At 65.4% G+C, this 57671-nt stretch carries 54 protein-coding genes (1 of these 54 running past the window's edge); 26 read left to right on the top strand and 28 right to left on the bottom strand.

From position 1 onward, the window contains the following. A protein-coding gene (hflX, locus tag CH289_RS23815) for a GTPase HflX (protein ID WP_256977484.1) crosses the window boundary here: on the top strand, positions 1-872 show its 3' portion. 577 nt of this gene lie to the left of the window's left edge; only the last 872 of its 1449 coding nucleotides appear in the window; its start codon lies beyond the left edge, outside the window; the stop codon is at positions 870-872. Between the two features lie 7 nt (positions 873-879). Next, positions 880-1905, top strand: a complete 1026-nt coding sequence (locus CH289_RS23810) for a hypothetical protein (protein ID WP_094728729.1) — start codon at positions 880-882, stop codon at positions 1903-1905. A gap of 4 nt (positions 1906-1909) precedes the next feature. Here CH289_RS23810 and CH289_RS23805 read toward each other — a convergent pair whose 3' ends face one another. The 4 genes from CH289_RS23805 to CH289_RS23790 are packed head-to-tail and all read right to left on the bottom strand — an operon-like array spanning position 1910 to position 6066. Further along, positions 1910-2167, bottom strand: a complete 258-nt coding sequence (locus CH289_RS23805; protein ID WP_019664096.1) for an HPr family phosphocarrier protein — start codon at positions 2165-2167, stop codon at positions 1910-1912. Between the two features lie 56 nt (positions 2168-2223). Then, positions 2224-4275, bottom strand: coding sequence for a PTS fructose transporter subunit IIABC (locus CH289_RS23800; RefSeq protein WP_094728727.1), 2052 nt, complete (start codon positions 4273-4275; stop codon positions 2224-2226). A gap of 10 nt (positions 4276-4285) precedes the next feature. Then, entirely contained in the window at positions 4286-5302 is a 1017-nt protein-coding gene (locus tag CH289_RS23795; protein ID WP_019664094.1) for a 1-phosphofructokinase family hexose kinase, read from the bottom strand. Then, complete coding sequence (locus tag CH289_RS23790; protein ID WP_094728725.1) at positions 5299-6066, bottom strand: DeoR/GlpR family DNA-binding transcription regulator; 768 nt, start codon at positions 6064-6066, stop codon at positions 5299-5301. The genes CH289_RS23795 and CH289_RS23790 overlap by 4 nt, the downstream gene beginning before the upstream one ends. 188 nt (positions 6067-6254) lie before the next feature. Here CH289_RS23790 and ptsP point away from each other — a divergent pair, with 188 nt between their 5' ends. The 3 genes from ptsP (at position 6255) to CH289_RS23775 (ending at position 10497) form a co-directional block, all read left to right on the top strand. Continuing rightward, positions 6255-7964: a phosphoenolpyruvate--protein phosphotransferase gene (gene ptsP, locus CH289_RS23785; RefSeq protein WP_020110203.1), complete on the top strand. Its 1710-nt coding sequence runs from the start codon at positions 6255-6257 to the stop codon at positions 7962-7964. Positions 7965-7987: 23 nt separating this feature from the next. After that, positions 7988-9253 carry a uracil-xanthine permease family protein gene (locus CH289_RS23780; protein ID WP_094728723.1) on the top strand — a complete coding sequence of 422 codons (1266 nt, stop codon included), beginning with the start codon at positions 7988-7990 and terminating at the stop codon, positions 9251-9253. Positions 9254-9354: 101 nt separating this feature from the next. Then, entirely contained in the window at positions 9355-10497 is a 1143-nt protein-coding gene (locus CH289_RS23775; RefSeq protein ID WP_019664090.1) for an acyl-CoA dehydrogenase family protein, read from the top strand. Positions 10498-10626: 129 nt separating this feature from the next. On the opposite strand, the gene lexA is transcribed toward CH289_RS23775, so the two are convergent. Continuing rightward, positions 10627-11325 (bottom strand): transcriptional repressor LexA, encoded by a 699-nt coding sequence (gene lexA / locus CH289_RS23770; RefSeq protein ID WP_019664089.1) that lies wholly within the window; start codon positions 11323-11325, stop codon positions 10627-10629. 408 nt (positions 11326-11733) lie between these two features. Here lexA and CH289_RS23765 point away from each other — a divergent pair, with 408 nt between their 5' ends. After that, a complete protein-coding gene (locus CH289_RS23765; RefSeq protein ID WP_094728721.1) occupies positions 11734-12132 on the top strand; it encodes a hypothetical protein in 399 nt (132 codons plus the stop codon). Between the two features lie 127 nt (positions 12133-12259). Further along, the gene (nrdR, locus tag CH289_RS23760) at positions 12260-12724 is read left to right on the top strand and encodes a transcriptional regulator NrdR (protein WP_026347603.1); all 465 of its coding nucleotides are present in this window, start codon (positions 12260-12262) and stop codon (positions 12722-12724) included. 11 nt (positions 12725-12735) lie between these two features. Here the strand turns inward: nrdR and hrpA are convergent, their stop codons facing one another. Beyond that, positions 12736-16635, bottom strand: a complete 3900-nt coding sequence (hrpA, locus tag CH289_RS23755; RefSeq protein WP_179276863.1) for an ATP-dependent RNA helicase HrpA — start codon at positions 16633-16635, stop codon at positions 12736-12738. A gap of 84 nt (positions 16636-16719) precedes the next feature. Here hrpA and CH289_RS23750 point away from each other — a divergent pair, with 84 nt between their 5' ends. Next, entirely contained in the window at positions 16720-17364 is a 645-nt protein-coding gene (locus tag CH289_RS23750; RefSeq protein WP_019664085.1) for a Pr6Pr family membrane protein, read from the top strand. Between the two features lie 10 nt (positions 17365-17374). Continuing rightward, positions 17375-18634 carry an aminotransferase family protein gene (locus tag CH289_RS23745; protein WP_019664084.1) on the top strand — a complete coding sequence of 420 codons (1260 nt, stop codon included), beginning with the start codon at positions 17375-17377 and terminating at the stop codon, positions 18632-18634. Here CH289_RS23745 and CH289_RS23740 read toward each other — a convergent pair. Next, a complete protein-coding gene (locus CH289_RS23740) occupies positions 18618-18842 on the bottom strand; it encodes a hypothetical protein (RefSeq protein ID WP_019664083.1) in 225 nt (74 codons plus the stop codon). The genes CH289_RS23745 and CH289_RS23740 overlap by 17 nt on opposite strands. A gap of 139 nt (positions 18843-18981) precedes the next feature. On the opposite strand from CH289_RS23740, the gene CH289_RS23735 reads away from it, so the two are divergent. Next, complete coding sequence (locus tag CH289_RS23735) at positions 18982-19644, top strand: hypothetical protein (RefSeq protein WP_094728717.1); 663 nt, start codon at positions 18982-18984, stop codon at positions 19642-19644. On the opposite strand, the gene CH289_RS23730 is transcribed toward CH289_RS23735, so the two are convergent. Continuing rightward, entirely contained in the window at positions 19634-20311 is a 678-nt protein-coding gene (locus CH289_RS23730; RefSeq protein ID WP_019664081.1) for a PhzF family phenazine biosynthesis protein, read from the bottom strand. The two genes, CH289_RS23735 and CH289_RS23730, sit on opposite strands and share 11 nt — an antisense overlap. 78 nt (positions 20312-20389) lie before the next feature. Between CH289_RS23730 and CH289_RS23725 the strand changes: the two genes are divergently transcribed. Continuing rightward, a complete protein-coding gene (locus CH289_RS23725; RefSeq protein ID WP_019664080.1) occupies positions 20390-21325 on the top strand; it encodes a LysR substrate-binding domain-containing protein in 936 nt (311 codons plus the stop codon). Here CH289_RS23725 and CH289_RS23720 read toward each other — a convergent pair. From CH289_RS23720 to sthA, 4 genes are all read right to left on the bottom strand, one after another. Then, complete coding sequence (locus CH289_RS23720; protein WP_094728715.1) at positions 21313-23823, bottom strand: DEAD/DEAH box helicase; 2511 nt, start codon at positions 23821-23823, stop codon at positions 21313-21315. The genes CH289_RS23725 and CH289_RS23720 overlap by 13 nt on opposite strands. Before the next feature lie 60 nt (positions 23824-23883). Further along, positions 23884-24921, bottom strand: a complete 1038-nt coding sequence (locus CH289_RS23715) for an alpha/beta fold hydrolase (protein ID WP_019664078.1) — start codon at positions 24919-24921, stop codon at positions 23884-23886. Positions 24922-25138: 217 nt separating this feature from the next. Further along, complete coding sequence (locus CH289_RS23710) at positions 25139-26116, bottom strand: proteasome assembly chaperone family protein (protein ID WP_019664077.1); 978 nt, start codon at positions 26114-26116, stop codon at positions 25139-25141. Positions 26117-26302: 186 nt separating this feature from the next. Then, positions 26303-27718, bottom strand: a complete 1416-nt coding sequence (sthA, locus tag CH289_RS23705) for a Si-specific NAD(P)(+) transhydrogenase (protein WP_019664076.1) — start codon at positions 27716-27718, stop codon at positions 26303-26305. A 154-nt stretch (positions 27719-27872) separates the two neighbouring features. Between sthA and CH289_RS23700 the strand changes: the two genes are divergently transcribed. The 4 genes from CH289_RS23700 (at position 27873) to CH289_RS23685 (ending at position 31703) form a co-directional block, all read left to right on the top strand. Continuing rightward, on the top strand, positions 27873-28958 hold the full coding sequence (locus tag CH289_RS23700; protein ID WP_026347600.1) for an S-(hydroxymethyl)mycothiol dehydrogenase: 1086 nt from the start codon (positions 27873-27875) through the stop codon (positions 28956-28958). Beyond that, entirely contained in the window at positions 28955-29581 is a 627-nt protein-coding gene (locus CH289_RS23695; RefSeq protein WP_019664074.1) for an MBL fold metallo-hydrolase, read from the top strand. The genes CH289_RS23700 and CH289_RS23695 overlap by 4 nt, the downstream gene beginning before the upstream one ends. 216 nt (positions 29582-29797) lie before the next feature. Then, positions 29798-30442, top strand: coding sequence for a DUF5642 family protein (locus tag CH289_RS23690; protein ID WP_033189647.1), 645 nt, complete (start codon positions 29798-29800; stop codon positions 30440-30442). A 148-nt stretch (positions 30443-30590) separates the two neighbouring features. Beyond that, entirely contained in the window at positions 30591-31703 is a 1113-nt protein-coding gene (locus CH289_RS23685) for a DUF4192 domain-containing protein (protein ID WP_094728713.1), read from the top strand. A 27-nt stretch (positions 31704-31730) separates the two neighbouring features. Here CH289_RS23685 and galE read toward each other — a convergent pair whose 3' ends face one another. Together galE and CH289_RS23675 are read right to left on the bottom strand one after the other, a co-directional pair. Beyond that, on the bottom strand, positions 31731-32714 hold the full coding sequence (gene galE, locus CH289_RS23680) for a UDP-glucose 4-epimerase GalE (RefSeq protein WP_094728711.1): 984 nt from the start codon (positions 32712-32714) through the stop codon (positions 31731-31733). Positions 32715-32728: 14 nt separating this feature from the next. Continuing rightward, on the bottom strand, positions 32729-33415 hold the full coding sequence (locus CH289_RS23675; protein WP_019664070.1) for a metal-dependent transcriptional regulator: 687 nt from the start codon (positions 33413-33415) through the stop codon (positions 32729-32731). A 158-nt stretch (positions 33416-33573) separates the two neighbouring features. On the opposite strand from CH289_RS23675, the gene CH289_RS23670 reads away from it, so the two are divergent. Both CH289_RS23670 and CH289_RS23665 read left to right on the top strand, forming a co-directional pair. After that, positions 33574-34845, top strand: a complete 1272-nt coding sequence (locus CH289_RS23670) for an acetoin utilization protein AcuC (protein WP_026347599.1) — start codon at positions 33574-33576, stop codon at positions 34843-34845. Continuing rightward, positions 34838-37516 (top strand): bifunctional acetate--CoA ligase family protein/GNAT family N-acetyltransferase, encoded by a 2679-nt coding sequence (locus CH289_RS23665; RefSeq protein WP_020110191.1) that lies wholly within the window; start codon positions 34838-34840, stop codon positions 37514-37516. Before CH289_RS23670 ends, CH289_RS23665 begins: the two co-directional genes overlap by 8 nt. A gap of 120 nt (positions 37517-37636) precedes the next feature. Here CH289_RS23665 and CH289_RS23660 read toward each other — a convergent pair whose 3' ends face one another. From CH289_RS23660 to CH289_RS23650, 3 genes are all read right to left on the bottom strand, one after another. Further along, a complete protein-coding gene (locus tag CH289_RS23660; protein ID WP_019664067.1) occupies positions 37637-38608 on the bottom strand; it encodes a sigma-70 family RNA polymerase sigma factor in 972 nt (323 codons plus the stop codon). Between the two features lie 105 nt (positions 38609-38713). Then, the gene (locus tag CH289_RS23655) at positions 38714-40258 is read right to left on the bottom strand and encodes a N5-glutamine methyltransferase family protein (RefSeq protein WP_037142424.1); all 1545 of its coding nucleotides are present in this window, start codon (positions 40256-40258) and stop codon (positions 38714-38716) included. 31 nt (positions 40259-40289) lie between these two features. Next, the gene (locus CH289_RS23650) at positions 40290-40658 is read right to left on the bottom strand and encodes a DUF3099 domain-containing protein (protein WP_019664065.1); all 369 of its coding nucleotides are present in this window, start codon (positions 40656-40658) and stop codon (positions 40290-40292) included. A gap of 82 nt (positions 40659-40740) precedes the next feature. On the opposite strand from CH289_RS23650, the gene CH289_RS23645 reads away from it, so the two are divergent. Next, positions 40741-40977 carry a DUF3039 domain-containing protein gene (locus CH289_RS23645; protein WP_019664064.1) on the top strand — a complete coding sequence of 79 codons (237 nt, stop codon included), beginning with the start codon at positions 40741-40743 and terminating at the stop codon, positions 40975-40977. Here CH289_RS23645 and CH289_RS23640 read toward each other — a convergent pair. Next, positions 40950-42119, bottom strand: a complete 1170-nt coding sequence (locus tag CH289_RS23640) for a YihY/virulence factor BrkB family protein (RefSeq protein WP_462052418.1) — start codon at positions 42117-42119, stop codon at positions 40950-40952. The two genes, CH289_RS23645 and CH289_RS23640, sit on opposite strands and share 28 nt — an antisense overlap. A gap of 205 nt (positions 42120-42324) precedes the next feature. On the opposite strand from CH289_RS23640, the gene CH289_RS23635 reads away from it, so the two are divergent. Continuing rightward, complete coding sequence (locus tag CH289_RS23635; protein WP_020110188.1) at positions 42325-44061, top strand: DEAD/DEAH box helicase; 1737 nt, start codon at positions 42325-42327, stop codon at positions 44059-44061. A 101-nt stretch (positions 44062-44162) separates the two neighbouring features. On the opposite strand, the gene CH289_RS23630 is transcribed toward CH289_RS23635, so the two are convergent. Then, positions 44163-44357 carry a DUF7455 domain-containing protein gene (locus CH289_RS23630; RefSeq protein WP_019664061.1) on the bottom strand — a complete coding sequence of 65 codons (195 nt, stop codon included), beginning with the start codon at positions 44355-44357 and terminating at the stop codon, positions 44163-44165. A 249-nt stretch (positions 44358-44606) separates the two neighbouring features. Here CH289_RS23630 and CH289_RS23625 point away from each other — a divergent pair, with 249 nt between their 5' ends. Further along, on the top strand, positions 44607-44966 hold the full coding sequence (locus CH289_RS23625; RefSeq protein ID WP_094728707.1) for a DUF952 domain-containing protein: 360 nt from the start codon (positions 44607-44609) through the stop codon (positions 44964-44966). A 30-nt stretch (positions 44967-44996) separates the two neighbouring features. Here the strand turns inward: CH289_RS23625 and CH289_RS23620 are convergent, their stop codons facing one another. From CH289_RS23620 to ppgK, 4 genes are all read right to left on the bottom strand, one after another. After that, entirely contained in the window at positions 44997-45638 is a 642-nt protein-coding gene (locus CH289_RS23620) for a response regulator (RefSeq protein WP_020110187.1), read from the bottom strand. Further along, entirely contained in the window at positions 45635-46903 is a 1269-nt protein-coding gene (locus tag CH289_RS23615; RefSeq protein ID WP_020110186.1) for a sensor histidine kinase, read from the bottom strand. Before CH289_RS23615 ends, CH289_RS23620 begins: the two co-directional genes overlap by 4 nt. A gap of 123 nt (positions 46904-47026) precedes the next feature. Continuing rightward, positions 47027-48442, bottom strand: a complete 1416-nt coding sequence (locus tag CH289_RS23610; protein ID WP_019664057.1) for an RNA polymerase sigma factor — start codon at positions 48440-48442, stop codon at positions 47027-47029. A 123-nt stretch (positions 48443-48565) separates the two neighbouring features. Continuing rightward, a complete protein-coding gene (ppgK, locus tag CH289_RS23605; RefSeq protein WP_020110185.1) occupies positions 48566-49405 on the bottom strand; it encodes a polyphosphate--glucose phosphotransferase in 840 nt (279 codons plus the stop codon). A 234-nt stretch (positions 49406-49639) separates the two neighbouring features. Between ppgK and CH289_RS23595 the strand changes: the two genes are divergently transcribed. Next, entirely contained in the window at positions 49640-50536 is an 897-nt protein-coding gene (locus tag CH289_RS23595) for an inositol monophosphatase family protein (protein WP_020110184.1), read from the top strand. A 77-nt stretch (positions 50537-50613) separates the two neighbouring features. On the opposite strand, the gene cei is transcribed toward CH289_RS23595, so the two are convergent. Then, positions 50614-51294, bottom strand: a complete 681-nt coding sequence (gene cei, locus CH289_RS23590) for an envelope integrity protein Cei (protein WP_094728737.1) — start codon at positions 51292-51294, stop codon at positions 50614-50616. Between the two features lie 540 nt (positions 51295-51834). On the opposite strand from cei, the gene CH289_RS23585 reads away from it, so the two are divergent. After that, positions 51835-52137, top strand: a complete 303-nt coding sequence (locus CH289_RS23585) for a DUF4193 domain-containing protein (protein WP_019664051.1) — start codon at positions 51835-51837, stop codon at positions 52135-52137. 93 nt (positions 52138-52230) lie between these two features. Here the strand turns inward: CH289_RS23585 and CH289_RS23580 are convergent, their stop codons facing one another. After that, positions 52231-52701, bottom strand: a complete 471-nt coding sequence (locus CH289_RS23580) for a DUF3093 domain-containing protein (RefSeq protein ID WP_019664050.1) — start codon at positions 52699-52701, stop codon at positions 52231-52233. Positions 52702-52927: 226 nt separating this feature from the next. On the opposite strand from CH289_RS23580, the gene dut reads away from it, so the two are divergent. Continuing rightward, positions 52928-53440, top strand: coding sequence for a dUTP diphosphatase (gene dut, locus CH289_RS23575; protein ID WP_027498542.1), 513 nt, complete (start codon positions 52928-52930; stop codon positions 53438-53440). A 2-nt stretch (positions 53441-53442) separates the two neighbouring features. Then, complete coding sequence (locus tag CH289_RS23570; RefSeq protein ID WP_020110180.1) at positions 53443-54297, top strand: DUF3710 domain-containing protein; 855 nt, start codon at positions 53443-53445, stop codon at positions 54295-54297. 21 nt (positions 54298-54318) lie between these two features. On the opposite strand, the gene CH289_RS23565 is transcribed toward CH289_RS23570, so the two are convergent. Next, the gene (locus CH289_RS23565; RefSeq protein ID WP_027498541.1) at positions 54319-55020 is read right to left on the bottom strand and encodes an alpha/beta hydrolase; all 702 of its coding nucleotides are present in this window, start codon (positions 55018-55020) and stop codon (positions 54319-54321) included. Between the two features lie 175 nt (positions 55021-55195). Between CH289_RS23565 and CH289_RS23560 the strand changes: the two genes are divergently transcribed. Together CH289_RS23560 and CH289_RS23555 are read left to right on the top strand one after the other, a co-directional pair. Continuing rightward, positions 55196-55573, top strand: coding sequence for an OB-fold nucleic acid binding domain-containing protein (locus tag CH289_RS23560; protein WP_019664046.1), 378 nt, complete (start codon positions 55196-55198; stop codon positions 55571-55573). Between the two features lie 103 nt (positions 55574-55676). After that, entirely contained in the window at positions 55677-56273 is a 597-nt protein-coding gene (locus CH289_RS23555) for a DUF3159 domain-containing protein (RefSeq protein WP_230595733.1), read from the top strand. 18 nt (positions 56274-56291) lie between these two features. Here the strand turns inward: CH289_RS23555 and CH289_RS23550 are convergent, their stop codons facing one another. Further along, the gene (locus CH289_RS23550; protein ID WP_019664044.1) at positions 56292-56960 is read right to left on the bottom strand and encodes a potassium channel family protein; all 669 of its coding nucleotides are present in this window, start codon (positions 56958-56960) and stop codon (positions 56292-56294) included. A 49-nt stretch (positions 56961-57009) separates the two neighbouring features. After that, a partial coding sequence (locus CH289_RS23545; protein WP_218828471.1) for a potassium channel family protein occupies positions 57010-57671 on the bottom strand: 662 nt, incomplete at its 5' end.

Genomic DNA, 57671 nt, shown 5'->3' with positions numbered 1-57671 from the left:
TGTCTCGTCAGGCCGGCGGCCGCGCAGGCAGCAACGGCGGTGTCGGCCTTCGCGGACCCGGTGAGACCAAGATCGAAACCGATCGCCGACGGATTCGCGAGCGCATGGCGAAGCTCCGCAGGGAGATCAAGGGCATGAAACAAGCCCGCGACACCAAACGCGAGAGCAGGCTGAAGAGCACCACCCCCAACATCGCGATCGTCGGATACACCAATGCCGGCAAGTCGTCGCTGCTCAACTCGCTGACGGGCTCGGGTGTCCTGGTTCAGAACGCACTGTTCGCCACCCTGGATCCGACATCGCGAAAGTCCACGTTGGAAGACGGGCGAGCCATCGTCCTCACCGACACGGTGGGCTTCGTCAGGCATCTCCCGACGCAGCTGGTCGAAGCATTCCGTTCGACACTGGAAGAAGTCACCGACGCCGATCTGCTTCTGCACGTCGTCGACGGGTCGGATCCGCTGCCCACGGACCAGATCAAAGCCGTGCGGGAAGTCATCGTCGACGTCGTCAAGGAACGAGACTCGACGATGCCGCCGGAGCTGATCGTCGTGAACAAGATCGATGCCGCAGATCCGGTCCAGCTGACCCAGCTTCGCGGGCTTCTGCCCGGAGCACGGTTCGTGTCGGCTCGTACCGGCGAGGGAATCGACGAACTGCGTGATCACCTCGGTGAGATTCTGGCGTGGCCCGAAGCCGAGATCGACGTCCTCGTTCCCTACACGCGGGGTGATCTCGTCGCACGCATTCACACCGAGGGACGGATCTCCAAGTCGTCGCACGAGAGCGAGGGCACTCGGGTCGAGGCGCGAGTGCCGACGGCACTGGCCTCCGTCCTGGCCGAGTTCGCGTACGAACCGGCTGCTGTCTGACATCGGCGTGCGTCCGGGTGTCCTCGCGGTAGCCGTCGCAGTGGCGGCGCTGACCGTCGGTGCCGGCGCACCGACCGCCCAGGCTCGGCCGGAGGTGCGGCAGGAACCGTCGGACACCTACTGCACTCCGACCGACCAGGCACTCGAGGAGCTGTCGGGGATGGCGTTCGTCGACGGTGTGCTCTACGCGATCGGCGACAGTGGGACCGATCACCGGGTGGCCGTCCTGGACGACGGTTGCGCCGTGACACGGTGGCTCGACGTTCCGGTCGACCCGTACGACGTGGAGGACATGGCGTCGTACGACGGCGACCTGTGGTTGTCCGATACAGGCGACAATCAGAGCAGGCGTGACACCGTCGCGTTGACTCGGATGGATCCCGTCACCGGGCAAGGCGAGCTACACCGGTTGACCTACCCGGACGGGCCGCACGACGCGGAGGCCCTGCTGATCGAGCCCGGTGGTCGTCCGGTCGTCGTCACGAAGGAGCCGACCGGGGTGAGCGGAATCTACGTCCCCGCGGGTGGCGAATCCGTGGCCGAGCTGGCGTCACCGGGGCCCACCGCTCTCACGAAGGCCGGAGAATCGACGTTCGAGCGGACCGACACGGCCGGGGGTCCGCCGTTCATCATCGGGTCGATTCTCGCGACCGGGGGAGCGGTGAGTGCGGACGGGACTGTCGCTGCCGTGCGCACCTATACCGACGCCTACCTGTTCGCGGTGCCCGACGGCGATGTCGTTCGAGCTCTGTCCGGTGAGCCGGAAGTCATAGCTCTTCCTGCCCAGCCCCAGGGTGAGGCACTCACATTCGATTCGAACGGCAACCTGTTGATCGCCTCCGAAGCCGCGGTTGGGCCGGTTCCCCCCATCGAGGTGCTGAGCAGCGCAACAAGTCTCGTCGACACGCCGACACCGGCGACGGAAGCTCCTCAGCAGCCTGGTGGCCGATGGCCGCTGGGTGCGCTCGCCGTCGCCGGTGTCCTGGCGATCGTGTCGATCTTCTACACCGTCGGGGCAGCCCGACGGCGTTGACGGGTCAGGCGTCGAGGTCGGACGCGACGAGCGCCGCAACCTTGTCCAGAGCCGCCTGGTCCTCGCTCTCGACGGTCACCTCGGTGCCCTTGGCTGCACCGAGGGTCATGATCATCAGCGCGGATCCGGCGTCCACCGGTTCCTCGCCGTCCACGGCGAGAGTGACGTCGACGCCTGCGTCGGCAACGGCCTCGGCGATGATCGCTGCGGGTCGCGCGTGCAGACCGATTGCGGATCCGACGGTGACTGTGGTGCTGGGCATGAAGTGCTCCTTCTTCGTTGGGTGGTCAGGCGGTGATGATCAGGGGGGGGTGACGATCAAGCGGTGACGAGGTCGGGGTCGATGGTTGCTTCAGAGGGGGCGTTCTTGCCCTTGGCGAACTGCTTGGCCGCAATCACGAGCACGGCGGCGACGATCGTGCCGACTGCGAGGGCGAGCAGGAACCACAGGATCCCACCGACGGCGAAGAACACGAAGATGCCGCCGTGCGGAGCGCTGAGCGTGACGTCCATCGCCATGATGAGAGCACCGGTCACTGCGCCGCCCGCCATCATCGACGGAATCACGCGAAGTGGGTCGGCGGCCGCGAACGGAATCGCACCTTCGGAGATGAACGCTGCACCGAGGAACCAGGCTGCCTTGCCGTTCTCGCGTTCGGCTTCGGTGAAGATCTTCGGGCGTACGGCCGACGCGAGAGCCAGAGCGAGCGGCGGCACCATGCCGGCGGCCATCACGGCCGCCATGATGCGCAGCGATGCGGTGTCGGTGACCGACAGGCCTGCAGTGGCGAATGCGTACGCGGCCTTGTTGACCGGGCCGCCGAGGTCGAAGCACATCATCAGTCCGAGGATGATGCCGAGGATGATGATGGAGCTACCCGACAGGCCGTTGAGCCAGTTGGTCAGTCCGCTGGTGATGGCGGCGAGCGGCTTGCCGAGCACGAGGAACATGATGCCGCCGACGATCAGCGTCGCGAACAGCGGAATGATGACGACCGGCATCAAGCCACGAAGCAGAGCCGGGATTTTCCACCTGCTGATCCACAGCGCGACGAAACCGGCGATCAGACCACCGACGAGGCCACCGATGAAGCCTGCGCCCACCAGGACGGCCACGGCGCCAGCCGTGAACCCTGGTGCAAGACCGGGCCTGTCGGCAATCGCGTACGAAATGTAACCGGCCAATGCGGGAACCAGGAAGCTGAAGGACAGCGCGCCGATCTGGAAGAGAACAGCTCCGAGGTAGATCTTCAGACCACCGTCGGGCAACGCGGTGAGCGAGTTGTTTACGACGATGTCCTCGGCGCTCTCGGAGATGGTGTACCCACCGAGCAGGAAGCCGAGTGCGATGAGCAGACCGCCCGCCGCAACGAACGGAATCATGTAACTGACACCGGTCAGCAGGATCTGCCGAATGCGTGTGCCCCATCCGAGTTCGCCTGCGCCGGAGGACGCGGTGCCCGGATCGGCTGCCGTGCCGGAGACACGGGCCGCGTTCGGATCGTTCGATGCGCGCAGCGCTTCCGTGACCATCACGTCGGGCTCGTTGATGGCGCGTTTGACTCCGGACGAGATCACCGGCTTGCCGGCAAAGCGCTCCTTACCCTTGACCCCGACATCCGTGGCGAAGATGACCGCTTCCGCGCTCGCGATCAGCGCCGGGTCGAGCGGCGTGCTTCCGCTCGAGCCCTGAGTTTCCACGTGCACCGTCACACCGGCACGATCACCGGCAGCGACAAGCGAATCCGCGGCCATGTACGTGTGGGCGATACCCGTCGGGCACGCCGTGACAGCGACGATGTGCTTGGGCGTATCCGCGGCGGCGTCGGGAACCTCGGGAGCGGAGTGCTTGGCAGTACTCACCGTGGCCCCGGCAGCAGGGGCAGCGGCGGCCTTGGGCGCCGGGTTGATGACACCGTCGACGAGAGCGACGACGTCCGCGGCCGTCGGAGCCTCGCGCAGAGACGTCACGAACTCCGGCTTGACCAGCGCCCTGGCCAGGCTGGAGAGCAGCTTCATGTGCGCCGAACCCGCACCGGCCGGCGCCGCGATGAGGAAGACCAGATCGGCCGGGCCGTCGGGCGCACCGAAATCGACCTTCGGGTTCAGACGGGCGAATCCGAGCGACGCCGTCGTCACGGCCTCGGCGCGACAGTGGGGGATGGCGATGCCGCCCGGCAGGCCCGTCGCCGACTGCGCTTCGCGGGCCAGAGCGGCGTCACGCAGCGGTTCGGCGTCGGTGGCGCGCCCGGCGTCGGCGAGCACGTTCGAAAGCCGTGCGATGACAGCGTCTTTCGATTCACCGAGGTCCGCGTCGAGGACTATGAGGTCCTCCGCGATGATCGCGGGATCGTTGGTTGGTGTGGACATGACGTCGCTCCTACGAGGTGAGGGTCTTCGAGCTGGGGGAGGGCTGTGGGTCGAGTGAGTTCGGTGACTGCACTGCTTGGACGGTCACCGAGTCGGGACGAGTCTGTTCGGGGGTGGGAAGGGTGGTGCCGGGTAGAGCCGTCGCCGCGGTGCCGTACGCCACGGCTCGACGGATCAGGTCGGCGGGTGGGCATCGCTCTATATCGGCGAGGATGTAGCCGGCGAGGGACGAATCTCCCGCGCCGACGGTGCTGATCGCGTCGATCTTGGGGGGCGAGGCGAACCACGCGCCCTCCTGGGTCACCAGGACCGCTCCCGCGCTGCCCAAGGTGGCGAGCACCGCACCGACGCCGCGCTCCAACAGGATTCGACTCGCGTCGATCGCCGCGGTCGGATCCCCCGCGGCTGCCGCACGCTCGAGGTTCTCGGCATCCGCTCCGGTGAGCTGCGAGAGCTCCTCGGAGTTGGGCTTGATCAGGTCCGGCGCGGAATGGGGGAACGACGCAGCGAGCGCGAGAAGCGGTGCATCCGAGGTGTCCACGGCAACCTTGCACGCCGTCGTGGACTTCAGTGCTGCTACGAGTTCCCCGTACCAGCCGACAGGTATGCCCGGGGGAAGCGATCCCGACAGTGCCACCCAGGTTGCATCTCGTCCCAGGTCGACGACCGTCTCGAACAGTTCTGTCCTGGCGGCCTCGGACAACTCGGCGCCCGGCTCGTTGATCTTGGTCGTGACGCCACCGGGCTCGCTGACGGTGATGTTGGTCCGAGCGAGCGCGCCCGTCGGGACGGCGCAATAGCGGACGCCCCGGGCGGACAGAGCCTCGAGCAACGGGTCGTGCTCGGATGCGGGAAGCACCGCCATGGCCTGCACGCCGGAAGCGGTGAGCACCCTGGCCACGTTGACGCCTTTGCCTCCCGGATCGCTCACCGACGCGCGCGCTCGATGTACGCCACCGCGCGCGAGCTCGGTATCCAACACCACCGTGCGGTCGATACTGGGGTTGGCGGTCAGTGTGACGATCATGCGATCACCACCTCGATTCCGTTGTCGGTCAAACTCTTACGATCGGATACCTCGATCTGGGCGTCCGTCACCACGACGTCGATGTTCTCGAGCCGGGCGAAGCTGACCAGATGCTCGCGGCCGATCTTGGACGAATCGGCAAGGATGACCACATGATTGGCAGAGCGCACCATCGCACGTTTCACGGCGGCCTCGTCGCTGTCCGGGGTCGACAGGCCGTGCCCGAGACTGAGTGCGTTCGTTCCGATGAACGCCACGTCCACCCGCAGCCACTCCAGCGATGTCAGTGCTTCCTCGCCGACGGCCGCCTGTGTCGCACCTCGAACTCGGCCCCCCAGCATACGAAGGCTGATTCCGGACAGGGGTGCAACTCTCGCTGCGATCGGAACGGAGTTGGTGACCAGGGTGAGCTCACGGTCGGGGCCGATCAACGCGGCCAATCGGCCCGTTGTGGTTCCGGCGTCCAGTACGACGCTGCCTCCCGAACCCGGGAGGTACTCGACCGCGGCGGCAGCGATCGCATCCTTCTGTTCGGCTCGCGTGTATTCACGTTCACCGACGCCGGGTTCGGTGACCGTCAGAGCCGACGCGGGCACCGCACCGCCGTGAACGCGCCGAACGACACCGAGGCGATCCAGCATCGCCAGGTCCCGGCGAACGGTCTCCGTGGTGACCCCGAACGAGGTGGACAGATCGGCCACCGAGACACGTCCACGACTGGTGATCAGCTCTGCAATCGATTGTTGACGTTCCTCTGCGTACATCCGTTCCTCCTCTCCGTCGTGCGTACGGGCTGGGCTCTGATCCGATTACGTGTTGGTTTATGTTGTTTTACGCCCGTATCTGTTGACATGTCAAGAGCAAAGAGTAATCTGAGTCACAACAAGTCGATCACAGCGGATACGGACACACGCCCACTTCGCCGCGCGCACTTTTCGTTCAAGGAGGACACATGACGGGATCGCACCTCGCCGAGAACCGGGAGACCGGAGCAGCACTGGCCGGTTCGGCGGTTCTGACCGGCACGCCCGTCGTACCCGGAGTCGGCTACGGCCCGGTGATCAGGCCCGGCGGCCGGCCGGACGTGCCCGTCGACGACACGGTGCTGGACGAGCAGGCGCGCGGGCCCGAACTCGAGAAGTTCCGTGAGGCGACGTCCGTGGTGGCCGGTCGGCTTCGGGGCCGGGCAGAGTTGGCCACCGGAGCGGCATCGGAGGTGCTCTCGGCCAACGCGGCCATGGCTCAGGACCGCGGCTGGCTGAAAGCTGCCGAGAAGCACATCGCTGCGGGATCGTCCGCGACGTCGGCGACCAATGCCGCGACCGAACAATTCGTATCGATGTTCACCAAGCTCGGCGGCCTGATGGCCGAGCGCGTCACCGACCTGCGTGACGTCCGTGATCGGGTCGTCGCGCAGATACTCGGATCGCCGGAACCGGGCGTGCCGGCCCCGACGGTTCCGTCCATCCTTCTCGCCGACGACTTGGCGCCGGCCGACACCGCCGGGCTCGACCCCGACTTCGTCGTCGGGCTCGCGACGTCACTCGGCGGACCGACCAGTCATACCGCGATCATCGCCCGCCAGCTCGGAATCCCGTGTGTCGTAGCCGTGTCCGGTCTCGACGACGTGGCCGAGGGCACGCCCGTGGTGGTCGACGGCATAGCCGGCAGGATCGTGCTCGACCCGGACGCGGCGCTGGCGACACAGGCCGTCGCCGACGCGCGGGCAGAACTGGATCGTGTGTCGCGGTGGGCCGGGCCGGGTTCGACATCGGACGGACACCTCGTGGACATCCTCGCCAACGTCCAGGACGGTGCCGGTGCCCGCGCGGCTCGCCGGACCGCGGCCGAAGGCATCGGACTGTTCCGCACCGAACTCTGCTTCCTCGACCGCGACGTGGAGCCGACGGCCGAGGAGCAGGCGGAGATCTACGGTGAGGTGCTCGACGCCTTCGCCGGCCACAAGGTGGTCGTCAGAACCCTCGATGCGGGCTCGGACAAGCCGTTGCGGTTCGCGAACCACGCCGACGAGGCCAACCCTGCCCTCGGAATCCGCGGTATTCGAATCGCCGCGCAGGACAGGGGAATTCTGCTTCGCCAGCTCGACGGAATCGCCGCCGCCGCGACAGCGACGGGGTCGACGCCGTGGGTCATGGCCCCGATGATCGCGACCGCGGCCGAAGCGGCAGCGTTCGCCGACGACGTGCGGGCACGCGGGTTGAAGCCCGGTGTGATGATCGAGATTCCCGCCGCGGCGTTGATGGCCGAGCACATTCTCGAACACGTCGACTTCCTGTCGATCGGTACCAACGACCTCGCGCAGTACACGATGGCTGCGGACCGGATGTCGCCGCAGCTGGCCGACCTCACCGATCCGTGGCAGCCGGCGGTCATCGCGCTCGTCGCCCACACGGCGAAGGCGGGTGCCGCAGCGGGCAAGCCCGTCGGGGTGTGCGGTGAGGCCGCGGCAGACCCACTGCTGGCGTGTGTGTTGGTGGGTCTGGGGGTCACCTCGCTGTCCGCGGCGTCCGCCGCCGTGGCGCACGTCGGGGCGAAATTGTCCTCCGTCACGCTCGACCAGTGCCGTGCCGCTGCCGACGCCGCCCTGAAAACGGACAGCTCGGCCGCGGCTCGTGCGGCGGTCACCGCGCTTCTGGCGTGAATGCCCTCTAGGATTCACTGCTTGTGAGTCGAAACTTCGGATGGACCCAGCACGGCGACGGAAAGACGCCCTCCGCGGGCGCAGTCGTGGCGCCCGACGAGCGGCTGTCATGGCCTCGCACGGTGGGTATCGGCATGCAGCACGTGATCGCGATGTTCGGCGCGACACTGCTGGTGCCGACGGTGACCGGGTTCCCGGTCACGACGACGCTGCTGTTCTCCGGAATCGGCACCGCCTTGTTCCTGATCATCACGCGGGGCCGGATCCCCAGCTACCTCGGTTCGTCGTTCGCGTTCATCGCACCGCTCAGCGCAGCGCAGGCGGATGGTCCGGCAGCTCAGCTCGGCGCCGTCATGTCCGTCGGAATCGTTTTGGCCGCAGTCGGATTCGTCGTGAAATTTGCCGGCGGGCGAGTGATCGAAGCAGTCATGCCGCCCGTCGTGACGGGTGCCGTGGTGGTGCTCATCGGCCTGAACCTCGCCCCCGCGGCGACATCGTCCTTCGAGGCGCAACCACTTGTCGCGGCAGTCACCCTGATCGCCATTCTCGTGGTGACCGTGGCCGGTCCAGGACTCCTCGGCCGCCTGGGCATTCTCGTCGGAGTCGTCATCGGCTGGGTGTTCGCGGCGGTGGTCGGACAGATCGACGCAGCGAAACTCGACGCCATGAAGGCCGCCTCGTGGATCGGAATGCCCGAGTTCCGTGGACCCACGTTCGAGCTGTCCGTCGTTCTGATCGCCCTGCCCGTGGTCATCGTTCTCGTCGCCGAGAACGTAGGCCACGTCAAAGCAGTGTCCGCGATGACGGGGAAGTCGCTCGACGACCTCGCAGGAGACGCACTCATCGCCGACGGGCTGGCCACGACGGTCGCGGGCGCCGCGGGAGGTTCTGGAACGACCACCTACGCCGAGAACATCGGGGTCATGGCCGCCACCCGCGTGTACTCCACAGCCGCGTACTGGGTCGCAGCCGTCACGGCAATCGTGCTCGCGTTCTCCCCGAAGTTCGGCGCACTCGTGTTCACGGTTCCCGACGGCGTCATCGGCGGCGCCACGCTCGTCCTCTACGGACTCATCGGCCTACTGGGAGTCCGGATCTGGTCCGACAACAAGGTCGACTTCACCGACCCGGTCAACCTCACCGTCGTCGCGGCCGCACTGGTCGCGGGAATCGGCGATTTGACCTTGACCATCGGATCGGTCGCCCTCGGCGGCATCGCATGGGGCTCGGTGGGCATCCTCGTCGGCTATCCGGCTCTGCGCGCACTCAGCCGGCTCGCTACCCGCTAGTTCGGTCACCGATCCTGCGCGGCTCGGTCATCGACCGAGGTCGGGCGCGGTCGTAGTGTCGAGGGAACGCACGACAAGTGTCACCCTCGAAGGAGTAACCCGTGGACCGCACCCTGTTCGAACCCGAGCACGACCTCTTCCGCGAGTCGTACCGCAAGTTCCTGGACCAGCACGTCGCCCCCAACCATGCGCGCTGGGAAGAGCAGAACATCGTCGACCGTGACGTCTGGGTGGAAGCTGGCAAGCAAGGCTTCCTGGGAACGGCAGCGCCCGAGGAGTTCGGCGGCGGCGGGGTCAAGGACTTCCGGTACAACGCCATCGTCACCGAGGAAACCACCCGCGGCGGATACAGCGGAATCGGGTTCACCCTGCACAACGACGTCGTCGCGCCCTACTTGATCGAGCTCACCAACGACGAGCAGAAACAGCGCTGGCTCCCCGGATTCTGCTCAGGCGAACTCATCACCGCGATCGCCATGACCGAGCCCGGTACCGGCAGTGATCTGCAGGGAATCAAGACCCGCGCAGTTCGCGACGGGGACGAGTGGGTCCTGAACGGATCCAAGACCTTCATCACCAACGGCATCAACGCCGACCTCGTCATCGTCGTCGCGTGTACCGACCCGGAGAAGGGTGCGCAGGGCTTCAGCCTGCTGGTCGTCGAACGCGACATGCCAGGCTTCGAACGCGGACGCAACCTCGACAAGATCGGCATGAAAGCCCAGGACACCGCCGAGCTCAGCTTCACCGACGTTCGAGTCCCCGCAGCCAACCTCCTCGGCGAAGAAGGCATGGGCTTCATCTACCTGATGCAGAACCTGCCGCAGGAGCGCCTGTCGATCGCCGTCGTCGCAGCCGCAGCCATGGAATCCGCGCTGGACATGACCATCCAGTACTGCCGGGACCGCAAAGCGTTCGGCAAGTCCATCGGCAAATTCCAGAACACCCGCTTCGTGCTCGCCGAACTGGCCACGGAAACGACCGCGACACGCATCATGGTCGACAAGTTCATCGAACTCCTCAACGCCGGCACGCTCACCGTGCAGGAAGCCGCCATGGCGAAATGGTGGACAACCGAGAACCAGGTCAAGCTGATCGACAGATGCCTACAGCTGCACGGCGGCTACGGATACATGAAGGAATACCCGATCGCCAAGGCCTACATGGATTCTCGTGTGCAGACCATCTACGGTGGCACCACGGAAATCATGAAGGAGATCATCGGCCGAGGACTGGACCTCTGACCCCGTCGTAACCCCGAGAGCGCGCCGCCGCACCCCCCCTGAACGGAGCGAACGTGACGTTCGGTCACATCAAGTGACCGAACGTCACGTTCGCTCCATGTCGGTACCGGGTGGTGGAACGAGCGCTGTTCAGAGCTTGCGCATCACGGTGACGACCTTGCCCAGGATCGCTGCGTCGTTGCCGGGGATGGGCTCGAACAAGGGGTTGTGCGGCATCAACCAGACATCACCCTTGGTTCGTTTGAACGTCTTGACGGTTGCTTCGCCCTCGATCATGGCCGCGACGATGTCGCCGTTGTCCGCGACGCTCTGCTGACGCACGACAACCCAGTCTCCGTCGCAGATCGCGGCATCGATCATGGATTCGCCGACGACTTTCAGCAGGAACAGGGACCCCTGGCCCACCAGTTCGCGGGGGAGCGGGAACACGTCTTCGACGGCTTCCTCGGCGAGGATGGGTCCACCCGCGGCGATTCGTCCGAGAACGGGTACGAAAGTCGGCGTGGGCAGCTGGTCCTCGGACGGAGCAGAACCGTCGGCGACTGCAGCCGCGTGATCCGCTTGCACCTCGTCGAGCCCCCGCACATCGACGGCCCGAGGACGATTGGCGTCTCGGCGGAGGAAGCCCTTGCGCTCGAGCGTGCGCAGCTGGTGTGCCACGGACGATGTGGACGTGAGCCCGACGGCATCGCCGATCTCGCGGATGCTCGGTGGATATCCCCGCTCGGTGACCGACGCCCGGATCACCTCGAGCACCTTGCGCTGACGCTCGGTGAGTCCGGCGTTGATATCCGTTCCCTCGCCCTCGAACGCCTTCGCCGTCGGCACGGCAGCAGGCTTGCCCGCCGCAGCCTTGCCGGCCGCACTTTTCGTCGCCGCGGTTTTCGGCGCAGCGGGCTTCCCAGCAGTCTTACCGTTCGACCCCGTGCCATTCGACCCCGTGCCATTCGACCCAGTAGAGGTCTCGTCTTTCATTCGTGCGTCCTCCTGCGTGATGCGTGCGTGTGCCGGAACTCGAACGTGCTCGAAGACCAGAACGCGTGGGATGGATGTGACGTGTGGTTTCTGACACGAACTTAGCCCGTAATCGCTGTTGGATCAAACATCTGTTCGATCCGTGTCGCGTTTTCTACTGACTTTGTCGGAGGTGCGTGATAGAACTTTCGAACAAGCGTTCATCGAACGCCTGATCGAATAGCGTTCGAATCCACGTCTCGTTCGACACCGGAGGTTCCGATGAGCATCACCACCGAGCGGCCCGTCCGTACGGAGCAGCACCAGCAGACTCGCCGTGCTGTCAGTACCCGTCAGACTGCGTCGCAGCGTCGTGCGGCGATGCAACGTCGGCGTCGTGTCGGCGCGTCCGCGGTGCGCGGCGGCCAGCACGACCGGCGGGCCGAGGGGTGCGCGGACCAGGCGCATCGTAGCCAGCGCATCACCGTGCTCGGCGCGGTGGCGGGAGTGGTGGGGACCGCACTGGTGCTGTTGGCGCTCGTCGGAATGGCGAACCTGCGCGCATCGTCGCTCGAATCGGTTTCTGCGCCCTCTGTTGCCACGGTCCAGGTCCAGAGCGACACGGTATCGGGCGACACGGTCTCGAACGGCACGGTCGTCAGCAGCACAGTAGGTCCGTAGCGCTGTGTTGTGTCTGCCTCGTCTGTCAGGGGACGGAGCCGGTTCGGTTCCGCTCCGAGTATCCTCGAAGCCTGCGCCTCCTGTGTGCCGTTCGGGGGTGCGTGACGGCTACGACGGAGGCTCAACCATGCATTGCCCGTTCTGCAGGCACCCCGACTCGCGCGTGGTGGATTCGCGGGAAGCAGACGAGGGCCAGGCTATTCGTCGTCGTCGTTCGTGCCCGGAATGTGGACGTCGGTTCACCACGGTGGAGACGGCGGTGCTGGCGGTGGTGAAGCGCAGTGGGGTGACGGAGCCCTTCTCTCGGGAAAAGGTAGTCAAGGGTGTGCGACGCGCATGCCAGGGCCGCGATGTCGACAACGATGCGTTGAATCTTCTGTCGCAGCAGGTCGAGGACGCGGTTCGAGCGTCGGGATCGGCCGAGATCCCCAGCCACGAGGTCGGTCTGGCCATTCTCGGCCCCCTGCGTGACCTCGACGAGGTCGCGTACCTGAGGTTTGCGTCGGTGTACCGCTCGTTCAGCTCAGCCGAGGATTTCGAAAAGGAAATCCTCGATCTTCGTGCGCACCGGCAGGCTGCGGCGGTCGACTGACGCTCGCCGGGTCACGATCGTGCCGCGACCTCCATGGCCCGCACGAGACGCTTCTCCGACACCGGATAGGCCGTGCGGATGCTCTGCGCGAACAGGCCGACTCGCAGTTCTTCGATCATCCAGAACACATCCTGCACCGCTGAAGTGTGGTGCTTGGTCTCCGGTAGCGAGCGGAGCATCCTGTCGTATGCCTCGTACACGCGGTCGAGGACGTCCATCCCTGCATCGTCACGTCCGGCACTGCTCGGCAGAGATTTCAGGCGTGCCGTCGCGGCGTCGAGATAGCGCGGGATATGGACGAGGCGCGTCGATCCGAACTCGAACACGAAACCGTCGAACACCAGTGAGGACAGCTGTTCTCGTACATCGTCGGCCGCGTCGCCCTGTAGAGGATCCAGTACGGAACGCAGTTCCAGTGCTGCGGTGAGAATCGTCCGGACCAGTCCGAGTATCTCGCTGGTTCGTCGAGCGGTGTCGGCACCGACCTCGGCGGCGAGAGCCGCGAACTTCTCGGGAGACCGGACAGGACCTCCGTGCGCGGTCATCGACTCGTCGACAGCAGTTTTCCTGCAGTCGTCGAGCAGGCTTTCGACGCTGCCGTAGGGGTTCTGGCCGAGGGCCAGTCGTTCACGCGTCGGGATGCCGGCAAGCAACGCCTTCGTGCCTCGTGGTGCCGACTCCAGAAGAAGTGCGCGCGTCCCTTCCCGCATCGCGGCGCGCTGAGCAGCTGGGGTGCTGAGAACACGGACGGCCACGCCGCCGTCCTCCCGGATGAGGGCGGGATATCCGGTCACCGTCTGTCCCGCGACCGATGTGGAGACCGTTGCGTCCAAGGTTCCCAGTGTCGACGACGTCCATGCCAGGGTCGCCGGTCGCTCGGCTGCACCCACCGCGCTCGCGACTTCACGATCGACGCGGGGCGCCAGTGCTTTTCGCAGTGCAACCAGGTCCTTGTTCGATCCGAGCGTCTTGCCGTCGGTGTCGACCGCGACGAACGTCATCCTCAGATGTGCGGGCAGAGAACCCAGATCGACATCGTCCGGGTCGATGCGTGTGGACCCCAGCCGCGAGAGTTCACGAGCCAGTGCTGTCACGATCGGCTCCGAGCGCGGTTTCATCGACGCCAGAGCGGCAGAGGCGAAGTCGGGTGCAGGAACGACGGTGCGCCGTTGGGCCTTGGGGAGAAGTTTGATCAAGGCCGTGACCAGTTCTGCGCGCATACCGGGCACGAGCCAGTCGAACCCAACCGGCTGGACCTGTGCGAGAAGTGCGATCGGGATCCTGGCCGTGACACCGTCGGCTTCGGACCCCGGTTCGAACTGATAGGTGAGGGGGAAGAGGATCTCTCCCTGTCGCCACGCATCGGGGTAATCACCGCCGAGAACCGACGCCGCGTCAGCATTCACCACCGTCTCGGTGGTGAAGTCGAGAAGATCGGGTGTACTCCGGCGAGTTTTCTTCCACCAGGTGTCGAAGTGACGAGCGGACACGGCCTCCGCGCCGATCCGTGCGTCGTAGAAGTCGAACAGTGCATCGTCGTCGACGACGATGTCGCGGCGGCGGGCCTTGTTCTCCAACTCGCCTACGTCGTCCAGCAACTCACGGTTCCTGTGGAAGAACGGGTGCTCAGTCTTCCACTCGCCTTGTACGAGTGCGTGCCGGATGAACAGCTCGCGTGACGCCTCCGGGTCGACGGTGTGATAGTTGACGGGCCTGCCCGCGACCAGTGGGATGCCGTAGAGGGTGACGCGCTCGTAGGCCATTGCGGATTGGCGTTTGGTGGACCAGTGCGGTTCCGAGTACGTGCGCTTGACCAGATGCGGTGCGAGCCTCTCGGCCCACTCCGGTTCGATTCGCGCTGCCATTCGGCCCCACAACCGTCCGGTCTCCACGAGTTCGGCTGCCATCACCCAGCGCGGAGGGTTCTTGAACAGTCCACTGCCGGGGAACACCGCGAAGTGAGTGCCGCGCGCACCGAGGAATTCTCGTTTGTCACCCTCGCGAAGGCCGATGTGCGACAGCAGACCCGAGAGTAGAGACTGGTGCAGAGCTGTCGGGGTCGACGGCGAATCGGGGATGCTCCACCCCATCCCTCGGGTGATCTGCCGCAGTTGACCGTGCAGGTCCTGCCATTCCCTGATGCGCAGGTAGTGCAGGAACTCGGCGCGGCACATTCTGCGGAACTGGTTGGAGGACAGATCGGTTCGCCGGTCCCGAAGGTACTTCCACAACTCGACGTACGCCAGGAAGTCCGAATTGGGGACGGCGAAGCGCGCATGCTGTTCGTCGGCGGCCTGCTGGTGTTCGGTGGGACGCTCCCGTACGTCCTGGATGGACAATGCCGACACGACGACGAGAGCATCGGCGAGTGCCCCGGTGTTGTTGGCTTCCACCAACATCCGACCCATTCGAGGATCCACGGGCAGAGCCGCGAGCTCGCGCCCGATGGGCGTGAGCTCCGATTCGCCGGTTCCGCTGGACGGTTTCAGCGCACCGAGCTCCTCGAGCAGGCCGATTCCGTCGCGAATGCTGCGGGGGTCGGGCGCTTCGACGAACGGGAACTCCTGGATCTTCCCCAGACCGAGGGACGTCATCTGCAGGATGACCGACGCCAGGTTGGTCCGCAGGATCTCCGGCTCGGTGAACTGGGGACGGGACTCGAAGTCGTCCTCCGAATAGAGCCGGATGCAGATTCCGTCGGCGACGCGTCCACACCGGCCTGCCCGCTGCCTGGCGGACGCCTGGGAGATGGGCTCGATCGGCAGCCGTTGGACTTTGGTCCGTAGTGAATAGCGGGAGATGCGTGCTGTTCCAGGGTCCACCACGTACCGGATGCCCGGAACCGTCAACGACGTCTCCGCGACGTTGGTGGACAACACGACTCGTCGGCCCGTGTGCGGGGTGAACACTCGATGCTGCTCGGCCGCCGACAGGCGCGCATACAGTGGCACTATCTCGGTTCCGCGGAACTGTCTCTCGCGCAGCGCATCCGCGGTGTCACGAATCTCGCGCTCGCCGGAGAGGAACACCAGGATGTCGCCGTCGCCCTCGCCGATCAGCTCGGCGACGGCGTCGCACGTGGCGTCGACGGGATCGAGATCCACGGTGCTGTCGTCGACATCGATGGACAGCGGACGGTACCGCATCTCCACGGGGAACGTGCGGCCGGACACTTCGACGATGGGCGCCGCAACGCCGTCCCGTGCGAAGTGCTGGGCGAACCGTTCCGGGTCGATGGTGGCGGAGGTGATGATCACCTTCAGATCCGGGCGGCGGGGGAGGAGCTGAGCCAGATAGCCGAGGATGAAGTCGATGTTGAGGCTGCGTTCGTGTGCCTCGTCGATGATGAGCGTGTCGTACTGCCGCAGAAGACGGTCACGTTGGATCTCGGCCAGCAGAATGCCGTCCGTCATGAGCTTCACGAGCGTCGAATCCGACGACTGATCGGTGAACCGGACCTTGTAGCCCACCGACTCACCGATCGATTCGCCGACTTCCTCGGCGATGCGTTCGGCGACGGTCCGTGCTGCGAGACGACGAGGCTGCGTGTGCCCGATCGATCCTCTGATGCCGCGTCCCAGTTCCAAGCAGATCTTGGGTATCTGTGTCGTCTTGCCCGATCCCGTTTCACCGGCAACTATCACGACCTGGTTGTTCGCGATGGCGTCGGCGATGTCGTTCTTGCGGAGACTGACAGGCAGTGACTCGGGATACTCGATACGGGGCAGCGCCGCGCGCCGGTTCGCGACGACCGCTTCCGCCTTCGCGACCTCACGTTCGACGGTGTCGACGGCGTCGGGTGTGCGGGCGCGGTCGAGTCTGCGACGCAGCCGGTGTTCGTCCCGAATCGAGACGTCGGCCAATCTGGTCGACAGTGCGCGACGACGTTCTGCGGTGGATGAGGTAGACATGCTGGCACAAGGATAGTTGCTGCAGCGTCCGCGGTGTCGGCGCGGTACACACCGATGGGTCGTCGGCCTGTGCAAAGATCGGCTATGCCTACCGATTCCACGTCGATAGTAATCAGAATTGCGAGGGTCGGGTTCGCTCTTCTGACAGCCGCAGCCCTGGCGACGATTCTCGCGAAAGGTGTCGGGACCGAAGGTTTCTCGGTCGCGAACTATTTCAGTTACTTCACCGTCCTGAGCAACGTGCTGACCGTCGTGGTGCTGGGTATCGGCGGCATCGTCGATCCTCCAGGCGAGGGATGGCAGTTGTTCCGGGGTGCCGTGACGCTGTACATGGTGATCACCGGGATCATCTATGCCGTTCTTCTGGCGAACATCGACGTCGGTGTCGCGGATCCGTGGACCAACAACGTGGTGCACAGAATCATGCCGGTGGTCCTGCTTCTCGACTGGGTGATCGTTCCCGCACGCAAGCGGATCTCGGAGGCGCGGTCTCTTCTGTGGCTGCTGTTTCCCCTCGTCTACGGGATCTACAGCCTGATTCGAGGCCCGATCGTCGACTGGTACCCCTACCCGTTCCTCGACCCCCGAGGGCAAGGTTATGTCGCGCTCGTCATCGGACTGGTGGTGCTGACCGTGGCATTCGTGTTGATGGCACTCGCCGTGAACGCCGTCGGCCGACTCGGCAGCAGATGGCGACTCGGCAGTGGCGCGGACGACCGCAGTGACTAGGCTTCGGAGCATGTCTTCCGCGACCGAACCGAGTTTCGAATCCAGACACTCCGCGCTGTGGCACGGTTTCGCCGACATGGGCGCAGTCACCGCGTCCGGGCCGTTCGTCGTCGCCCGCGGTGACGGCGCCTACATCTACGACCGCGACGGTAACGAGTACCTCGACGCCACCGCCGGACTCTGGTTCACCAACGTCGGGCACGGTCGTCGCGAGATCGCCGACGCGGTCGCGACCCAACTGTCTTCTCTTGCGCACTACTCCAACTTCGGAGACTTCGTGCCGGAGACCACGTCGGTCCTCGCCGAGCGTCTCGCCGAGATCGCACCGGTCGCAGGCAGCAAGATCTTCTTCACCTCGGGCGGATCCGACTCGATCGATACCGCGGCCAAGCTGGCTCGGCGCTACTGGCACGAGGTGGGCAGGCCCGAGAAGACGCTGATCGTGGGGCGGCAGAAGGCATATCACGGTATGCACGTCGCAGGTACCTCTCTCGCCGGCATTCCGGTCAACCACGAGAACTACGGCACGCTGATGCCCGACGCCAGGACTGTCGCGTGGGACGACGCGAAGAGCCTGTTGGCGCTGATCGAGGAAGTGGGGTCCGACAAGGTCGCTGCCTTCTTCTGCGAACCCATCATCGGCGCCGGTGGCGTCTACCTGCCGCCGGACGGCTACCTGGCGGAGGTCAGGCAGATCTGCCGAGACAACGACGTGCTGTTCGTCGCGGACGAGGTCGTCACCGGGTTCGGCCGGATCGGCGGATCGTGGTTCGCGTCCTCTCGGTTCGATCTCGCACCGGATCTGATGACCACCGCCAAAGGGCTCACCTCGGGATACGTTCCGATGGGCGCAGTGTTCATCGCCCCACAGATCGCCGAGCCGTTCTTCGCAGGCGGAGCCTGGTGGAGGCACGGGTACACCTACGGCGGCCACGCCGGTGCGGCCGCCGCGGCCCTCGCCAACCTCGACATCGTCGAACGCGAGAACCTCCTGCAGGAATCCGCCCGCCTGGAGTCGTCGTTGCACACCTACCTCGCGCCGCTCGCCGATCACCCGCGTGTTCAGGAAGTGCGCAGTGGGCTCGGTGCGGTGGCGGCGATCCAGCTCGCCGATCCAGCCGAAGCATTGCCGTTCGTCAAGACACTCCGCGAGCACGGAGTGTCCGGCCGCGCAGCCGGACAGGGAGCCATGCAGATCTCGCCGGCGTTCGTCATGACCGACGCCCAGGTGCAGGAGCTCGCGACTCGAATTCTCAGCGCGCTCGGCTGAATTTCGCCCGAAGGCGCTGCCCGCGAGTCGGTGTGGGCAGCGGCGGCGGCGGTTCGGTTTCCGCAGCCTCGGCGAACCGACGGTGCAACTGCGCGCGCACCTCGTCCGGTGCGTAGGCGCGGCGAGTGCGCTCCGACTTCACGACGAGTGCTCCGGTTGCCGCAACACCGACGACGCCCGCAAGGCCGAGTACCTTCCACAGCTTCATCGCCTCACCGTACTGGGATCGGGGGCCGGGAGTGGAGCCGGCAGGAACGACCCAGGAAGGCCGGGAGTGGAGCCGGCAGGAACGACCCATGAAGGCCGGGAGTGGAGCCGGCAGGAACGATCCCTTTACGCTGGGTCTCATGACTGTTTCGTCGATTTCGCTCGACACTGCTGTCGATGCCACTCGGACCGGTGACATCTGGATCTTCCGTGGGCATTCGGCGGCCGATCGTGCGATACAGACGTTGACCAACAGTCCGGTGAACCACGTCGGAATGGCCGTGGTCGTCGACGATCTACCCCCGCTGATGTGGCATGCCGAGCTGGGGAAGACGCTGCAGGACATGTGGACGGGCAACTTTCAGCGCGGGGTCCAGTTGCACGACCTACGGGCGGCGGTGCTGCAGTGGTCCGACAAGTACGCGCAGCGATGCTGGCTGCGGCAGTTGAGTGAGCCCGTGACCCGCGAGCAGGAGGATGCGCTGATGCGCACCATCGCGCGGATGGACGGAACAGCGTTCCCGACGACGGCGAAGTTGGCGGGCAGTTGGTTCAAGGGACGGGTACCGACGTTTCGTCGCCGATCCCGCGAGGACGAGGCCGCCGGATCCGCGGCCCTCGAAACCGCGTATTGCGCAGAAGTGGTTGCGATGACGTACGACTCGATGGGGTTGCTGACGGGCAACAAGAAGGCGAACTGGTTCGACCCCGGAAAGTTCTGGAGCGGCGATCGGATCCCTCTCGTGCCCGGCGTCACGCTGGGCGACGAGATCTTCGTCGACGTGTCCGCTGTCACACGGTGATGGTGTTCTCCGAAACGGTGCGGCCGCCCAGCTCGATCCAGTCACCGTCGCGACCGGTGACGAGAACGGAACCGCGTCCCTGAGCGACGACGAGTCCTCGTCCGAGTACTCCGGTGATCCAGACTGCCGCCGAGCCGGTGGCCTCGTCCTCGGCAATTCCCATGCTGGGTGCGAACATTCGTGACCTGATGTGCCCTGCGCCTTCGTCCGTCCAGGCCCAGGCGTAGTGGTGATCCTCGGTGAACGACGCGGCATCGAGTTCGTCGACGTCGGCAGCGGAGTCCAGGTGATGCTCGACGAAGTGGGGCGTCCACTCGGGCTTGGCTCTGACCCAGGACACGTCACCGTCGTAGCGGACCGCGAGATCGGAAGCGGGAACGGTCAACACGTTGATCGGGGTGCCCTGTGCGCGCAGCCACCACGACAGTCCGACCGTGGGATGCCCGGCGAACGGCAGTTGCTGCGCCGGGGTGTAGATGGTCGCCTCGGCGCGAGCCGGATCGCTGGAACTGCGGCTGTAGAAGATGGTTTCGCTGAATCCCAATCGATGCGCCAGTGCCTGTCGTTCGTTCTCGGGGACGTCATGGGCGTCGACGATTCCCAGGGGATTGCCGTGGTTGCCGTCCTGATCGGTGAACACTCGCACTACCGACACGTCGATACCCATGGCGGCACAGTCTACGCGAGCGCCGACGAGGACTCCGGGCGAAAGGTGTTGCCGATGAGTTGGCCTAGACTGATCGGTATGTCCGATCAGAGTTATCAGCCGACGCTGTCGCAGTTGCGCGCATTCGTGGCGGTGGCCGAGCACCGTCATTTCGGTACCGCGGCCGCACGGCTGAAGGTCAGCCAGCCGACGCTCTCGCAAGCGCTCGCATCGCTGGAGCAGGGACTCGGCGTCCAGCTGGTCGAGCGCAGCACGCGAAAGGTTCTGGTGACCACTGCAGGCAATCAGCTCCTGGGGCGGGCACGCGCCACTCTGGAAGCGGCCGACGGCTTCGTCACCGAAGCGTCCGGCTTGGGCAGCACGTTGGCGGGCCCGCTCAGGTTGGGCCTCATTCCCACCGTCGCGCCGTACGTTCTGCCTGCCCTGCTGCCGGCGATCGCCGCCGAGTATCCGGATGTCGTGCCGTTCATCGTGGAGGACCAGACCGAACGACTGCTCGCCTCGCTGAGGAGCGGTGCGATAGAGGCTGCCGTCGTCGCCTTGCCGACCGAAGAGAACGGTCTGGTCGAAATCCCTGTGTACACCGAGGACTTCGTCCTGGTCGTGCCGCCTGCCCACGACCTTGCGGGCCGAACCGGGCTCGCGCTGAACGTACTCGCGGGGCAGCCCATGTTGCTCCTGGACGACGGGCACTGCCTTCGCGATCAGACACTCGATCTGTGTCGATCCGTCGACAGCGCGCCGATGTCGAGCGACACGAGAGCCACGTCTCTGGCCACCGTCGTGCAGTGCGTCGCAGGCGGTCTCGGCGTGACACTCGTCCCGCGTTCGGCGGTGCACGTGGAAACGGGCAGGGGAGCACTCGGTATCGGAGAGTTCGCGGACCCCAAGCCCGGTCGCACCATGGGACTGGTCCACCGAGCCTCGAGTGCGCGCGGCGACGAGTATCGAGCGATCGCAGACCTCATATCTCGCATCGGTGCTCGGGTAGCCGGCCCGAATCAGCCCGCCTGAACCACGATCTCGTCGAACACGATCTCACCCGCGGCATTCGATTCCTCGAGGTCGATCGTCCCGACGAGCGACCATCCCTGGTCTCCGTTGGGATCTTCGATGATCTGTCGCACCGTCGTCTCGTCCTTGCCGACGACGAGATCGAACAGGGCCGGGCCCCGCGCCGACGGGCCGGTGCCCATCTCGCCGTACTCCTCGAAGTACGGCTCCAGATCGAATTCCCAGTCGGGGCCGTCGTCGAGCTCGTCGAGAGCATTCCATCGGCGCCCGGCAGCGAGTTCGATGCGCTTGAAGACGGCGTTGCGGACCATGACTCGAAAAGCCCTGGGGTTGGCGGTGATCGGTTTCGGAGAATCCCCGCCGTACGCCTCCGGCCTGGTCTCCGGTTCCTCACCGGGGTCGGTCAGGTTCTCCCATTCGTCGAGCAGGCTGGAGTCGACCTGACGGACCAGCTCGCCCAACCATTCGGTGATGTCCTGCACCTCCTCGGTCCTGGCCTCGGGGGGAACCGTCTGGCGCAGTGCCCGATAGGCATCGGCGAGGTAGCGGAGAACGAGTCCCTCGGAGCGGCTGAGCCCGTAGTGACTGATCAGTTCCGCGAACGTCATGGTCCGTTCGATCATGTCGCGGACGACGGATTTCGGTGACAACGCAACGTCGTTCAACCAGGGGTGGCCTCCCCGGTAGATCTCGAACGCGGGGACGAGGAGCTCGGCCAAGGGCTTGGGCCACGTCACCTCTTCGAGGAGTTCCATCCGCTCGTCGTACTCGATGCCGTCGGCTTTCATCTGCGCTACTGCCTCACCGCGTGCGGCGTGCTGCTGAGCCATCAAGATCTGGCGTGGGTCGTCCAACGTCGATTCGATGATCGACACGACGTCGAGGGCGTGTGTTGCGGATTCCGTGTCGAGCAGTTCGAACGACGCCAGCGCGAACGGAGACAGCGGCTGATTGAGCGCGAAGTCCGGTTGCAAATCCATCGTCAAGCGGGCGTACTTCCCGTCGGCATCCGGTTCGGCCGATTGCTCGACGATCCCGGCGGCAACGAGCCCCCGGTAGAGGGTGATCGCCCGAAGGATGTGTTTGCGTTGGGCGGGGCGAGTCTCGTGACTGTCCTCGAGCAGATGGCGCATCGCGGTGAAGCAATTGCCGGGCCGAGCAATGACATTGAGAAGCATGGAGTTGTTCACCGAGAATCGGGACGTCAGCGGTTCGGGGCTTGCCGCGACGATTCGCTCGAACGTCGGCTCGCCCCAGGACACGAACCCGTCCGGTGCCTTCTTGCGTTGAACGCGCTTGAGCTTCTTGGGGTCGTCACCGGCTTTGGCGACCAGACGTGCGTTCTCGATGTCGTGTTCCGGCGCCTCGACGACGACGGTACCGAGGGTGTCGTATCCCGCGCGGCCCGCGCGGCCTGCGATCTGATGAAACTCGCGGGCGCGGAGTTGGCGGGTGCGCATTCCGTCGTACTTGGTCAGCCCGGTGAACAGCACCGTTCTGATCGGGACGTTGATGCCGACGCCGAGAGTGTCGGTCCCGCAGATGACCTTGAGCAGGCCGTCCTGAGCGAGTTTCTCCACGAGTCGTCGATACTTGGGGAGCATCCCTGCGTGGTGGACCCCGATGCCGTGGCGGACCAGCCGAGACAGCGTCTTGCCGAATCCCGTCGTGAAGCGGAACTGGCCGATCGCATCGGCGATCTGGGCCTTCTCCTGCTTGGACGCGACGTTGACGGACGTCAGAGCCTGAGCGCGTTCGAGAGCAGCTGCTTGTGTGAAGTGGACGACGTACACCGGGGCGAGGTGTGTCTCGACGAGTTCCGCGATGGTCTCGCTGATCGGTGTGGTGACGTACGAGAACATCAGGGGCACCGGTCGTTCCGTCCCGGACACCACCGTGGTGACACGGCCGGTGCGCCTCGTCAGATCGTCCCGGAAGAACGAGACGTCACCGAGGGTGGCGGACATCAGAAGAAACTGTGCGTTCGGGAGTTCGATCAGGGGGACCTGCCAGGCCCAACCGCGATCCGGCTCGGAGTAGTAGTGGAACTCGTCCATGACGACCTGCCCGATGTCCGAGTCCGCGCCCTGGCGCAGCGCCAGGTTCGCGACGATCTCCGCGGTGGCGCAGATGATGGGCGCTCCCGCGTTGACCGAAGCGTCACCTGTCATCATCCCGACGTTCTGAGCTCCGAAGATGTCGCAGAGCGCAAAGAATTTCTCACTGACGAGAGCTTTGATGGGAGCGGTGTAGAACGTTCGCCGCCCTGCTGCCACGGCCGCGAAGTGAGCACCGACGGCGACCATGGACTTGCCCGATCCGGTAGGCGTGGCCAGGATGACGTTGGATCCCGACACCAGCTCGATCAGCGCCTCTTCCTGCGCCGGGTACAGCGCCAGGCCGCGCTCGGCCGTCCACTCCTGAAAGATGTCGAACAGGGTGTCCGGATCCTGCGCCTCGTCGGTGGTGGGATCGGGGACGAGATCGAAGAGGAGCACCCCTACAGGTTATGGGTCGACGGGGACGTCGATGTCACCGGAGTCCTTCGAGCCCGGCCGTCACGTGGCGCTGCGCTCGTCCGAGCCCATCGCGCCGAGCACGGCCAGACGCGTACTCGCACTGCCGGAAATCATGTCCTCTCCGACCCCGGTCGCGAGAAGGTGTCGCCACCGCGCCTCGTCGAACTCGAGCGTCGTCGTCTCCTCGAAGAACGCTTCGAGGACGCGGAGAAATCGAATGGGGTCGTCCCGAAACGGGAAGTGACCGGATCTGCGGAACACTTCGAGCTTCGACCCGGGCATCGCTGCGTGAGCGAGGCGCGCGTGGCTGATCGGAATCACCGAATCCTCGTCGCCCCAGACCAGGAGGACAGGCAGGTTCTCGGTGAGATAGCAACGATCGAGCATCGTCACCACCTGTCCTCGCCAGTCGACGACAGCGCGAAGGGTGCGTAGATACGCCTCGGACGCAGTCGGATCCGGGAGTCCGCTCAGTACACGGACGAGGTCCGGTGTGTCGTGCAGCAGCCCGCCCGGTCGAAGCGGTGATCCGTTGACTCGGCCCACGACCGACCCCGCGAGCTTCACCAGCGACAACGCACCGGGGATGCGCAACAGCTTCACGGCCTCGCTGACGAGGGGGAGCGACGCGATCCTCAGGATCGGATGCACGTCCTTCGTCACGCCCCCGGACGCCACCAGGACGAGACGGTCGACCATGTGAGGGAACTGGTACGAGAACTGCATAGCGACGCCGCCGCCGAGCGAATGCCCGACCACCGTCACGTGCTCGATGCCGAGCACCGACAGGAGATCCCGCATTCCGTTGGCGTACGCGGCGACCGAATAGTCCGCGCGCGGTTTGTCCGATCGACCGTGCCCGAGCAGATCGGGTGCGATGACGGTGTAATTCTGAGCGAGGTGGGGGATGACGTCGTTCCACGTCTCGGAGTTGTCGCCGATGCCGTGAATGAGCAACAGCACCGGGCCCTCGCCCGCGATCCGGTAGGCGCGCCTGTATCCGTGCACGGTGCGGAAGGCGAGCCGCGGTGCAGTGTCCGGCACCGGACGCAGCTTGCGTGTGCGCGGATTGCTCATCTCGCCTCCTTCGTCCGACGAACTCCGTCCTGCCGGGGCAGGGATGTCGCTTAAGACTCTCGCACGAGTTCGCGGCATCGGCGAGATATCGAGCGGATTTACAGTTACAGGTATGTTTCGGCTTGTCGGGGGCTGTTCGTTACACCGAAAAGGGCGGCGTCAGGCGTGAAACATCACACCCGACACCGCCCATGAAGAATTGATCACCGACAACCGGTCAGGGGTTGTCGTGGCCCTCGTCCGAGGAGTCCGCGTCGGTCGGGGAGCCGGACTCGGTGCCGAAACCGGTCTGCTCGGCGAGGAACTTCTCGAATTCCGCACCCAGTTCGTCACCGCTCGGAAGGTCCTGATCCTTCGCCAACAACGTCGACTGCTGCTCCTGGGCTGCGACGTACGTGTCGTACTGACGCTCGAGCGCGTGGACGACCGACTGGACTTCCTCGTTGCCGGTGATGTGCTCGTCGACCTGTTCCTTGACGCGAGCCGCAGCCTGCCCCAGCGCGACGAGGGGGAGGTCGAGCTCGCCGGCGGTGCTGACGTTCTCGAGCAAGGTCTCCGCGGCCGCCGGGTAATCCGTCTGCGCGAGGTAGTGCGGAACGTGAACGGAGAAGCCCATGGACTCGTGACCGTGCTGGGCCATCCGTAGTTCGAGCAGCGAGGAGGCGCTACCGGGAACCTGCAGCTCACCGGACCAGCTCTGATCCTCGGGAACCAAATCCTTGTTGGACGAATGGGCCGTCACACCGAGCGGGCGGGTGTGCGGGATCGCCATCGGGATCGAACCGAGACCGATGGTGCGACGGACCCCGAGTTGCTCGGCAAGAAGGCGTACCGCAGTGGTGAACTTCTCCCACCGCAGATCCGGCTCCATCCCGGACAACAAAAGGAACGGCGTGCCGGTGTTGTCCTTGACGGCGTACAGATTGAGCTCGGGAGCGTCGTAATCCGAGAAGTGATCGGACTTGAAGGACATCGTCGGGCGCCGCGACCGATAATCGATCAGCTCGTCCACATCGAAAGACGCGACCAACTCCGTTTCCAGCGTCTCCCGCAGATGCTTCGTCGCCAACTTCACCGCATGACCGGCGTCGGAGAATCCTTCGAGACCGTGGACCAGGATCGGCCCCACTCCGTCGCTGGAAGAGATCTGTGGAGCCGGAAACTCCAGCTCGTACATACTCGACTTCTCGTCCATGCCGGACCCCTTTCGCTAGTTCGTTCGAGGCCCGGTGCGCGAGGAGGACGCCGAAACCGACTTCGAGACAGGATACTCGGGCGGTTCGGGCGGTAGCACCGGAAGTCGCTTTCACGACACCCACTCCCCAAATGAACACCTCCCGTCGTGTCGTTCATTCCCTGTGACCGCTGGATGAGACTTCGGTCAGCCCCCGAAACTCTCGAGCGCGCGGATCTTGTTGGTGACGTCCAGGGCCGCGACCTTGTACGCCTCCGACAAGGTGGGGTAGTTGAACACGGCGTCGACCAGGTAATCGACGGAGCCACCGCACCCCATGACTGCTTGGCCGATGTGGATCAGGTCGGTGGCTCCCGAACCGAAGATGTGCACCCCCAGCAGCGACCTGTCCTCCGTCGACACGAGCAGCTTGAGCATGCCGTAGGAGTCGCCGGCTATCTGGCCTCGCGCCAGCTCCCGATAGCGCGAGACACCTACCTCGTACGGGACGGAGTTCTTCGTCAGCTCCACCTCCGTGGCGCCTACGTAGGAGACTTCGGGAATCGAGTAGATTCCGATCGGCTGTAGGTCCATCAGCCCTTTGCTCGGTTCACCGAACGCGTGGTACGCGGCCAGTCGTCCCTGATCCATCGATGTAGCGGCCAATGCAGGAAACCCGATGACGTCCCCGACCGCATAGATGTGATCGACCTTCGTCTGAAAGTTGTCGTCGACGAAGATGCGGCCCCGCGCGTCGGCTTCGAGTCCCGCGTTCTCCAGTGACAGTGCATCGGTCAAACCCTGGCGTCCCGCCGAGTACATGACGGCCTCGGCCGGTATGCGTTTTCCGCTGGCCAGTGTGGTCACCGTGCCGGACGGTCCGACGTCCACTGCCGTGACTGCTTCACCGAAACGGAACGTCACCGCCAGATCACGCAGATGGAACTGCAGCGATTCCACGATCTCGCGGTCGCAGAAGTCCAGCATGGTGTCTCGTTTCTCGACGACGGTCACCTTCGTGCCGAGTGCCGCGAACATCGACGCATATTCGATACCGATGACACCCGCACCGACCACGACCATCGAAGCGGGTATGAACTCGAGGTTCAGAATTCCGTCGGAATCGAGGACTCGGTAGTCGTCGAACTCGATGTCCGCGGGACGCGCCGGGGCGGTGCCCGTGGCGATCACGACATTCTTCGCCTTGACGGTGATCCGCTCGCCACGTTGGTCGTCGTCGATGTCGACGGTGTGGGCATCCAGGAAGCGACCCGTGCCGGTGATCAGTTCGATTCGGTTCCGCAGCAGCTGCGAGCGGACGACCTCGATCTCCTTGCCGATCACGTGGGCCGTGCGAGCAAGCAGATCCGCCGGAGTGATGTTCGCCTTGACACGGTAGCTGGCACCGTACAGCTCTCTCTGATTCATTCCGGTGAGGTACAGAACGGCCTCGCGCAGAGTTTTCGACGGGATGGTCCCGGTGTTCACACAGACACCGCCGAGCATCTTTCCCTTCTCCACCATGGCAACCCGTTTACCGAGCTTTGCCGCCGCGATGGCGGCCTTCTGCCCACCGGGTCCCGAGCCGATCACCACGAGGTCGTATTCCATCGATGCAGACATGGATCATGAATACTCCGCGTGCGCGAAGTTCGGATGCCGCTCCGGTCACAAGCACGTGAACACCGAACAGTTCGGCATGTACGAATGTCGCTACTCCTGCATGGGTTGTGGAAGTGTGATGTCAGGACATGTCAACCCGAGTGTGGAGGAAGCAATGCCGCAAACAGTGCGTGCCGTGGTCGCGAAGGCGAAGGGTGAGCCGGTCTCGATCGAGCAGGTCACCATTCCTGATCCCGGGCCCAACGATGTCGTGGTGAGGATCGCCGCGTGCGGGGTGTGTCATACCGATCTGCATTACCGCGAGGGCGGGATCAACGACGAGTTCCCGTTTCTGCTCGGCCACGAGGCTGCAGGCACCGTCGAGACGATCGGGGACGCGGTCACCCACGTGGAGGTCGGGGATTTCGTGGTGTTGAACTGGCGTGCGGTGTGTGGTGAATGCCGGGCCTGCAAGAAGGGCAAGCCCTGGTACTGCTTCGATACGCACAATGCGTCGAAGAAAATGACCCTGGCCGATGGCACGGAGCTTTCGCCGGCGTTGGGTATCGGTGCGTTCGCGGACAAGACGTTGGTGCACGAAGGGCAGTGCACGAAGGTGAATCCGGAGTCCGATCCTGCGGTGGTGGGGTTGCTCGGGTGCGGTGTGATGGCCGGGCTCGGTGCGGCGATGAACACCGGCAACGTCTCGCGTGGTGATTCGGTGGCGGTCATCGGGTGTGGTGGTGTCGGTGATGCGGCGATCGCGGGTGCGAAGTTGGCGGGGGCGACGACGATCATCGCTGTCGATCGGGACAAGGGAAAGCTCGAGTGGGCGAAGGATCTCGGTGCCACGCACACCGTCGATGCGTCGGCGGTCGATGCGACGTCGGCGGTGCAGGAGCTCACCGGTGGGTTCGGTGCGGATGTGGTGATCGATGCGGTGGGTCGTCCGGAGACGTGGAGGCAGGCGTTCTATGCGCGTGATCTGGCGGGGACGGTGGTGTTGGTGGGGGTTCCGACGCCGGAGATGACGCTGGAGATGCCGTTGATCGATTTCTTCTCCCGTGGTGGGTCGCTCAAGTCGTCGTGGTACGGCGATTGTCTGCCGGAGAGGGATTTTCCGTTGTTGGTGGATCTGTACGAGCAGGGTCGGTTGCCGCTGGAGAAGTTCGTGACCGAACGGATCGGGATCGAGGACATCGAGGCTGCGTTCGAGAAGATGCACAAGGGCACCGTCCTGCGATCGGTGGTCGAACTGTGAGCCTGCGTATCGACAAGGTGGTGACCTCGGGAACCTTCGCTCTCGACGGAGGTGAATGGGATGTCGACAACAACATCTGGCTGATCGGCGACGACAGCGAAGTGGTGATCGTCGATGCGGCTCACGACGCTCGCCCGATCATCGAGGCCGTGGCCGGCCGGACGGTGAAGGCGATCGTGTGCACACACGGCCACAACGATCACGTCACCGTGGCGCCGGAGCTCTCCCGCGAGCTCGACGCGCCGATCCTGCTCAACCCGGCCGACGACGTGTTGTGGGAGCAGACCCATCCCGGACTCGCGCACTCCACGCTCGAGGACGGTCAGCGAATCTCCGTGGCAGGTACGGAGATCCTGGCGCTGCACACACCGGGACACTCGCCGGGCTCGACGTGCCTCCACGTGCCCGAGGCACGTCAGTTGTTCTCCGGGGACACCCTGTTCTCCGGCGGGCCCGGTGCCACCGGACGGTCGTACTCCGATTTCCCGACCATCATCGGCTCGATCCGGGATCGGTTGTTCGCGCTGCCCGCCGACACCCGTGTGAACACCGGACACGGTGACGGAACGAGCATCGGCGACGAGTCCCCGCACCTCGAGGAATGGATCAAACGCGGAAGCTGAGCCGCCGCCGTGTTCTCCCGGGTATCTCGGCGGACACGGGCGTGCCTTACGTCCGGTTCCACCCTCCGAATGAGAGGGTGGATCCGGACGTCTTGCCTGAGGTGAACCGGCGAGATTTCCGGTACTTTCCGTGGCCAAAGTCTGGAGGCTCTTCCCGTGGTGCGTCGTAACGCAGGACATCGACCGACTCTTCTCGGGATCGGCATCTGCGCCGCCGTGACGCTGGCTGCGTGCGGGTCCGACGTGTCCGGTACCCCCGAGCCGGCCGGCACCAGCGGGTCACCGTCGGTATCGGCCGAGGCCACGGACCTGAACGCGCTGTTGGTCGATCCGTCGGTGTTCCCCGCCCCGTACGAGGCCATCGTCCTTCCGCCACAGGCGATTGCGCAGGCATCACCGGACCTGACGGGAATCCCCGCCGGCGCCGAGGTGAGTCCGGCCGGTTGCAAACCGAAGGAAGTCCGACCGGGCGAAGCAGCCCTGATCGTCGGCACCGACAACACCGATCGCGCCACGATCTCGGTGGAACTGACCGCAACCGACGAGCCGTTGTCGGTACGGGAATCGCAACTTGCCGAATGCGCCGAGGTCCAGGCAACGAAATCCGGTGCAACGTCCACCATCCGCTCGACGGTCGTGCCAGCCCCGCCGATCGACGCCGACGACACCCTCGCTGTCCGCCAGACAGTGTCGTCGGGAACGGGTTCGGACACGGTGACACAGTCGATGTTGACGTTGCTCGCCCAGGTCGGGGACGTCAGGATCGCAGCGACCTACATGTCCTTCGAGCAGGGCGCGACCGACGGCGCGACGTTGGACGAGGTCTTCACCGCAGCGGTGCAGAAGGTCAAGGCCGGCTAGCACATCCCACCGACGTCACCCGTGCCGTCCCTTCTCGGATCGGCCGTCGACGCAGGTGGTTGTCCACAGGGTGCCCGTCATCCACAGGCTGTCTTCCGCCCCAGGTCGGAACCGAGACTCGGAGTTCGGCCCGGGCACGCTGTGCAGCATGACAACCGACTCCGGAACCCACCGACACCCGCCGATACCCGAGCGCATCGTCGGGCCGGGTGAACTCATCGCCGCGATCCCGGCCTTCCTTGGATTCACGCCCGAGCGTTCGCTGGTGTTGATGTGCCTCGACGTTCTTGCCGGGTCGACCCTGGAAGTCCAGACCGTGATGCGCCACGACCTGACCCTGCCGGACCGTTCCGAAGGGCAGTCGCTTTTCGAGTCGGGTGTGACCGAGGACATGCAGAGCGTTATCGAGCACTTCGCTGAGATGTGTGCCCAGTATCAGGTCAGGGCCGCACTGGCAGTCATCGTCGACGATCGCGGTGTCACCGTGGACGGACGGTTCAGGGGCCTCGCACATCGATTGTCCGACCAGCTGCGAGTTCGGGGGGTCGAACTCACCGAGGTGTACCTGATCGCAGAGGTGACCCGGGGGAGCCGGTGGAGGTCCGCGATCGGCGTCATGGAATACGGGTACCTCACCGACCCCAGAACATCGCCCGTTGCACTGGCGTACATGCTCCAGGGTCGCGGAGTACACGAATCCCGCACCATGCTGGCAAGAACCGTTCGACCGGTGGACGATCCGCTGTCGCGGACAGTCGCACGGACACTGGCGTCGGGCGCTGTCGTCGACGTCGGCAGCGACCGCGGACGTCTCCACTCGATCGTCGAACAATTGGAGGAATGGTCGGGGTACTCTCCCGACAACCCTGCCGTGGTCACTCTGCCGCCGGACCGGATCGCGGAGTTCGGAGCGGCGGTCCAGCACGTCATGGTGCGCGACAGCGTCCTCGCACTGGCGCTCTCCGGTGTCGCCGGGCTGGCCGAACAGTTGTGGACTCTGCTGATGCGCACGTTGCCCGCGCCGGAACGGGCATGCCCGGCAACGCTGTTGGCGTTCAGTGCCTATACGCGGGGCGAAGGCGCGCTGGCGTCCGTTGCGCTCGACATCGCCCACCAGGCGGACGAGAACTACTCGCTCGCTCACCTGCTGAGCCGCTCGCTCGCCGCAGGCGCGCGGCCCTCGATGATCCGGGAGGTGGCGCTCAGCGGATATGCAGTGGCCGAGCTGTGCGGAGTCGCGCTCCCGCCGCCGGTGGACTGACCTGTACCGAAATGCCCCTACCGGATGTTACGGCCGTGCCGAATGCGCTCGATCGCCCAACTTCTGGAGGAAGTTCCACGCATCGGCGACGATGACATCGAGGTCGGTCCTTTGCGGCGACCACCCGAGTTCGGTGGTGGCGCGTTCGCTCGAAGCGATGAGAACCGCCGGATCACCTGCCCGGCGCGGCGCGTTCTCCACCGCAATGGGCAGTCCGGTGACGCGCTCGCAGGCGTCGATGACCTCGCGTACCGAAAAACCTTGACCGCTGCCAAGATTGAAGATCGTGTGCGATCCCGGCGTTGCCGACTCGAGTGCGAGGATGTGGGCATCGGCAAGATCGAGCACGTGGATGTAGTCACGCACCGCGGTGCCGTCGGCAGTCGGCCAATCCGTTCCGAACACCGAGATCTTGGCCCGCTGACCGAGGGCGGTCTGCAGAACCAGCGGAATCAAATGCGTTTCCACGACTCGGTTCTCGCCGAAACCCGTATACGCGCCCGCGACATTGAAGTACCGCAGGCTGGTCGCGGCCAGGCCGTAGGCGTTCGAGTACGACGTGATGGCGTGGTCGATGGCCAGTTTGGTTGCGCCGTACGGATTGGTGGGCGCGGTAGGCATCGACTCCGTGATCGGAGTTCGCTCCGGCTCACCGTACGTCGCGGCCGTGGACGAGAAGACGAGCTTCGGTGTGCCCGACTCCCGGATCGCCTCGAGCAACGCGAGCGTGGTCACCACATTGCCCGACCAGTACCGATCGGGCGCCACCACGGACTCTCCGACGAGAGACTGCGCAGCGAAGTGCAGAACTCCGTCGAACCGGCCGTCGCCGAGAATCGACGACGCGACATCCTTGATGTCCGCCTCGACGAACTCGGCGCCTGCCGGAACCGCATCCCGATTGCCGGTCGACAAGTTGTCCACCACCACGACCTCGTGGCCGCGTTCGATCAGGACGGCAGCGCACACGCTGCCCACGTACCCGGCTCCACCGGTCACCAACAACTTCACGTCCGTGACTCCGCTCAGACCTGCTTCACCTGGACGGCGTGAGCCATCTCCTCGGAAATATCGATGCCGTCGTGGCCCGGGACCGTGATCGTCACCGTGCCGGGCTTGGCCTCCACCGTCACACGCGCGTCGGGCACGACGCCTGCATCGCGCAGCTGCGCGATGACCTCGGGGTCGGACTGGACGTGCTCCGCGAGGCGACGGACGACCACGGCCGTTGCGTTCCCGTGGGGCAGATCGGTCAACCTGATCAGGTCCTCCGGCGCGGCAGCCGGCTGACCGAGCCCGAGTTCGGCCAAGCCGGGGATCGGATTCCCGTAGGGCGAGGTCGTCGGGTTGTTCAGCACGGCCACGAGCCGACGCTCGACTTCCTCGCTCATGACGTGCTCCCAGCGGCACGCCTCGGCATGGACGTCTTCCCAGCGCAGACCGATCACATCGACGAGCAGCCGCTCGGCGAGCCGATGCTTGCGCATCACTGCGACGGCAAGGCTGCGGCCCTTCTCCGTCAGTTCCAGGTGGCGGTCACCCGCGACCGAAAGCAGCCCGTCTCGCTCCATTCGAGCGACGGTCTGGCTGACGGTGGGACCGCTCTGTTCGAGGCGTTCGGCGATACGTGCCCGCAGCGGTACGACGCCCTCTTCTTCCAAGTCGTAAATCGTCCGGAGGTACATCTCCGTGGTGTCGACCAGATCCTTCACACTCAACCCCTTCGTCGCAACGGATTCTACCGTTGATCGGCGCATAGTGGCGCCGTAGGCCATGTGCCCGCGTGCCGCGAATTCGTACCCGCCGGTAACCGACTACAACACCGAGGGACGCTCGCACAGTCCCGGCGGGACAAGTAGCGTTGCGTTTCATGGCAGATCAGGCGACGGCATCGCCACCACGAACTCCGGTGGCAGGCGACGACATCGTCGTCTGGAGCGCGGATTACCTCTCCTATCGGTGGAGTGCGGATCATCCGATGAACCCCACGCGTCTGGATCTGACGATGCAGCTCGCGCGACAGATCGGTGTTCTGGACGGAATAGAACTCGTCGAACCCACTGCGGCTCCGGACGAGGAGCTGCTCCGAATTCACACACCCGCCTACATCGAGGCGGTCAAACGTGCGCCGGAGAAGGGTACGGCGTTGGTGGACCCGGATCACGTGGAACACGGACTGGGATCGGACGACAACCCGGTGTTCGAGAAGATGCACGAAGCATCCGCGATGCTCACCGGTGGTTCACTGACCGCGGCACGGGAAATCGCGGCCGGACGGGCACGGCGGGCCGTGAGCATCGGCGGCGGCATGCACCACGCCATGGCCGACTGGGCGTCCGGATTCTGCGTCTACAACGACGCTGCGGTCGCCATTTCGTGGTTGCTCGACAACGGTTTCGACCGTATCGCCTACATCGACGTCGACGCCCACCACGGTGACGGTGTGCAACAGGCGTTCCTCGGTGATCCCCGAGTGCTGACGGTGTCTCTTCATCAACATCCCGCGACGCTGTGGCCCAACACCGGATGGTCGAGCGAAGTCGGCTCGGGACCGGCCGAAGGGACCGCGATCAACATTCCGCTGTTGCCTGGAACCGGAGACCGGTTGTGGCTGCGCGCGTTTCATGCGATCGTGCCGGGGGCCATCTCGGCGTTCCGCCCGCAGATCATCGTCAGCCAGTGCGGTGTGGACAGCCACCGGGAGGACCCGTTGGCCGACCTGGCGTTGACCGTCGACGGTCAGAATGCGGCATTCCTCGCCATGCGTGACCTCGCGGACAGGTACTCCGAGGGACGGTGGCTCGCGGTCGGCGGAGGTGGTTACGGTCTCGTGCGCGTCGTGCCCCGTGCATGGACGCATCTGATCGCTGCCGCTCTGGGCCGAAGCATCGACCCCGGCCTCGCTCTGCCCGAGCAGTGGCGTGACCGTGTGCGCGCCATCGCTCCGAGTGTCGATCTACCGCAGGTGATGGGAGACGGTGGCGACATCGACTATCCACCGTGGGACGGCCCGGGCGGCGCCGTGGCGGGGAGCGTCGAGGCCGCCGATCGTGCGCTCGAGCGTGTCGACTCGGCGATCATCGCCACCCGGCGAGCAAGCTTTCCCCTGCTCGGCCTCGACCCGGAGGACCCTCGTGACTGAACCCACCGCCAAAGAGCGCGAACGAGAACGTGCCGAGACATCCTTTCCCAAGCACTGGGTCGCCGACGTGTTGGCATCCGACGGGGGAGTGGTCCACCTGAGGCCGATCGTCCCGTCGGACGCGGATGCTCTCGTCGCCTTCCATGGGCGCCTCTCCGAACGCACGCGCTACCTGCGTTACTTCGGCCCCTACCCGACGATGCCGCAGCGAGACGTTCTCAACTTCACGACGGTCGATCATCACGCCCGAGTCGCGTTCGTGGCGATTCTCGGTGACGACATCATCGCCGTCGGTCGCTACGAGCGTCTGCCCGAAGGTGACGGCAATTCCGCCGAGGTCGCCTTCGTCGTCGCCGATTCCCACCAGGGCCGCGGACTCGGACCGATTCTGTTGGAGCATCTCGCCGGAGCGGCGGCCGAGAACGGAGTGACGATGTTCGTCGCCGAGGTTCTCGCCGAGAATCGAAACATGGTCACGGTGTTCCGTGAGGCCGGGTACCAGGTCTCACGCAGCTTCGAAGGCGGCGTTCTGCGGCTCGAGTTCGCGATCGACCCCAGTGAAGCTCTTCTCTCCGTGCGAAATTCACGCGAGCGAGCAGCCGAAGCGCGCAGTGTGAGAAACGTGCTGAGCCCGACGTCCGTTGCCGTGATCGGCGCGTCGACCGACAGTTCGAAAGTCGGCAACGCGGTGCTCGCGAACCTGCTCGCCGGCGGCTTCACCGGGCCGGTCTACCCGGTCAACGCCGACCACCGATCGGTTCGTGGAGTTCGGGCCTACCCGACGGTCCACGACATTCCGGATTCGGTGGACCTGGCGATCGCGGCGGTGCCTGCGGATTCGATCGACGAGGTGCTCGACGACTGTCTCGACAAGGGCGTGAAGGCGCTCGTGGTCGTATCCGCCGGATTCGGAGAGTCCGGTCCGGAAGGGCAGGAGAACGAACGTCGGCTCGTGCGCTCCGCGCGGGCCCACGGCATGCGGCTGGTCGGACCGAACGCTCTCGGTGTCGCCAACACCGACCCCGAATTCGCGCTGAACGCGACGCTCGCACCGTCGCTTCCCATGCCGGGTCACGTGGGGTTCTTCTGCCAATCGGGCGCACTCGGAATCGCAATTCTGGATCAGGCGACGAAACGCAGTCTGGGGTTCTCCACCTTCGTCTCGGCAGGAAACCGTGCCGACGTCTCCGGTAACGATCTACTCCAGTACTGGGATTCCGATCCAGCGACGGAAGTCGTTCTGCTGTATCTCGAAAGCTTCGGTAATCCAAGGAAATTCACCCGAATCGCGCGGCGGGTGGCGCGGTCCAAGCCCATCGTCGCCGTCAAGAGCGGGCGCGGCGCGATCCCCCCGGCACTCGCCACCGGCCCCGACATCGACGATTCGATCGTGAAAGCGCTGTTCGAACAGGCAGGCGTCATACAGGTCGACACCATTGCGCAGCTGTTCGACTGCGCAATCCTGTTCGGTTTCCAGCCTCTGCCCACCGGGCCACGTGTTGCGGTCGTCGGCAACTCCACCGCACTCGGTGTCCTCGCCGTCGATGCTGCACGAGCCGAAGGACTGCACGCGGGAGCGCCCATCGATGTCGGACCTCAAGCGGGCCCACAGGAGTTCGCGGCGGCTGTGTCCGGCGCGCTGCAGGCGGGAGACGTCGACTCGGTGATCGTGGTCTTCGTGCCTCCGGTCGCAGTGACCGTCGAGCCCTTCGCCGAAGCGCTGGGCGACGCCGTCCGCGGCGCAGACAAGCCTGTCCTGACGACTTTCCTTGCAACCGAAGGTATTCCCGACGTGCTGGCGGTCCGAGGAGAGCAGGGGCAACCCGTGCGGGGATCGGTTCCGTCGTACTCCAGCCCGGAGCGTGCCGTGACAGCACTCGCGAAGGCGTGGCGCTACAGTGCGTGGAGAAGTAGGCCGGCGTCCACGCCGATCCGACCGAACGGCATCGACTCCGAACGCGCCTCGGCGTTGGTCCGTGGCTGGATGTCCGCCGACAAGGATCGATGGCTGTCGGATTTCGAATCTGCAGAACTGCTGTCCTGCTACGGAATCGAGGTCGTGGATTTCCGATCCGTCACCGACGAGGCCGAGGCGGTCGCCGCAGCGGAAGAACTCGGCTATCCCGTGGCCGTCAAGGCAACCGGGGAACTGTGGAAGCACCGGCCGGACCTCAGCGGAGTTCGTCTCGATCTTGCCGGCGCGGACGCGGTGCGTATCGCGTACCACACCCTCGCGCACGAGACGGGCGAACCACTCCTGCAGGTGCAGCGTATGGCGCCCAAGGGAATCGGCTGCGTGGTGCAGGTTCAGGACGACCCCAGCTTCGGGTCGCTCATCTCCTTCGGGCTGGCCGGCGTCATCTCGGACCTGCTGGGAGACCGTGCGTATCGCGTGCTCCCACTGACCGAGGACGAAGCCGTACAACTGATCGACGCGCCCAAAGCCGCGCCCCTGCTGTCCGGTTACAGAAATGCGGTCCCCGTGAACAAGAGCGCGCTCGTCGACCTCGTTCAGCGGGTCTCGGCAATGGCCGACGACATCCCCGAACTGCGGGAACTCGTCTGCGAGCCGGTCCTGGCGTCGGCGCGCGGGGCGGAGATCATCGACACACGACTGCGCGTCGGACCCGAACCCACCCGAGCAGATCTGGGCCCGCGTCGCCTGCGGTGAACACCGCGAGGTGAACACAAGCAGTAGCCGCTCCGAATGCACGAGCATTCGGAGCGGCCACTGCTTTGGGTGAGTCAGCGGGGCGACTCACCGCTGCACCACCTGACTTGGGGCTGGAGATCAGCTCGCGTAGGAGCGCAGCTTCTCGGCACGGTCTCCTTGACGCAGTTTCACCATGACCTCACGCTCGATCTGGCGAACACGCTCCCGCGAGAGACCGAAAAGCTTACCGATCTGGTCGAGAGTGCGCGGCTGACCGTCGTCGAGGCCGTAGCGAAGCCGAATGACCTGCTGCTCGCGTTCGTCGAGCGTTCCCAGCACAGTCCGCACGTCGGTGTGAAGGAGCCCGGCGATGACAGCGTTCTCGGCCGACGTGGCCTCGGAATCTTCGATGAAGTCGCCGAGTGGCGCCTCCTCGTCGGTACCGACCGGCATGTCCAGGCTGACCGGGTCACGGCTGTGATCGAGAAGGTCTGCGATCTTCTCCGCGGGAATTCCGGACTCGTTCGACAGTTCCTCGTCGGTAGCCTCGCGGCCGAGCTGCTGATGCAGCTCGCGCTTGATCCGGGCCAGCTTGTTCACCTGCTCCACCAGGTGAACAGGAAGCCGGATCGTGCGGCTCTGATCAGCCATGCCGCGCGTGATGGCCTGGCGGATCCACCACGTGGCGTACGTGGAGAACTTGAACCCCTTGGCATAGTCGAACTTCTCCATCGCTCGAATCAGTCCCAGGTTGCCTTCCTGGATGAGGTCGAGCAGAGGCATACCGCGTCCGGTGTATCGCTTGGCGAGCGACACGACCAGGCGGAGATTGGCCTCCAGAAGGTGGCTACGGGCTGCACTTCCGTCGCGCACGATGATGGCGAGATTCCGCTTCTTGGCGGCGGTCAACCGCTTGGTGTTCTCCAGCACGTTCTTCGCGTACAACCCCGCCTCGATCCGCTTGGCGAGATCCACTTCCTCATCCGCGGTCAGCAGAGCTGTGCGGCCAATTCCGTTGAGGTAGACGCGGACCAAATCTGCGGCCGGGCTCTGGGCGTCGAGGTCGGCATCGCTGGGGCGCGGGCGGGTCGTGGTGCTGGGGCTGGTCATGACTTGCCTCCTGATCGGTGGTGTCTCATAGTGCTCAACGTCCGGAAGACTTCGATAAGTTCCCGCGCTCCACCCTCTGATACCCGCCTGACCAGGCTCTATCCCTTACTCGTCCTGAGAAGTTGCTGAGAAGCTTCTCTCGGTCGGAACTTGCCCCGACACGGCCCGAAAGCCTCGGGGCCTGATCAGGCCGTGACGAAAGAGATCGACCACCAAAGCCGTGGCTGCAGGCGTCAGGTCCTCCGGTTCCGCGTCGTGCGCGATCGCGAGCAGTTCGACCAACTCGGCCAGCGGCAATCCGCCCGGTGACATTCCAGCGAGCAGGGCAGCGCCCAGGTCGTCGATCTCGTGTTGCCAGTTGGGTCCGTTGCCGCGGTGCACGCGGGTCACCACCGGCGACCACCCCTCGTCTCCGGGCAGCGACACCTTCTCCAGTGCCGTCGCCGGATCCAGCTCGAAGACGGCAGTCTGGACGTCGTTCTCGCGTAGCCACGTCAATCGAGCGAAGTAGTCGATCGCCTCGTCGCCCAGCGGATCGTCGAACGCGTGCCGCAGGTCCTCGGCGAGAACATCGGTGGGAAGGTCGGTTCGGCGTAGATAGACGAACCCGAACCCGATGCCCGTCACGTCGGCCGATTCGAAGTGATCGAGCCACGCCTCGGCCTGGACCGCTCCGGCTCCGTCTCGCGGATCGACGCCGCCGTCCTTCATCCACGTCCCCACGTACAGAGCCGGATCGGCGACGTCACGTTGGAGGATCCACGCGTCGACGCCGTGCTCGGGCAACCAGGACGCCACCCGCCGTCGCCAGTCCTCGCCGTCGACGTGAATCCACGACGCGAGGACGGCAGCCGTGCCTCCGATGACGAGATGCGTCGGGGCCTGCTCGATCATGAGCCGGCTCGCGCCGTCCAGGTCGATCCCCGAGTCCCGATAGCTGTGGCTGACCGTGCCGAGCCCGACGACGAACGGCGGATTGGCGACGATTCGATCGAAGACACGTCCCTTCACCGGTTCGAACCACGACCCGCGAAGAAGCTCGACATCCATGTCGTTGAGAGCGAACGTGGCCGCGGCCAACAACATCGACCTTTCGCTGATATCGGTCCCGGTCACCGAGTCCGCATAGTGTGCCGCGTGGACGGCCTGCACCCCGCAGCCTGTTCCGACATCCAGAACCGACGGGACCGGTGTCGTCGGAGTCCCGCGCAACAGGGACAGAGACGCCTGGCCGACTCCGAGGACGTGGTCGGGTGCAGTCGGGGCGTCTCGCATGCTGCCGTCGAGATCGGACACGACCCAGCGGGTGCCCGATCCGGTGTCGAGCGGCCTGATGTCCACGGCAGCCCGAACCAGACCCGGGCCGCTGCGCCCGACGATCCCCGCCGCGACAGCGTCGTCCAGCGGCAGTGGTGCCAGTGCCGCCGACGCATCCGCCTCGGGAACGTCGTCGACGAGAAGAAACAGACGAATGAGCACGCCCAGATCCCCGAGCGCACGGGACGCCCGCCGAACCGGAACCGGCTCACTGCGACCGAGTGCGGAGTGAGCGTCGACGCCGAGGGCGTCGAGCAGGGCATCAGCGGAGTACCCGACCCGCAGGAATGCGTCGCGCAGCGGTGGGCAGGCCGAGAGCAGCGGTGCAGTCACATCGCTCAGTCTCTCAGGACGGAGCGAGCGTTCAGTCCTCGCCTGCCTCGATCACGTGGTGCGCGCGCGCCTCGATCGCGGGGTCCTCCTGTCGGCGGCCGTCGTAGCGACTCACCTCGTCCTTCGTGCGAGGCGGTCGATCGTTGGCGATCAACACCGCCATCCACGGAAGCGGGATGGATACACCGACGATCGCCATGGCAATCCACGGGTTGGCCCAGATGCTGTAGGAAACGGCGGCGAGCACCAGCGCGGGGATCCGAAACGACATGATGAACATGTACTTCTTCACGCGAGCACGATGCTGTTCTTCCACCGACGTTCGTGCTTCGGTGATCAGTGCGGGGTGACGGGCCGAGCCGCTGTCCGCCGGGTCGGAGAACCCGGATGTTCGCGTCATACCTCCACTGTGTCACTACGTTGCTCGGATTGCACTGAACGGTAGGTGGTCGTGGCTCGCTCCGGTGCGGAATAATCGGGGCATGAGCACTCAGACCAAGGAACGTCCCGATATCGCGCCGGACGAGACCACCGACGACGACCGGCCCAAATTCTTCCACTACGTCAAGAAGAACAAGATCGCCGAGAGCGCGGTCATGGGTACCCACGTGGTCGCGCTGTGCGGCGAGGTGTTTCCCGTCACCAAGTCGGCCAAGCCTGGTTCGCCGGTGTGCCCCGACTGCAAGAAGGTCTACGACGGCTTGAAGAAGGGCGACTGATCCGACCTTTCCGACCCACCGTTCTGCTGTGCAGACGGATGGGTCGGGCCGGTCTCGGGCGAGTCCGCGTGCGGCTCGGGTTCTGCTTGGGAGAACCCGGCCCGCTTGGGTCGTGACCGGTCGCCGGTCAGGCGGATGGGACCGGTGGCGAGACGCCAGGCGACGGCGGACACTGCCCCCGACTCCTCGTAAGCGGCCTGTGCGGCGAGCCACTCCCTCATCTGCTCGATCCTGGTGGCGCGCGCCGGAAAGAACTCCTGGATGGTCGCGTTGAATTCGGCGCCGAGCACCACGGCGAAGCCGAGAAAGAACGTGAAGAGCAGGAATGCGATCGGGGTCGCCAGCGCGCCGTAGGTGTAGCCCGTCCCGGTGACCCAGGTGAGATAGAACCGCAGCACGGCGCTCGCGATCATGAAGAAGACACCGGCCAGCAACGCGCCGCCCAGAAGTCGATGCCAGGGCAGAGACGTGTGCAACGCGACCTTGTACAGCGTGGTCAGCCCGGCGATCAACAGCAGGCCGACTGCCGGGTAGTAGAGGATGTCGATCAGTTCGCTACCGATCTCGAACCACGAATCGGGTAGCAACGCTTGAACGTACGTCGGCCCCAGTGCAACGAGCGGAAGCACGAACACCGCGACGATCAGGAAGGCGACGTACAGCAGGAGCGCGAAGATGCGCTGCCACACCGGATTGCGGGCGTCCTGCTGACCGTGGGCCTCGACGATGGAATCGACGAACGTCGAGATGGCCGACGACCCCGCCCACAGCGACAGAACGAAACCGCCCGAGACGATCTCGCCCCGACCTTGCTGCAGAATGTCCTGCACGGTCGGTTCGATGATGCCGTCGACGACGCTGTCGCTGAACAGCGTGCTGCTGAACGTGATGATCTTGGACTCGATGATCTCGATGGTGTTCGGACCGAACCATCCCGCGACGAATCCGAGACTTCCCAGGACGCCGAGCAGCAGGGGCGGCAGAGACAGGGTCTGCCAGAAGGCCGCGGTCGCGGACTTGCTGAATATCGAGTCGTCCCATGCCTTGCTCAGTGTGCGCAAGGTCACCACCCACACCAGCCGCACGGGGTGGCGTGCCGACAACTGCTCGGTCGGCGAGGGGGAAGCCGTCGATTCGCTCATGGTCACTCCAGCATTCCTGACGCCGGGCACGAGCGCTCGTTCCACCCCGCCCGCAGCCCTTCGGCGTGTCGTACGACTCCCTCTAGCTCGGCGATGAGGAATCGGTCGGTGCCGAGAGTTAGGCTCCACGGCGGACACTGCAAGGCGAGGCGAGAGCGCGAGGACATTCATCGATGCCAGGAATCGGCGGCCAGTGAGCGCTGACATGACCGACACGACAGACCCGATCGACGCCTCGACGGCACCCGCAGCAGGTGGTGCGCCGCTGCGCGCGTGGCAGAGGCGTGCTCTGACGAAATATCTGGTGTCCTCTCCGAAGGACTTCTTGGCGGTCGCGACGCCCGGTGCAGGTAAGACGACGTTCGCGCTGCGTGTGGCATCGGAGTTGCTCGCTCACCGGACGGTCGATCAGGTGACCGTCGTCGCACCGACGGAGCATCTGAAACATCAGTGGGCCGAATCCGCGGCACGAGTCGGCATCGCGCTGGACTCGCGGTTCTCCAACTCGACCGGTCAGACGTCGAGCGATTACCACGGTGTCGTCGTCACGTACGCGCAGATCGCGTCGCACCCGTTCAGGCACCGGGTCCGCACGGAGAGTCGTAAGACGCTCGTCATCCTCGACGAGATTCACCACGGCGGCGATGCGAAGAGTTGGGGTGAGGGCATTCGGGAGGCGTTCGGTGACGCCACTCGTCGCCTCGCGCTGACCGGAACTCCGTTCCGCAGCGACGACAGCCCCATCCCGTTCGTGAACTACGAGCCGGATCAGGACGGTCTGATGCGCTCGCGCGCGGACCATGCGTACGGCTACTCGGACGCGCTCGCCGACGGCGTCGTGCGGCCCGTGGTGTTTCTGGCGTACTCGGGCGAGGCGCGGTGGCGCGACAGCGCGGGCGAGGAGTACACAGCCCGTCTGGGCGAGCCTCTGAACGCCGAGCAGACCGCTCGTGCGTGGCGTACCGCGTTGGATCCTCAGGGTGACTGGATGCCTGCGGTCCTGCTGGCGGCCAACACTCGTCTCGGCCAGTTGCGCGCCGGTGGCATGCCCGACGCGGGCGGCCTGGTGATCGCGACGGATCAGACGGTCGCTCGCGCGTACGCGAAGTTGATCGAGGTCATCACCGGCGAAACTCCGTGCATCGTGCTGTCCGACGACCCGACTTCTTCCGCTCGGATCGCGGAATTCGGCAAGAGCGATCAGAAGTGGATGGTTGCGGTGCGGATGGTGTCCGAGGGCGTGGACGTTCCGCGTCTTGCCGTCGGGGTGTACGCCACCAGCGCGTCCACGCCGCTGTACTTCGCACAGGCCATCGGTCGATTCGTGCGATCCAGGCGGCCGGGGGAGACGGCCAGCGTCTTCCTCCCCTCGGTGCCTGTTCTCCTCGATCTGGCGAGCCAGCTCGAGGCGCAACGTGACCACATCCTGGGCAAGCCGCACCGCGAGAAGGACGGTCTCGACGACGACCTCCTGGCGGACGCGAACAAGCAGAAGGACGAGCTCGGCGAGGAAGAGAAGGCCTACACGTCACTCGGCGCCGACGCCGAGCTGGACCAGGTCATCTACGACGGATCCTCGTTCGGGACGGCGACGTTCTCCGGCAGCGACGAGGAAGCCGACTACCTCGGGCTTCCCGGATTGCTCGACGCCAAGCAGATGCGAGATCTGCTGCGGCAGCGGCAGCAGGAACAGATGGAGAAGCCGGCGGCTCCGGTTCCGGCGGTCCCACCGCCGGTCGTGTCGGACCGTGTGTCGACGGCGGGGCAGCTGGCCGCGCTGCGGCGCGAACTCAACTCTCTGGTTGCGGTGTACCACCACCGCACCGGGAAGCCGCACGGCGTCATTCACGGCGATCTACGACGTGTGTGTGGTGGCCCTCCGACGGCCATGGCCACGGCGGATCAGTTGAGCGAGCGGATAGCCCAGTTGCGCAAGATGTGACGGGACCGGTGAACCTGCGACCTGGACAGAGAAGAACGGGTGGCCGCTGATGCGGCCACCCGTTCTCGGTGTCGATGTTGTTGTCGGCAGGTTTACCGGCCCTACACCGTGGAGCCCGATTCGGTCATCACCGTTGCGTTCACTTCACGCAGACGGTCTTCGTGCTCCTTGGCGTGGTGACCGCAGAAGAGAAGCTCTCCTCCGGTCGCGAGCACAACACGTGCGCGAGCCCCTGCACCGCACCGGTCGCACCGGTCGGCAGCTGTCAACTGTGGGCTGGTCAATGTTCCGGGCATGACTCCTCCGTACTGGCGTTCGGTGTCACCCGATTGCCTGGGGCCGGTCCGCCGCGTCGGTATGGCGCGGTCCGTACACTCTTTCAGACGATTGGCAGTCACGTGTTGTTCCCGCGCGCGTTTCTTTGTGTTGTCACTAACACGAAACACGAGGAAACCTGCTGGCCGTGCGTGTGCAGCCTCGGACTGTTCGCTCACAGCTGATTTCGGTACCCCGCAGAACGGCCGCGCCTGGAACAATCGTCGATCGTGAGTGACACCTCGGAAACCTTGCTGCACATCTGCACTCTGGCGGACTGGCTGTCGGTTCGAGAGTCGCCGGGGATCGAGCCGGAGTCGCTGTCGGCCGTCGGTTTCGTGCACCTGTCGACGCCCGCACAGGTGCACTTGCCGGCGAACCGACTGTTCGCCGGCCGAGACGATCTGATTCTGCTCGTTCTCGATCCGGCACGACTGGGGTCACCGGTGCGCTGGGAGCCGGGCGTCCCGGGTGACCCGGACGCCATGGTCTTTCCTCACCTGTACGGGCCGCTGCCCACGTCGGCCGTGACCTCCGTCGTCGAATACCTGCCGGGCGACGACGGCACCTTCATACCGCCGCACCTGTAGATCTACCGGACCAGGGAATCACTGCGCCGTTCACCGTGGCCGTGACCGGGCGAGGATTGCAGCCTGCACGCGCGAGGTGACTCCCAGCTTGGTGAGCACTCTCGACACGTGCGTCTTGACCGTGGTCTCCCCGATGAAGAGCTCACGGGCGATCGCCGCATTGGACATGCCGTCGCCGAGGCACCGCAGCACATCGTGTTCGCGCTCGGTCAGCTCGGTCAACCCAGGAGGTCCGACCTTCGGAACATCGCGGCCGCCCGCTGCGAACGCGTCGATCACCGTCCGAGTGACTTCGGGCGCCAGCACACCGTCGCCGGCGTGAACGGCAGCGATGGCGTCGAGCAACGCGTCGGCGGACACCGATTTCAGAACGAAGCCCGACGCGCCCGCCTCCAGAGCACGGAACACGTAGTCGTCGATGTCGAACGTCGTGAGGACGAGAACACGGGCCAGATCGTTTCCGACGACGGCGGCGGTTGCCTCGATCCCGTCGATGCCCGGCATTCGAATATCCATCAGCACGACATCCGGCGTGTGCGCCCGCGCCTGGTCGATGGCGTCCTGTCCGTCGACTGCTTCGCCGACCACCGTGTATCCGGGCGCGGAGCCCACGATCATCGCCAGGCCCGAGCGAATTGCGGCATGGTCGTCGGCTATCAGTACTCGGATCACGGTGTCGACACCCCGGGCGTGGTCGACAGGGGCAGAACGGCTTCGACGACCCACCTACCGCCGTTCGAGCCGGCACGGAGGTCACCGCCGAGAAGTTCGGCCCGCTGTGTCATGTTGGTCAGCCCCGCTCCAGTGTGTCCGGTCGTGTGCGTCGATGCTTCGGCCGTGGACGGTAGCGCGTTGACGACTTCGATTCGGAGTCTGCCGTGGTCGCACCGGAGGTCGAGCTCGGCCGGTTGGCCCGGCGAATGAACCACCGCGTTCGTCAACGCTTCCTGCACGATTCGAAACGCGGCGTGATCGACCGCCGCCGGAACGGACAGTGATGATGGTGCGCCCGGTGCGAAGTCACCGCTGACGGTGACCTCGGTACCACTGGCACCTGCGGAGGCGACGAGCCTCCCCAACTCGGCAATCCGTCCGGGGGAGCGGGTCTCGTCCACGCCTTCACCCCCGTTTCGCAGCAGTCCGATCATCGCTCGCATCTCGGTCAACGCATCGGTGCTGTTGGACCGGATGGACGACACGACGTCCGCAACACTGTGGTCCGCGACACCGTGGCTAGAGCCGGTGGAGACCACGGGCGAGTCGGCACAGCCTCGAGCTGCGACGACGCGCAGGGCTGCCTCGGACTGGATCGCGATAGCCGACAGATGCCCCGCGACGACGTCGTGCAGATCACGGGCCATCCGCGAGCGTTCCGCGTCGATCGCCGCGCGCCTGTCCAACTCCGCGATGACGGTCATGGCCTCGGCTCGCTCGCGTTCACTGTGCGCGATCTCCTTGTGCTGGCGGATGTTCAACGCCCACCCGAGCGGCGTGCCGAGGAACACCGCAGCGCCGCCCAGGGCGATGACGACCTCACGCCAGTCCGTCGTGAGGACGAGAACGACGGTGCACACCACCACGGTCAGAAGCACGGACAAGCGGACGATCCACACCGCCTGGCGTCTGCTGCCGTAGAGCGCGACGCAGTACACGAGGTCGGTCATGATCAGCCAGATCGGCAGCGACGCTCCCACGAGCAGATCCAGCGTGAACGGAAGCGTGGCCGTGCCGAGCGCGAGAACGGGTGCACGCCCCCTCCAGAGCGTGCACACACACAGCAAGGCGAGGATGCCGACCCTGACCCACAGCGGTGGAGGGTTCTCGACCGGAAGGAAGCTGAAGATGTTCGCCCAATACAGGACGATACCCACCGACAGGTACGCCGCCACGACGAGCACGTCTTTGCTCGTCGCCGATAGTTCCGACCAGCGAAGCATCACACCATCACAGCACACTCACCGCGCATCCACGTCCGACGAAGGGATGACCTTCGGTCGCCGGAACAAAGACGAAGCCGCCGTTCCCGAACGGGGAACGGCGGCTTCGTGGAAGGCGAACTGTCAGTCGAGGTAGTCGCGGAGAACCTGCGACCGCGACGGATGACGAAGCTTCGACATCGTCTTCGACTCGATCTGCCGGATACGTTCACGAGTGACGCCGTAGACCTGACCGATTTCGTCGAGCGTGCGGGGCTGTCCGTCCGTCAGGCCGAAACGAAGCCGAACGACACCGGCCTCGCGCTCGGACAGGGTCTCGAGGACGGACTGCAGCTGGTCCTGAAGAAGGGTGAACGACACCGCGTCGACGGCCACAACGGCCTCGGAGTCCTCGATGAAATCACCGAGTTGGCTGTCACCCTCGTCGCCGATCGTCTGATCGAGCGAAATGGGTTCACGCGCGTACTGCTGGATCTCCAGCACCTTCTCCGGCGTGATGTCCATTTCCTTGGCGAGCTCCTCGGGAGTGGGCTCGCGGCCCAGGTCCTGAAGCAGCTCACGCTGGATACGGCCGAGCTTGTTGATGACTTCCACCATGTGCACCGGAATACGGATGGTGCGTGCCTGGTCGGCCATGGCGCGCGTGATGGCCTGACGGATCCACCACGTCGCGTAGGTGGAGAACTTGTAGCCCTTGGTGTAGTCGAACTTCTCGACGGCACGGATCAAGCCCAGGTTTCCCTCCTGGATCAGATCCAGGAACGCCATTCCCCGACCGGTGTAGCGCTTCGCGAGCGATACCACGAGGCGAAGGTTGGCTTCGAGCAAATGGTTCTTGGCGCGGTTACCGTCCCGGCAGATCCACGTGAAATCGCGACGTGCCGCAACGGGGAGCTTCTCGCCCTTCTCGGCGAACTCGCGCATCTTCTCGGTGGCGAACAAGCCTGCCTCGATGCGTTTGGCGAGCTCGACCTCCTCCTCGGCGTTGAGGAGCGCGACCTTACCGATCTGCTTGAGGTAGGCGCGAACGGAGTCGGCCGACGCCGTCAGCTCCGCATCCTTTCGTGCCTGGCGAAGAGCCTCGGACTCCTCCTCGTCCCAGACGAAGTCGCCGGACGCCTTGTCCTCGGCGGTCGGCTCGGAAGTGGCGTCGTCGTCGGCGTCGTCTCCGGCTGCCACGACCTCGACCACATCGTTGGCGGCCGCAGCGATGTCGCCGTCGGAGATGTCGATGTCATCGATGCCGGGAGCGTCGTCGTCCCCGTCGGCGACCGGTGCTGCGTCGCCTGCCTTCTTGGCTGCGGCCTTCTTCGCCGGAGCCTTCTTGGCGGCCGCGCGCTTCGCGGGAGCCTTCTTCGCCGCAGCTTTCTTGGCCGGAGCCTTGGTTGCCGGCGCTGCCGGTGCCGCTTCTGCAGGGGCAGCGGTCGCGGAAGCGACGGCGGCCTCTCTGACGGTGCCGTTCGGTGCCTCCGCAGCAGGTGCAGGGTTCGCAGACTCTGTTGCTGAATCTACGGTCTGACGGATATCGGTGGCTGCCACGTACGCCCTTTCGTGACGGTGTCGTGCGGCGTCACGCCAGAGTGGTTTCCGGCGGAGAGGTCTTGTCGATTGTGCCGGCGTGCAGACCGGCATCAACCATTGTAACGACCCGTCGGGAGTTTGTTACCGAGCCAGTGCCGTATCGGCTGCTGTGTCGGCCGCGAGAGCTGCACCGACGATTCCCGCGGTGTTCAACAAAGTGGCCGCCACCACGGGCGTTCTGTTGGTCAGGTGCGGAATCCACTTCTCGCTCTTGCGGCTGATTCCGCCTCCGGCGATGAACAGATCCGGCCACAGCAGCGCTTCGAACGTCGCGAGAACCTTCGAGACCTCCTTGGCCCACTCCTTGTACGACAGGTCCTTGTTCTCCTTCACGGACGATGCCGCTCGGTGCTCGGCTTCCTTGCCGTCGACCTCGAGGTGACCGAACTCGGTGTTCGGCAGAAGTACCCCGTTGTGCAGAACTGCGGAGCCGATGCCCGTGCCGAACGTCAGCAGAATCACCACGCCGTTCTTGTCCTTGCCTGCGCCGTATCGGTCCTCGGCGACACCCGCGGCATCCGCGTCGTTCAGCACGACCACATTGCTGTGCCCCAACGCCGATGCGAACAGCGACTTCGCGTCGGTATCGATCCACGACTTGTCGATGTTGGCTGCGGAACGTGCAATTCCTCCGGTCACGACGGCAGGCAGCGTGACGCCCACGGGCCCGGTCCACTCGAAGTGACCGGCGATCCGGGCAACCACCTCCGCCACTGCCTCCGGCGTCGACGGTTGCGGCGTTTCGATCTTGTACCGATCGCCGACCAATTCACCGGTGACCAGATCGACGATTCCGCCCTTGATGCCACTGCCGCCGACGTCGACGCCGAAACCCTGCCGCTGCCGCGCGTCCGTCGGCGTGATGACGGATCCGGGTTGGATCACCGGATCGGTCTGTGTGTGCGGGCCTGACTGAGTCATGTGGAGTTCACTCCTGATCATCGGGGCATCTACTCGTGCACGTGCGGTGAAAAGCGTAGCCAAGCTGCGTACATCGACACTAGTGCCGCGACGGTGATTCGGCGGGTGTGACGCAGTCCGCACCGGCGACCGAGTGGTGCGATTCCCGCACACTGTGATCCGATGGAGAGCGTGCCGACTGCATCCGATGACGCCTTCCATCCGACCTCGACGTCCGCTGCGCCCACCCCTCGGGTGCCCGACTCACGCGTATCGGAGGCGGATCTGACTGCACTGTCGACGGTGGCACGTGACGTGGCTCGCGCAGCGGCGGCGCATGTTCGGACTCGGCGACCGCAGGTGTTCGGGCCGGGTGCACCCGCGGAGACGTCCGATTCCGGACACTCCGTCCACACGAAGAGCACTCCCACCGACCCGGTCACCGTCGTCGACACCGAGACGGAACAGCTTCTGCGGTCTCTGCTCGCCGAGTTGCGGCCGGACGACACCATTCTCGGCGAGGAAGGCGGTGGCCAGTCCGAATCGGTCGCTGGAGTTCGATGGGTGCTCGATCCCATCGACGGCACCGTCAACTTCCTCTACGGCCTCCCCGCATACTCGGTGTCGGTCGCCGTCCAGATCGACGGTGTGAGCGTCGTGGGGGTCGTCGTGGACGTCGCCCGTGACGTTCTCTACAGCGCATCACGGGGACACGGCGCCACGGCGGAGTACTCGGACGGCTCGGTGGAACAGCTCACGTGCAACCCCACCTCGGACGTCGCACTGGCGCTCGTCGCAACAGGTTTCGGCTACGGCGCGGCCAGGCGACGGGTGCAGGGCGCGATCATTGCGGAACTACTCCCGCGTGTCCGCGACATTCGCCGCGTCGGTTCGGCTGCACTGGATCTGTGCATGGTTGCCTCCGGCGCCGTGGATGCTCATTTCGAACACGGTCTGAGCCCATGGGACTGGGCCGCAGGATCGCTCATCGCCGAAGAGGCGGGCGCGACGGTGATCGCGCCGAGTCCGACGTCGACATCACTCGACGGCGCAGTGACCGTCGCCGTCGCACCGGGAATCGCACGAGAATTCGTGGCTGCACTCGGCGACGTGGGTGCGTTGGACGCGATCTCCGGCGCCGACGACGCCTGATCTGCGACGGACCGAGCGGCGAAAGACGCTGCGGCAGTCGAGATCCGCTCGGTCGGCGGACGCCGAGCGGATCCGGCTCAGCAGCGCGCGGTGCGCGCTGCTTCGAGCAGGCTGATGTCCAGCGGTGCAGGCGTCGAGCCCGGCGTCACGCCGGCCAGCGACTGCAGGACCGACTCGGCGTCGCCGTTGGGCTGCAGATTCTTGAAGTACGTTCCGAGCGCGAGATCGACGGTGTCGTCGGCGCGTGAATCCTGAATCAGTTCCGCGCAGGGGGCTGCGAGCCACACGGCACTGGCCGCTGCTCTACCGTTCTCGCCGAACCGAATCTGGCCCTGGCACTGCATGTTCTGATCGACGTACACGGGATCGTTGCCGACCTGTACGTCCGGTGCACTCGCGAACCCGTACTCGCTCAAGTCGGCGGCGACGGTCGCGGCCTGTCCGCGCTCGCCGTTCGCGTTGAACACTCGGACCTTGGTGGCGGACAGGGCTGCGGGCTCGGTGTCCAGAAGCGTCTCGCGATCGATTCGCTCGCCCAGTGCCACCGGGACTGTTCCGTCGTCGGCAGGGGCCGTCGACGGTTCGTTGCACTCGACGGTGGTCGCGACGGTCTCACCGGAGGTGAACACGCGGATCCACGTGAACACGCCGAGTAGTGCCAGTACGGCGAGCACCGCGACGATCGGCAGTGCTCGGCGTCGCCGGAAGGGCCGCGCACGATCGTCGAACGATGAGCCCTCGGTGATCAGTGAAACCACGGTGTCGATGCGCCTTTCGTTCGCGAGGATCGAACGCGCGGGCACACGAGGGTTCGGACCCGTGCTTGCGCGCGCCAGCCCACTGTAGTGCTCACCCGAGGAAATGGTCCCTCGCAGGCATGGAATGCCCGGCGTGTCCGAGGTGTTCAAGGGGTTTGTCAGGTGATTGTGGAGGAAGACGGTGAGGCGGTTTCGTCGATGTCGTTCGCTTCGGCTATTGTCTGGCGGCCCCGGTGCTGAGAAATCCGAGCAGTCACCGTGGTGGACGGCAGCGCTGTGTCGATGTCTCGATCGTGTTTCAACCTGGGACGTTCGGGCATTACCCGGGTAGTTTCTCGGGCACCTTGCATCGAGGTCGTCCGTTGTAGAGCAGTACCAGCGGTGTTCGGCCTGCATGTCCGGGCGAGCAGCACCCACAAATGAAGAGAACAGCCGCAGAGAATCAGACACGGTGGAGGCGGCTCGGGAGCAGGCCGAAGGCAACGATCGGCACGTGTCCACCCGCACAACACGCACGAGGACGAGGGGTAACAGAAGACAATGGCAACCGACTACGACGCACCGAGAAGAACAGAATCCGACGATGTGTCGGAGGATTCGCTCGAGGAGCTGAAGGCACGCCGCAACGAGGCGCAGTCCGCGGTGGTCGACGTGGACGAGTCGGACACGGCGGAGTCGTTCGAACTCCCGGGTGCCGACCTGTCCGGCGAAGAGCTGTCGGTCCGGGTGGTTCCGAAGCAGGCCGACGAGTTCACCTGTTCGAGCTGCTTCCTGGTCCACCACCGGAGCAGGCTTGCGAGCGACGCCAACGGCGTTCTCGTCTGCCGTGACTGCGCAGCGTGATTTCGGACGACAGGAATCGAACGACCTAGCTGAACCACGCCGACCGACGAGGTCACATAAATCAGGTGGTGCAGACGATGCGGCCGAGAGCGCTCAGGCGTGATCTCCGGGGGTGGGCCGCGTCAGAGCCGATACCAGCGCGTCGGGGCGTGAGGTACTGACCAACCAATAAGGTGTGGGATCGTCCGGATCATCGAGAACGACGAGAACCATCTGTTTGACCCAAGTGCGGTGTTGAACGAAGGCGAGAGGATCCAACTGCCTTCCCAGTGCCGCACTTTTTGCTGTCGCGGGCACGACAGCCGCGCGTGCGATCACGTCCAGCGGTAGGTGTGCCTTTCCGACGCGGAGCTCGCCGTCTCCTGCTGCGTCCCTCTCGACCTCGACCCGCATGCGGCTGAGCCAGATCAGAGCCCAGATCGGAAACGGTAGGACCAGGACGTACGGGAGCCAGGCCCTGAGACCCGGGGCGCCCATGTGCACCTCGGCAGCCAGCAGGACCCCGACGGCCACGGCAACCGGCCACCACCACAGCGGCACCCACAGTTTCTCGGAGTGCACCACGCGCCGACCGTCTCCGCGGTCGGGCGAAGCGTCGGGATGCAGGTCGCGGCGTGAGTTCTGTGACACGTACTCCAGAGTAGCTGGCGCCCGTACGGCGAGCGGTCGGTGCTCCGCTCGGGAAAGTTCCGCCGGAAGACGTACGAGGCCGAGTTCGGTCCGGGGTCGGCGCGTAGTCTCAGTGCACGTGAGTGACGATTTCAGCAGTGACGGCACGTTCGGTGCCGCGATGTCGGCGGATGCGCCCCTCGGGTCGGTCCGAGTGGTCCGTCTGGACAAAGAGTTACCCCTTCCGGTTCGCGCGCACGCAGGCGATGCGGGGGTCGACCTGCACATCACCGCAGACACCTCGATCGCGCCGGGGGAGCGTGTGGTCGTCGGCACCGGTATCGCGGTCGCACTCCCGTTCGGCACAGTCGGTCTCGTTCATCCCCGTTCGGGTTTGGCTGCGCGGTCGGGGCTGTCCATCGTCAACGCGCCGGGCACCATCGATGCCGGTTATCGAGGCGAGATCAAGGTCTGCCTGGTGAACCTGGATCCGCGCGAGGCGATCGACCTGGTCCGCGGTGATCGCATCGCCCAGTTGTTGGTGCAGCGCGTCGAACTCGTCACCTTCGCCGAGGTCGAGTCTCTCGACGAGACCAGTAGAGGTGACGGAGGCTACGGGTCGAGTGGTGGTCATTCCAGTCTGACGACCTCCGCGCCGACGGCAGACACATCGAGTCGAGAGGGAGTGAGCTGATCATGTTCGGACGTCGCAAGAAGGACGCAGACGCGGCGGGTGCCCCCAACGAGAACACCCGGGCCGACGACGCAGCGAGCGGCGCGGGCGGTCGAGATGCCGACGAGGCACTCGATCCACAGGATCGTGCCGCCGATCAGGGTCCGTTCGACCTCGAGGAACTCGACGAGGACCGCGAGACCCTTGCGGCGACTCGGTTGGACCTCGGTTCGGTTCTGCTGCCACTTCCGGCCGGCGGTCAACTTCAGGTGGAGATGACGCAGGCCGGTGCGCCGCAGGCCGTCCACGTGGTAACCCAGTACGGCCGCATCACCATCGCGGCGTACGCCGCCCCCAAGTCGCCGGGACAATGGCGCGAGGTCGCCGCGGACCTCGCAGGTTCGCTGCGAGGAGATCAGTCGGTGGTCTCCGTCGAGACCGGCCCCTGGGGACGGGAACTACACGGCGTCACCGCGAACGCGGACCTGCGTTTCATCGGCATCGACGGGTACCGGTGGATGGTTCGTTGCGTTCTTGCAGGCCCGTCGGGCGCTGTCGGTGCCGATTCGCCGCTCGTGGCGATCGCTCGCGACGTGCTGTCGCAGACGGTCGTCGACCGAGGCAGCGATCCCCATCCGGTTCGCACACCCCTCCCGGTAGTTCTCCCTCAGGCTCTGCTGGCGCAGTTGGCGGCCGCTCAACAGCAACAACAGGCCGCCGCACAGCAAGCAGGGACACAGCAAGCAGGGGCACAGCAAGCAGGGGCACAGCAAGCAGGGGGCCGAGTGGCGCCGCAGGCCGAGCCGCCGAACCCTGTCGGACCCACGGAAGGTCCCCGGCGTGGTACCTCCGGATCGGCGATGCAGCAGTTGGGTTGACGGAACGGTCGGTGGAGCGGCTCACACGCCGAGGGCCGACAGCCCCTCCACCGCCCGTCGACCGAGAACGGACGGATCCGCACCGATCTCGGTCAGCGTGACCGTCGCCAGCGACGATCGGGCGATGGCGCCGTGCCAGGCGATCGCCACGTCGTGTGGATGAACTGGATCGTCGACGGCCGCCACGATGGACGTTCTGATCGTCGATCGGGCGAGTTCGGACAGGTCCGGCGCCGTGTAGACAGCCGCTTCGTCGAGCGCCGACGGCAGATCCGGCCACTGCGAGGTCCACGACCGGCGCAGTGTCGAAGCGAGCCACGCGGGAGACGTGGCCGCCATGGCGTCGATGACAGCGCCGAGTCCGTCGTTCCGCAGCGCTGTCGCGGTGTACACCGCGCTGAGGGCGGCGGGCGCACCCTGCGCCGAACCGAGCCACGGAGGTAGCGCCGCCAGGATCCCGAAGACGTGCTCGGGATTGCGCAGAGCCCACGACGCCGCCACCGCAGCACCGATCGACACACCGCCGACGATGATGCGGCCGTACTGCAGGGCGGCCTCGTCGAGAGCGGCTTCGTACGACTCGACGACCCGGGTCGGGTCCGGTTCGATGGCGGTGCTGCGCGTCCCGGCGAGGGCGAGCGCGTCTGCGAACGCCTCGGCAGCGAATGCTGCGTCGGAACCGGTGCCGGGCAGGACGACGGCGTGCGCGGGCCAGGTATCCATGAATCGGAATTGTCCACGTCCGTCCGACATTGTCGACTCCCGAGGGGGCCGCGCGAGTCGTGAGCCCGAACGCAGCGCCGCGCGCTTGGACTTAATCGGCGCGCCGGGGTTACAGTGGCCAGGAGCCACGCCGCATGACGTGGCACAACTTCGTAGATGCTTTCAGGAGCGCACCATGGCACCCGCTGCCGCAGGGTATTTCCGCAAACTCACCCGGAAATTGACCGAGGACGTCGACAGCCTCGACGCACAGGAGATGGCGGAGTCGTCGGAAGCGTCCGGCGCTCAGCGCGCGTGTGATTGTTCCCGCGGTGACGAAGTCACCATGCTCGGACGTCTGCGCAGTGTGGAGGCCTGCTCCAAGGCCGCGAACGCCAACATCGAGGCGGAGTTCTTCGACGGAACCGACCCGGTGACGCTCGTATGGATCGGTCGTCGGAAGATCCCGGGCATCGAGCCGGGCAAGACCGTGCTGATCCGCGGCAGGGTAGGGGTTCGCGACGGCCGAAAGATCGTCTACAACCCGTACTACGAACTGCGCGACGACTCCTGACGCCCTTGCCGCCGTGCGCAGCGGACGGTGTGGCACCCTCGACATCGTGACCGAGAGCGACAGGCCAGAAGCCGAGGAACGCAAGCAGACCATCCTGGAACAGATGGGTGGGCTCAGTGGCCTGGTGGCGTCGACGCTGCCCGTCATCGCCTTCGTCCCGGCCAACAGCTTCTTCGATCTGACGGTGGCCATCTGGACCGCGCTGGGCGTTGCGCTCGCCGTCATGGTGTGGCGACTGGCCACCAAGGCGCCGGTTCAACCCGCGATCTCCGGATTCTTCGGGGTCGGTATCTGCGCGTTCATCGCGTACCGAACCGGAGATGCCAAGGGCTACTTCCTGTTCGGCATCTACACTTCACTTGCCTACGCCGGTGCATTCGTGCTGTCGATGATCGTCCGGTGGCCGCTCGTCGGCGTCGTCTGGGGGTATCTGAACGGCAAGGGCACCGCGTGGCGTCGCAGCAGTCGCGCCGTGGTCTCCTACGACATCGCGACGTTCGCCTGGGCGGTGGTGTTCGGCGCGCGGTACCTCGTGCAGTCGCAGCTCTACGACGCCGACCAGACGGGGTGGCTCGCAGCCGCCCGTATCGGCATGGGCTGGCCGCTGACAGGCGTCGCGCTGTTGGTGACGTTCTGGGCCGTGCGCCGGGCCGACAGGGCGCTCGACGACGAGTCCGCCGAGCACCGAGAGATCAAGTAGCTCAGCGGTAGTGGCGCGTCATCCCAACTTGGACAGGCCCACGGCGACACGCAACTCGTCCTCGACTTCCTTGGACGCGACGAACAACAATTCGTCGCCTCCCTCCAGCGGGTCGTCCTGCTGCGGAACGATGACTCGGCCTCCGCGCAGAATGGTCACCAGTGCGGCGTCGCGGGGCAGCGAGAGCTTGCGCACCGGCTTACCGGCGAGCGCCGTGTTCTCCGGAAGCGTGACCTCCACCAGGTTCGCCTGACCTTTTCGGAACGTCATCAGGTGAACAAGATCGCCCACCGACACCGCTTCCTCGACCAGCGACGCCAGCATTCGCGGGGTGGACACCGCGACGTCCACGCCCCACGATGCGTCGAACAGCCATTCGTTACGAGGATCGTTGACCCGCGCGACAACACGGTTGACGCCGAACTCCGTCTTCGCCAGCAGGCTCAGGACGAGGTTTGCCTTGTCGTCGCCCGTGGCCGCGATGACGACGTCGTACTGCTCGAGACGTGAGGCCTCGAGCAGCGCCAGTTCGCAGGCGTCGGCGAGAACCCATTCCGCCTCGGGAATCGCGTCGCGGTCGAGGTGATCGAGTTTGCGTTCGAGGAGCATGACGCTGTGCTCACCGCGAATGAGTTCGCGAGCAATGGATCTGCCGACAGCTCCGGCGCCGGCGATGGCAACTCTCATGGTGTCCTCAGTATCGGTGTCGTGTCGAGGGCGAATGTGGGGTGAGGCGTCAGTCGTCGGACGGTGGGGGATTGGACGCGAGCGCAATGGCTTCGGCGACCGTTCCGGACACCGCGGCCACGTAGATCTCGTCGTCGGACTGGATGACGGTCTTCTTGTCCGGTAGCAGTCCGGTGCCGAACCGAATGATGAACGCAGCCCGCGACCTCGTCGACTCCTCGAGGACGGATACTTTTCTCCCGATCCACCCCTCGTGGAAATCGAGCAGCACGACGGCGACGTTGCCCGACGGGTCACGCCATTTCGTCGTCGGATCGTCCCGCAGGAGGTTGTGCAGGAAACGGTCGGTCGCCCACGGGACGGTGGCCACCGTCGGAATCCCGAGCCGCTCGTACACCGCGGCGCGTTTGGCGTCGTAGATCCGTGCGACGACCCGCTCGACACCGAATGTCTCACGGGCCACGCGCGCGGAGATGATGTTCGAGTTGTCGCCGGACGACACTGCGGCGAACGCCTCGGCCCTCTCGATGCCTGCCTTCGTCAGAACGTCGCGGTCGAAGCCCATTCCGATGACTCGATGGCCGTCGAACGCGGGATCGAGTCTGAGAAACGCCGTCTCGTCACGGTCGATGACGGCCACCTCGTGGCCGATTCTCTGCAGAGCACCGGCCAGCGACGCGCCCACCCGCCCGCATCCCATCACCACTACGT

This window comes from Rhodococcus sp. RS1C4 (assembly GCF_002258225.1).
GTDB classification, from domain to species: domain Bacteria; phylum Actinomycetota; class Actinomycetes; order Mycobacteriales; family Mycobacteriaceae; genus Rhodococcoides; species Rhodococcoides fascians_E.
This window is presented reverse-complemented; position numbering and strand designations above follow the sequence as displayed.

Excerpts from the sequence above, each read along its gene's own strand:
- CH289_RS23805 (WP_019664096.1), bottom strand. The coding sequence starts at position 2,167 with ATGCCCAGCACCACAGTCACCGTCGGATCCGCAATCGGTCTGCACGCG.
- CH289_RS23790 (WP_094728725.1), bottom strand. The coding sequence starts at position 6,066 with ATGTACGCAGAGGAACGTCAACAATCGATTGCAGAGCTGATCACCAGT.
- CH289_RS23750 (WP_019664085.1), top strand. The coding sequence starts at position 16,720 with ATGCCTACCGATTCCACGTCGATAGTAATCAGAATTGCGAGGGTCGGG.
- CH289_RS23700 (WP_026347600.1), top strand. The coding sequence starts at position 27,873 with ATGCCGCAAACAGTGCGTGCCGTGGTCGCGAAGGCGAAGGGTGAGCCG.
- CH289_RS23710 (WP_019664077.1), bottom strand. The coding sequence starts at position 26,116 with ATGGACGAGAAGTCGAGTATGTACGAGCTGGAGTTTCCGGCTCCACAG.
- CH289_RS23630 (WP_019664061.1), bottom strand. The coding sequence starts at position 44,357 with ATGCCCGGAACATTGACCAGCCCACAGTTGACAGCTGCCGACCGGTGC.
- CH289_RS23795 (WP_019664094.1), bottom strand. The coding sequence starts at position 5,302 with ATGATCGTCACACTGACCGCCAACCCCAGTATCGACCGCACGGTGGTG.
- CH289_RS23645 (WP_019664064.1), top strand. The coding sequence starts at position 40,741 with ATGAGCACTCAGACCAAGGAACGTCCCGATATCGCGCCGGACGAGACC.
- CH289_RS23650 (WP_019664065.1), bottom strand. The coding sequence starts at position 40,658 with ATGACGCGAACATCCGGGTTCTCCGACCCGGCGGACAGCGGCTCGGCC.
- CH289_RS23640 (WP_462052418.1), bottom strand. The coding sequence starts at position 42,119 with ATGAGCGAATCGACGGCTTCCCCCTCGCCGACCGAGCAGTTGTCGGCA.
- sthA (WP_019664076.1), bottom strand. The coding sequence starts at position 27,718 with ATGTCTGCATCGATGGAATACGACCTCGTGGTGATCGGCTCGGGACCC.
- ptsP (WP_020110203.1), top strand. The coding sequence starts at position 6,255 with ATGACGGGATCGCACCTCGCCGAGAACCGGGAGACCGGAGCAGCACTG.
- CH289_RS23800 (WP_094728727.1), bottom strand. The coding sequence starts at position 4,275 with ATGTCCACACCAACCAACGATCCCGCGATCATCGCGGAGGACCTCATA.
- CH289_RS23570 (WP_020110180.1), top strand. The coding sequence starts at position 53,443 with ATGTTCGGACGTCGCAAGAAGGACGCAGACGCGGCGGGTGCCCCCAAC.
- CH289_RS23745 (WP_019664084.1), top strand. The coding sequence starts at position 17,375 with ATGTCTTCCGCGACCGAACCGAGTTTCGAATCCAGACACTCCGCGCTG.
- CH289_RS23560 (WP_019664046.1), top strand. The coding sequence starts at position 55,196 with ATGGCACCCGCTGCCGCAGGGTATTTCCGCAAACTCACCCGGAAATTG.
- CH289_RS23565 (WP_027498541.1), bottom strand. The coding sequence starts at position 55,020 with ATGGATACCTGGCCCGCGCACGCCGTCGTCCTGCCCGGCACCGGTTCC.
- CH289_RS23670 (WP_026347599.1), top strand. The coding sequence starts at position 33,574 with ATGGCAGATCAGGCGACGGCATCGCCACCACGAACTCCGGTGGCAGGC.
- CH289_RS23660 (WP_019664067.1), bottom strand. The coding sequence starts at position 38,608 with ATGACCAGCCCCAGCACCACGACCCGCCCGCGCCCCAGCGATGCCGAC.
- CH289_RS23725 (WP_019664080.1), top strand. The coding sequence starts at position 20,390 with ATGTCCGATCAGAGTTATCAGCCGACGCTGTCGCAGTTGCGCGCATTC.
- CH289_RS23615 (WP_020110186.1), bottom strand. The coding sequence starts at position 46,903 with ATGCTTCGCTGGTCGGAACTATCGGCGACGAGCAAAGACGTGCTCGTC.
- CH289_RS23635 (WP_020110188.1), top strand. The coding sequence starts at position 42,325 with ATGACCGACACGACAGACCCGATCGACGCCTCGACGGCACCCGCAGCA.
- CH289_RS23740 (WP_019664083.1), bottom strand. The coding sequence starts at position 18,842 with ATGAAGCTGTGGAAGGTACTCGGCCTTGCGGGCGTCGTCGGTGTTGCG.
- CH289_RS23555 (WP_230595733.1), top strand. The coding sequence starts at position 55,677 with ATGGGTGGGCTCAGTGGCCTGGTGGCGTCGACGCTGCCCGTCATCGCC.
- ppgK (WP_020110185.1), bottom strand. The coding sequence starts at position 49,405 with ATGACTCAGTCAGGCCCGCACACACAGACCGATCCGGTGATCCAACCC.
- hrpA (WP_179276863.1), bottom strand. The coding sequence starts at position 16,635 with ATGTCTACCTCATCCACCGCAGAACGTCGTCGCGCACTGTCGACCAGA.
- CH289_RS23685 (WP_094728713.1), top strand. The coding sequence starts at position 30,591 with ATGACAACCGACTCCGGAACCCACCGACACCCGCCGATACCCGAGCGC.
- CH289_RS23550 (WP_019664044.1), bottom strand. The coding sequence starts at position 56,960 with ATGAGAGTTGCCATCGCCGGCGCCGGAGCTGTCGGCAGATCCATTGCT.
- CH289_RS23735 (WP_094728717.1), top strand. The coding sequence starts at position 18,982 with ATGACTGTTTCGTCGATTTCGCTCGACACTGCTGTCGATGCCACTCGG.
- nrdR (WP_026347603.1), top strand. The coding sequence starts at position 12,260 with ATGCATTGCCCGTTCTGCAGGCACCCCGACTCGCGCGTGGTGGATTCG.
- CH289_RS23730 (WP_019664081.1), bottom strand. The coding sequence starts at position 20,311 with ATGGGTATCGACGTGTCGGTAGTGCGAGTGTTCACCGATCAGGACGGC.
- CH289_RS23765 (WP_094728721.1), top strand. The coding sequence starts at position 11,734 with ATGAGCATCACCACCGAGCGGCCCGTCCGTACGGAGCAGCACCAGCAG.
- CH289_RS23715 (WP_019664078.1), bottom strand. The coding sequence starts at position 24,921 with ATGAGCAATCCGCGCACACGCAAGCTGCGTCCGGTGCCGGACACTGCA.
- dut (WP_027498542.1), top strand. The coding sequence starts at position 52,928 with ATGTCGGCGGATGCGCCCCTCGGGTCGGTCCGAGTGGTCCGTCTGGAC.
- CH289_RS23585 (WP_019664051.1), top strand. The coding sequence starts at position 51,835 with ATGGCAACCGACTACGACGCACCGAGAAGAACAGAATCCGACGATGTG.